Source organism: Streptococcus suis, from assembly GCA_024583055.1.
In the GTDB taxonomy this organism is placed as follows: Bacteria; Bacillota; Bacilli; order Lactobacillales; family Streptococcaceae; genus Streptococcus; species Streptococcus suis_V.
Map to the genome: position 1 here is coordinate 2,073,537 of CP102145.1, position 56,007 is coordinate 2,129,543.

General features: G+C 44.1%; 60 protein-coding genes and 1 pseudogene (2 of these 61 running past the window's edge). 43 read left to right on the forward strand and 18 right to left on the reverse strand.

Annotated elements, in window-relative coordinates; all coding sequences use genetic code 11:
- The 6 genes in view from NQZ91_10405 to yidD are tightly spaced (each overlapping or abutting the next) and all read left to right on the forward strand, a layout consistent with a single transcriptional unit that may run on beyond the window.
- Positions 1–447: the 3' portion of a CBS domain-containing protein gene (locus NQZ91_10405; GenBank protein UUM57723.1), read on the forward strand. 12 nt of this gene lie to the left of the window's left edge; only the last 447 of its 459 coding nucleotides appear in the window; its start codon lies beyond the left edge, outside the window; the stop codon is at positions 445–447.
- On the forward strand, positions 444–1,175 hold the full coding sequence (xerD, locus tag NQZ91_10410; protein UUM57724.1) for a site-specific tyrosine recombinase XerD: 732 nt from the start codon (positions 444–446) through the stop codon (positions 1,173–1,175). Before NQZ91_10405 ends, xerD begins: the two co-directional genes overlap by 4 nt.
- Complete coding sequence (locus tag NQZ91_10415) at positions 1,175–1,894, forward strand: segregation/condensation protein A (GenBank protein UUM57725.1); 720 nt, start codon at positions 1,175–1,177, stop codon at positions 1,892–1,894. Before xerD ends, NQZ91_10415 begins: the two co-directional genes overlap by 1 nt.
- On the forward strand, positions 1,878–2,447 hold the full coding sequence (gene scpB, locus NQZ91_10420) for an SMC-Scp complex subunit ScpB (protein ID UUM57726.1): 570 nt from the start codon (positions 1,878–1,880) through the stop codon (positions 2,445–2,447). The genes NQZ91_10415 and scpB overlap by 17 nt, the downstream gene beginning before the upstream one ends.
- Complete coding sequence (locus tag NQZ91_10425) at positions 2,437–3,171, forward strand: rRNA pseudouridine synthase (GenBank protein ID UUM57727.1); 735 nt, start codon at positions 2,437–2,439, stop codon at positions 3,169–3,171. Before scpB ends, NQZ91_10425 begins: the two co-directional genes overlap by 11 nt.
- Positions 3,168–3,404, forward strand: coding sequence for a membrane protein insertion efficiency factor YidD (gene yidD / locus NQZ91_10430; protein UUM57728.1), 237 nt, complete (start codon positions 3,168–3,170; stop codon positions 3,402–3,404). Before NQZ91_10425 ends, yidD begins: the two co-directional genes overlap by 4 nt.
- 33 nt (positions 3,405–3,437) lie before the next feature.
- Here the strand turns inward: yidD and NQZ91_10435 are convergent, their stop codons facing one another.
- The gene (locus NQZ91_10435; GenBank protein ID UUM57729.1) at positions 3,438–4,391 is read right to left on the reverse strand and encodes an IS30 family transposase; all 954 of its coding nucleotides are present in this window, start codon (positions 4,389–4,391) and stop codon (positions 3,438–3,440) included.
- 473 nt (positions 4,392–4,864) lie between these two features.
- Here NQZ91_10435 and NQZ91_10440 point away from each other — a divergent pair, with 473 nt between their 5' ends.
- The 3 genes from NQZ91_10440 to NQZ91_10450 all read left to right on the forward strand — a co-directional run bounded on the left by NQZ91_10440 (position 4,865) and on the right by NQZ91_10450 (position 7,098).
- Positions 4,865–5,407, forward strand: a complete 543-nt coding sequence (locus NQZ91_10440) for a tRNA (cytidine(34)-2'-O)-methyltransferase (protein ID UUM57730.1) — start codon at positions 4,865–4,867, stop codon at positions 5,405–5,407.
- A gap of 456 nt (positions 5,408–5,863) precedes the next feature.
- Positions 5,864–6,421: an ECF transporter S component gene (locus tag NQZ91_10445; GenBank protein UUM57731.1), complete on the forward strand. Its 558-nt coding sequence runs from the start codon at positions 5,864–5,866 to the stop codon at positions 6,419–6,421.
- Positions 6,422–6,444: 23 nt separating this feature from the next.
- A complete protein-coding gene (locus tag NQZ91_10450) occupies positions 6,445–7,098 on the forward strand; it encodes a phosphatase PAP2 family protein (GenBank protein ID UUM57732.1) in 654 nt (217 codons plus the stop codon).
- A gap of 42 nt (positions 7,099–7,140) precedes the next feature.
- On the opposite strand, the gene NQZ91_10455 is transcribed toward NQZ91_10450, so the two are convergent.
- The 4 genes from NQZ91_10455 to NQZ91_10470 form a co-directional block, all read right to left on the reverse strand.
- The gene (locus NQZ91_10455) at positions 7,141–8,961 is read right to left on the reverse strand and encodes an acyltransferase (GenBank protein UUM57733.1); all 1,821 of its coding nucleotides are present in this window, start codon (positions 8,959–8,961) and stop codon (positions 7,141–7,143) included.
- Positions 8,951–9,367: a hypothetical protein gene (locus NQZ91_10460; GenBank protein ID UUM57734.1), complete on the reverse strand. Its 417-nt coding sequence runs from the start codon at positions 9,365–9,367 to the stop codon at positions 8,951–8,953. Before NQZ91_10460 ends, NQZ91_10455 begins: the two co-directional genes overlap by 11 nt.
- Before the next feature lie 84 nt (positions 9,368–9,451).
- Positions 9,452–9,871 carry a low molecular weight phosphotyrosine protein phosphatase gene (locus tag NQZ91_10465; protein ID UUM57735.1) on the reverse strand — a complete coding sequence of 140 codons (420 nt, stop codon included), beginning with the start codon at positions 9,869–9,871 and terminating at the stop codon, positions 9,452–9,454.
- Positions 9,872–9,922: 51 nt separating this feature from the next.
- The gene (locus NQZ91_10470; protein ID UUM57736.1) at positions 9,923–10,156 is read right to left on the reverse strand and encodes a CsbD family protein; all 234 of its coding nucleotides are present in this window, start codon (positions 10,154–10,156) and stop codon (positions 9,923–9,925) included.
- A 201-nt stretch (positions 10,157–10,357) separates the two neighbouring features.
- Here NQZ91_10470 and NQZ91_10475 point away from each other — a divergent pair, with 201 nt between their 5' ends.
- On the forward strand, positions 10,358–10,879 hold the full coding sequence (locus NQZ91_10475) for a DNA starvation/stationary phase protection protein (protein UUM57737.1): 522 nt from the start codon (positions 10,358–10,360) through the stop codon (positions 10,877–10,879).
- Between the two features lie 274 nt (positions 10,880–11,153).
- Here NQZ91_10475 and NQZ91_10480 read toward each other — a convergent pair whose 3' ends face one another.
- The gene (locus NQZ91_10480) at positions 11,154–11,360 is read right to left on the reverse strand and encodes a CsbD family protein (protein UUM57738.1); all 207 of its coding nucleotides are present in this window, start codon (positions 11,358–11,360) and stop codon (positions 11,154–11,156) included.
- Positions 11,361–11,701: 341 nt separating this feature from the next.
- On the opposite strand from NQZ91_10480, the gene NQZ91_10485 reads away from it, so the two are divergent.
- The 7 genes from NQZ91_10485 (at position 11,702) to NQZ91_10515 (ending at position 16,407) form a co-directional block, all read left to right on the forward strand.
- Positions 11,702–12,580, forward strand: coding sequence for an ABC transporter ATP-binding protein (locus NQZ91_10485; GenBank protein ID UUM57739.1), 879 nt, complete (start codon positions 11,702–11,704; stop codon positions 12,578–12,580).
- Positions 12,577–13,308: an ABC transporter permease gene (locus tag NQZ91_10490; GenBank protein ID UUM57740.1), complete on the forward strand. Its 732-nt coding sequence runs from the start codon at positions 12,577–12,579 to the stop codon at positions 13,306–13,308. The genes NQZ91_10485 and NQZ91_10490 overlap by 4 nt, the downstream gene beginning before the upstream one ends.
- 8 nt (positions 13,309–13,316) lie before the next feature.
- Positions 13,317–14,411, forward strand: a complete 1,095-nt coding sequence (locus tag NQZ91_10495; GenBank protein ID UUM57741.1) for a sensor histidine kinase — start codon at positions 13,317–13,319, stop codon at positions 14,409–14,411.
- The gene (locus tag NQZ91_10500) at positions 14,408–15,007 is read left to right on the forward strand and encodes a response regulator transcription factor (protein UUM57742.1); all 600 of its coding nucleotides are present in this window, start codon (positions 14,408–14,410) and stop codon (positions 15,005–15,007) included. The genes NQZ91_10495 and NQZ91_10500 overlap by 4 nt, the downstream gene beginning before the upstream one ends.
- A 117-nt stretch (positions 15,008–15,124) precedes the next feature.
- The gene (locus tag NQZ91_10505; protein UUM57743.1) at positions 15,125–15,340 is read left to right on the forward strand and encodes a YqgQ family protein; all 216 of its coding nucleotides are present in this window, start codon (positions 15,125–15,127) and stop codon (positions 15,338–15,340) included.
- Positions 15,341–15,727 (forward strand): rhodanese-like domain-containing protein, encoded by a 387-nt coding sequence (locus NQZ91_10510; protein ID UUM57744.1) that lies wholly within the window; start codon positions 15,341–15,343, stop codon positions 15,725–15,727. It abuts the gene before it with no gap.
- A gap of 47 nt (positions 15,728–15,774) precedes the next feature.
- Entirely contained in the window at positions 15,775–16,407 is a 633-nt protein-coding gene (locus tag NQZ91_10515) for a hypothetical protein (GenBank protein UUM57745.1), read from the forward strand.
- A gap of 587 nt (positions 16,408–16,994) precedes the next feature.
- On the opposite strand, the gene NQZ91_10520 is transcribed toward NQZ91_10515, so the two are convergent.
- On the reverse strand, positions 16,995–18,167 hold the full coding sequence (locus NQZ91_10520; GenBank protein UUM57746.1) for an IS110 family transposase: 1,173 nt from the start codon (positions 18,165–18,167) through the stop codon (positions 16,995–16,997).
- A 1,115-nt stretch (positions 18,168–19,282) separates the two neighbouring features.
- Here NQZ91_10520 and rsmD point away from each other — a divergent pair.
- From rsmD to NQZ91_10550, 6 genes are all read left to right on the forward strand, one after another.
- Positions 19,283–19,822 (forward strand): 16S rRNA (guanine(966)-N(2))-methyltransferase RsmD, encoded by a 540-nt coding sequence (gene rsmD, locus NQZ91_10525; protein UUM57747.1) that lies wholly within the window; start codon positions 19,283–19,285, stop codon positions 19,820–19,822.
- Positions 19,812–20,300 carry a pantetheine-phosphate adenylyltransferase gene (gene coaD, locus NQZ91_10530; GenBank protein ID UUM57748.1) on the forward strand — a complete coding sequence of 163 codons (489 nt, stop codon included), beginning with the start codon at positions 19,812–19,814 and terminating at the stop codon, positions 20,298–20,300. The genes rsmD and coaD overlap by 11 nt, the downstream gene beginning before the upstream one ends.
- Positions 20,287–21,324: a PDZ domain-containing protein gene (locus NQZ91_10535; protein ID UUM57749.1), complete on the forward strand. Its 1,038-nt coding sequence runs from the start codon at positions 20,287–20,289 to the stop codon at positions 21,322–21,324. Before coaD ends, NQZ91_10535 begins: the two co-directional genes overlap by 14 nt.
- Positions 21,325–21,467: 143 nt before the next feature.
- Positions 21,468–22,139: a YutD family protein gene (locus NQZ91_10540; GenBank protein ID UUM57750.1), complete on the forward strand. Its 672-nt coding sequence runs from the start codon at positions 21,468–21,470 to the stop codon at positions 22,137–22,139.
- Positions 22,140–22,147: 8 nt separating this feature from the next.
- Entirely contained in the window at positions 22,148–23,260 is a 1,113-nt protein-coding gene (rlmN, locus tag NQZ91_10545) for a 23S rRNA (adenine(2503)-C(2))-methyltransferase RlmN (GenBank protein ID UUM57751.1), read from the forward strand.
- Positions 23,257–23,775, forward strand: a complete 519-nt coding sequence (locus NQZ91_10550) for a VanZ family protein (protein ID UUM57752.1) — start codon at positions 23,257–23,259, stop codon at positions 23,773–23,775. The genes rlmN and NQZ91_10550 overlap by 4 nt, the downstream gene beginning before the upstream one ends.
- Before the next feature lie 228 nt (positions 23,776–24,003).
- On the opposite strand, the gene nadE is transcribed toward NQZ91_10550, so the two are convergent.
- The 4 genes from nadE to NQZ91_10570 are packed head-to-tail and all read right to left on the reverse strand — an operon-like array spanning position 24,004 to position 27,874.
- Entirely contained in the window at positions 24,004–24,828 is an 825-nt protein-coding gene (gene nadE / locus NQZ91_10555) for an ammonia-dependent NAD(+) synthetase (protein UUM57753.1), read from the reverse strand.
- Between the two features lie 11 nt (positions 24,829–24,839).
- Positions 24,840–26,300, reverse strand: coding sequence for a nicotinate phosphoribosyltransferase (locus tag NQZ91_10560; protein ID UUM57754.1), 1,461 nt, complete (start codon positions 26,298–26,300; stop codon positions 24,840–24,842).
- A gap of 58 nt (positions 26,301–26,358) precedes the next feature.
- On the reverse strand, positions 26,359–27,003 hold the full coding sequence (locus NQZ91_10565; GenBank protein UUM57755.1) for a prepilin peptidase: 645 nt from the start codon (positions 27,001–27,003) through the stop codon (positions 26,359–26,361).
- A 52-nt stretch (positions 27,004–27,055) separates the two neighbouring features.
- Positions 27,056–27,874 carry a cation diffusion facilitator family transporter gene (locus tag NQZ91_10570; protein ID UUM57756.1) on the reverse strand — a complete coding sequence of 273 codons (819 nt, stop codon included), beginning with the start codon at positions 27,872–27,874 and terminating at the stop codon, positions 27,056–27,058.
- A 121-nt stretch (positions 27,875–27,995) separates the two neighbouring features.
- Between NQZ91_10570 and NQZ91_10575 the strand changes: the two genes are divergently transcribed.
- The 3 genes from NQZ91_10575 (at position 27,996) to NQZ91_10585 (ending at position 31,104) form a co-directional block, all read left to right on the forward strand.
- Positions 27,996–28,514 (forward strand): TetR/AcrR family transcriptional regulator, encoded by a 519-nt coding sequence (locus NQZ91_10575; protein ID UUM57757.1) that lies wholly within the window; start codon positions 27,996–27,998, stop codon positions 28,512–28,514.
- A gap of 9 nt (positions 28,515–28,523) precedes the next feature.
- Positions 28,524–29,066: a class I SAM-dependent methyltransferase gene (locus NQZ91_10580; GenBank protein ID UUM57758.1), complete on the forward strand. Its 543-nt coding sequence runs from the start codon at positions 28,524–28,526 to the stop codon at positions 29,064–29,066.
- 67 nt (positions 29,067–29,133) lie between these two features.
- On the forward strand, positions 29,134–31,104 hold the full coding sequence (locus NQZ91_10585; GenBank protein ID UUM57759.1) for a sodium:proton antiporter: 1,971 nt from the start codon (positions 29,134–29,136) through the stop codon (positions 31,102–31,104).
- A gap of 57 nt (positions 31,105–31,161) precedes the next feature.
- On the opposite strand, the gene NQZ91_10590 is transcribed toward NQZ91_10585, so the two are convergent.
- Positions 31,162–31,944, reverse strand: a complete 783-nt coding sequence (locus NQZ91_10590) for an ABC transporter ATP-binding protein (protein ID UUM57760.1) — start codon at positions 31,942–31,944, stop codon at positions 31,162–31,164.
- A gap of 126 nt (positions 31,945–32,070) precedes the next feature.
- Here NQZ91_10590 and NQZ91_10595 point away from each other — a divergent pair, with 126 nt between their 5' ends.
- Entirely contained in the window at positions 32,071–33,408 is a 1,338-nt protein-coding gene (locus tag NQZ91_10595; GenBank protein UUM57761.1) for a hemolysin family protein, read from the forward strand.
- Between the two features lie 79 nt (positions 33,409–33,487).
- A pseudogene (locus NQZ91_10600) lies at positions 33,488–34,003 on the forward strand (dihydrofolate reductase family protein).
- A 151-nt stretch (positions 34,004–34,154) separates the two neighbouring features.
- On the opposite strand, the gene rplS reads toward NQZ91_10600, so the two are convergent.
- Positions 34,155–34,502: a 50S ribosomal protein L19 gene (gene rplS / locus NQZ91_10605; protein ID UUM57762.1), complete on the reverse strand. Its 348-nt coding sequence runs from the start codon at positions 34,500–34,502 to the stop codon at positions 34,155–34,157.
- 349 nt (positions 34,503–34,851) lie between these two features.
- Between rplS and NQZ91_10610 the strand changes: the two genes are divergently transcribed.
- The 3 genes from NQZ91_10610 to NQZ91_10620 all read left to right on the forward strand — a co-directional run bounded on the left by NQZ91_10610 (position 34,852) and on the right by NQZ91_10620 (position 37,693).
- Entirely contained in the window at positions 34,852–36,423 is a 1,572-nt protein-coding gene (locus NQZ91_10610; protein UUM57763.1) for a DEAD/DEAH box helicase, read from the forward strand.
- Between the two features lie 130 nt (positions 36,424–36,553).
- Positions 36,554–36,973 (forward strand): GNAT family N-acetyltransferase, encoded by a 420-nt coding sequence (locus NQZ91_10615; GenBank protein UUM57764.1) that lies wholly within the window; start codon positions 36,554–36,556, stop codon positions 36,971–36,973.
- Between the two features lie 108 nt (positions 36,974–37,081).
- Positions 37,082–37,693 (forward strand): NAD(P)H-dependent oxidoreductase, encoded by a 612-nt coding sequence (locus NQZ91_10620; protein UUM57765.1) that lies wholly within the window; start codon positions 37,082–37,084, stop codon positions 37,691–37,693.
- A 14-nt stretch (positions 37,694–37,707) separates the two neighbouring features.
- Here the strand turns inward: NQZ91_10620 and NQZ91_10625 are convergent, their stop codons facing one another.
- Together NQZ91_10625 and NQZ91_10630 are read right to left on the reverse strand one after the other, a co-directional pair.
- Complete coding sequence (locus tag NQZ91_10625) at positions 37,708–37,980, reverse strand: GIY-YIG nuclease family protein (GenBank protein UUM57766.1); 273 nt, start codon at positions 37,978–37,980, stop codon at positions 37,708–37,710.
- On the reverse strand, positions 37,970–38,719 hold the full coding sequence (locus NQZ91_10630) for a tRNA1(Val) (adenine(37)-N6)-methyltransferase (GenBank protein ID UUM57767.1): 750 nt from the start codon (positions 38,717–38,719) through the stop codon (positions 37,970–37,972). The genes NQZ91_10625 and NQZ91_10630 overlap by 11 nt, the downstream gene beginning before the upstream one ends.
- 155 nt (positions 38,720–38,874) lie before the next feature.
- Here NQZ91_10630 and NQZ91_10635 point away from each other — a divergent pair, with 155 nt between their 5' ends.
- The 9 genes from NQZ91_10635 (at position 38,875) to NQZ91_10675 (ending at position 48,565) form a co-directional block, all read left to right on the forward strand.
- Entirely contained in the window at positions 38,875–41,331 is a 2,457-nt protein-coding gene (locus NQZ91_10635) for a heavy metal translocating P-type ATPase (GenBank protein UUM57768.1), read from the forward strand.
- 96 nt (positions 41,332–41,427) lie between these two features.
- Positions 41,428–41,913, forward strand: a complete 486-nt coding sequence (gene tpx / locus NQZ91_10640) for a thiol peroxidase (GenBank protein UUM57769.1) — start codon at positions 41,428–41,430, stop codon at positions 41,911–41,913.
- A gap of 237 nt (positions 41,914–42,150) precedes the next feature.
- Entirely contained in the window at positions 42,151–43,017 is an 867-nt protein-coding gene (locus tag NQZ91_10645) for a helix-turn-helix transcriptional regulator (protein UUM57770.1), read from the forward strand.
- 235 nt (positions 43,018–43,252) lie between these two features.
- Positions 43,253–43,381: a hypothetical protein gene (locus NQZ91_10650; GenBank protein ID UUM57771.1), complete on the forward strand. Its 129-nt coding sequence runs from the start codon at positions 43,253–43,255 to the stop codon at positions 43,379–43,381.
- A 20-nt stretch (positions 43,382–43,401) separates the two neighbouring features.
- The gene (locus NQZ91_10655) at positions 43,402–43,992 is read left to right on the forward strand and encodes a TlpA family protein disulfide reductase (protein UUM57772.1); all 591 of its coding nucleotides are present in this window, start codon (positions 43,402–43,404) and stop codon (positions 43,990–43,992) included.
- A gap of 367 nt (positions 43,993–44,359) precedes the next feature.
- Positions 44,360–45,259, forward strand: a complete 900-nt coding sequence (locus NQZ91_10660) for an ATP-binding cassette domain-containing protein (GenBank protein ID UUM57773.1) — start codon at positions 44,360–44,362, stop codon at positions 45,257–45,259.
- Positions 45,249–45,956 carry a hypothetical protein gene (locus NQZ91_10665; protein UUM57774.1) on the forward strand — a complete coding sequence of 236 codons (708 nt, stop codon included), beginning with the start codon at positions 45,249–45,251 and terminating at the stop codon, positions 45,954–45,956. Before NQZ91_10660 ends, NQZ91_10665 begins: the two co-directional genes overlap by 11 nt.
- 19 nt (positions 45,957–45,975) lie before the next feature.
- A complete protein-coding gene (locus NQZ91_10670) occupies positions 45,976–46,542 on the forward strand; it encodes a hypothetical protein (GenBank protein UUM57775.1) in 567 nt (188 codons plus the stop codon).
- A 1-nt stretch (position 46,543) separates the two neighbouring features.
- Complete coding sequence (locus NQZ91_10675) at positions 46,544–48,565, forward strand: ATP-binding cassette domain-containing protein (GenBank protein ID UUM57776.1); 2,022 nt, start codon at positions 46,544–46,546, stop codon at positions 48,563–48,565.
- 172 nt (positions 48,566–48,737) lie between these two features.
- Here the strand turns inward: NQZ91_10675 and NQZ91_10680 are convergent, their stop codons facing one another.
- The 3 genes from NQZ91_10680 to NQZ91_10690 are packed head-to-tail and all read right to left on the reverse strand — an operon-like array spanning position 48,738 to position 51,712.
- Entirely contained in the window at positions 48,738–49,619 is an 882-nt protein-coding gene (locus NQZ91_10680; GenBank protein UUM57777.1) for a hypothetical protein, read from the reverse strand.
- Between the two features lie 12 nt (positions 49,620–49,631).
- Positions 49,632–50,492, reverse strand: a complete 861-nt coding sequence (locus tag NQZ91_10685) for an ABC transporter ATP-binding protein (GenBank protein UUM57778.1) — start codon at positions 50,490–50,492, stop codon at positions 49,632–49,634.
- A 2-nt stretch (positions 50,493–50,494) separates the two neighbouring features.
- Positions 50,495–51,712 carry a hypothetical protein gene (locus NQZ91_10690; GenBank protein ID UUM57779.1) on the reverse strand — a complete coding sequence of 406 codons (1,218 nt, stop codon included), beginning with the start codon at positions 51,710–51,712 and terminating at the stop codon, positions 50,495–50,497.
- Between the two features lie 161 nt (positions 51,713–51,873).
- Between NQZ91_10690 and NQZ91_10695 the strand changes: the two genes are divergently transcribed.
- The 3 genes from NQZ91_10695 to NQZ91_10705 all read left to right on the forward strand — a co-directional run.
- On the forward strand, positions 51,874–52,209 hold the full coding sequence (locus NQZ91_10695) for a helicase BlpT (protein ID UUM57780.1): 336 nt from the start codon (positions 51,874–51,876) through the stop codon (positions 52,207–52,209).
- Positions 52,210–52,297: 88 nt separating this feature from the next.
- Positions 52,298–52,999: an ABC transporter ATP-binding protein gene (locus NQZ91_10700; GenBank protein UUM57781.1), complete on the forward strand. Its 702-nt coding sequence runs from the start codon at positions 52,298–52,300 to the stop codon at positions 52,997–52,999.
- 9 nt (positions 53,000–53,008) lie between these two features.
- Positions 53,009–56,007: the 5' portion of an FtsX-like permease family protein gene (locus tag NQZ91_10705; GenBank protein UUM57782.1), read on the forward strand. The gene runs 199 nt beyond the window's last position; the window shows 2,999 of its 3,198 coding nt (coding positions 1–2,999); the start codon lies at positions 53,009–53,011; the stop codon falls past the right edge of the window.

Sequence of the window (56,007 nt, forward strand, 5' to 3'; positions counted from 1 at the left end):
GAATTTGAAGCATTTTTGCTGGATCAAGAAGAGACTTTTTTGACTCCGGCCAATAAGTTGGCGGTCATTATTGATAGCCATAATATCGACCATGCCAAGCTCCTGCTCAGCCACATGTCCTATTCACGGGTACCTGTAGTGACCGAAGAAGGACAATTTTTCGGCACCATTGGCCTGACGGAAATCAATCGTTACCAGGCTGAAAATGGTTTGAGCGATGATGAGCTTAATAGCGATATTTCCCTGATTGCAAAGACAGATGAGGAGACAGTTGGTCAAGATTACGACTTGACAGAAGTCATGCGAAAATTGGTCGACCAGTCCTTCCTTCCTGTTCTGGGTGAAAATGGGGAGTTCAAGGGGATTATTACTCGGAAATCCATTCTCAAGGCCATCAATGCCCTGCTCCACAACTTTCCCCTGCCGTCTAAAGAGGCAAAAAAATGAAAGATTGGATTGCAGCATTTATCAGGAGCAAGTCCATAAGCAGCAACAGTCAGAAGTCCTACACCTATGACCTACAGCAATTCATGGAGGTGACCCAGGGCCAGGTCAACCAGCAGACACTCTTGACCTACCAGCAGACGCTCTTGAGTCTGAAGCCTGCTGCCCAGAAGCGCAAGTTGTCAGCAGTCAATCAGTTCCTCTATTTTCTCTACGAGGAGGGGCAGCTGGAGCGATTTTATAAGCTCAAGGCCCTGACCAGCCCTGCCTCTATCAAGCAGCGACCACAGGTGGAAGATTTGTCCCCCTTATGGACGGAGACAGCCTTTCTTGATGGGCAGACCATTGCTCTTTTGATTGGCTTTTTAGGGCTGACGCCTAGTGAAATAGCAGAGCTGACTGTGGATGACCTCAACCTAGATTTTCAGGTGTTGACTGTCCAGAAGGGGCAGACCAAGCGGGTCCTGGATATTCCTAAAGAAATTCTGCCCTACCTAGAAAATCACTTGACCGGTGTCTATCTTTTTGACAAAAAAGGGCAAACCTATTCCCGCCAGTGGTTCTTTAATCGCTTGACTGAATTTGTTAGCTCCATAGGTCGGTCAGATTGGACCGCCCAGAAATTGAGAGAACAGTATATTCTGGGGCAAATCAAGCAAGGCAAGTCTCTGGACCAGCTGGTCAAACAATTGGGCTTGAAATCAAGCATGAGTTTGGAAAAATACAAGTAATGGATATTAAACTGAAAGATTTTGAAGGACCTCTGGACCTCTTGCTCCACCTGGTGTCCAAGTACCAGATGGACATCTACCAGGTGCCGATTACAGAGGTCATTGAGCAGTATCTAACCTATATTGCCACCTTGCAGGCCATGCGGCTGGAAGTGGCAGGTGAATACATGCTCATGGCCAGTCAGTTGGTGGTCATCAAGAGTCGGAGGCTCCTGCCCAAGGTAGTGGAGCAGACAGACCCAGAAGATGACCCAGAGCTGGAGCTATTGGACCAATTGGAAGAGTACCGCAAATTCAAACTTCTCAGCGAGAAGCTGGGAGAGCAGCATGATGAGCGGGCTAAGAGTTTCTCCAAGCCCAAGGAAGAGCTGGTCTACGAAGATGTGCAGCTGGTCCAGGACAAGACCGTTGTCGATTTGTTCCTGGCTTTTTCCAAAGTCATGGCTGAAAAGCAGGCCAGCCTGCGCCAATCGCATACGACCATTGCCAGAGATGAGTACAAGATTGAGGACATGATGGACCTGGTCCGTAGTCACTTTAAGGCTGGTTCGCGTCTGGAGTTGCGCCAGCTCTTTAAGGATAGTCAGGATATCAATGAGGTTATCACCATTTTTCTGGCCACTTTGGAGTTGGTCAAGGTCCATGAGATTAGCTTTGAACAAACGGAGGCTTTTGGGGACATTTACCTAGTAAGGAGGGAGCATGAGCCGATTAGCTGAAATAGAAGTCCTGCTATTTGTGGCAGGTGAGGAAGGCCTGACCTTGCGTAATCTAGCGGAGATGCTGGACATGCAGCCGACCGCCCTCATCCAGCAGTTGGAGAAATTATCTGAAAAGTACATGTCGGATAAGGATTCTGGTCTGGCACTCTTGGAATCATCCAACCGCTACAAGCTGGTAACCAAGAAGGAATTTGCCGAGCTCTTGCGGATTTATGCCAAGACACCGATAAACCAGACCATGTCCCGGGCCCTATTGGAAACCCTGTCTATTGTTGCCTACAAGCAGCCCATTACACGGATAGAGGTGGATGACATCCGTGGGGTCAATTCCAGCGGTGCCATTAGTAAGCTCCAGGCTTTTGATTTGATTCGGGAAAATGGCAAGAAGGAGGTGTTGGGCCGACCAAATCTCTATGTGACCACCGATTATTTTTTGGACTACATGGGGATTAACAGCCTGGACCAATTGCCGGATGTGTCAGATTTGGACCTGAAAGATGAGGAAACAGAGCTTTTCCTAGAAAGAAATGAGTTAGAAGATGAGAATTAACAAATATATTGCCCACGCAGGCATTGCTAGCCGACGCAAGGCTGAGGAATTGATCAAGCAGGGGTTGGTGACTGTCAATGGTCAGGTGGTGCGTGAATTGGGAACTGTCATCAAGTCTGGTGACAGGGTTGAGGTAGAAGGCCAGCCTATTTACAATGAAGAGAAGGTCTATTACCTGCTCAACAAGCCTCGTGGAGTGATTTCCAGCGTATCGGACGACAAGGGTAGAAAGACGGTCGTAGACCTTTTGCCTACGGTCAAGGAACGGATTTATCCTGTGGGTCGTCTGGACTGGGATACATCAGGTGTCCTGATTTTGACCAACGATGGAGATTTCACAGACGAGATGATTCACCCGCGCAATGAGATTGATAAGGTCTATCTGGCGCATGTCAAGGGGGTTGCCAATAAGGACGTTCTTCGTCCCTTGACCCGTGGAGTGGTCATTGACGGTAAGAAAACCAAGCCAGCTGTCTATGAGATTATCAAGGTGGACCCTGTCAAGAACCGATCGGTGGTCGAATTGACTATCCATGAGGGGCGCAATCACCAGGTTAAGAAGATGTTTGAAGCGGTTGGTCTACAGGTGGACAAGCTGTCTCGGACTCGTTTTGGTAATCTAGACTTGACAGGTCTGCGTCCAGGTGAGTACCGCAAGCTCAATAAGAAGGACATCAGCAAGCTCCATACCATGGCTGTTACCAAGCCAGCTAAGAAGAAATGACCAGGCTCATCATCGGCCTGGTCCGGCTGTACCAACGATTTATCTCTCCCCTCTTTCCACCGTCTTGCCGTTATCGACCTACCTGCTCGGCCTATATGATTGTGGCCTTGCAGAAGCACGGCTCAAAGGGATTCTTGATGGGCCTGGCCCGTATTGGGCGCTGTCATCCCTTTGTGGAAGGTGGTGAAGATCCAGTACCGGACCATTTTAGCCTGAGAAGAAATAAAGTATGAAAAGGTGTAAAAAAGGCAAATTTCAATTCCGAGTTAGCCACCTATAAGAAATTCTCTCGGTGACTTGTAGCCCAAACATTTTTTGGGATAGTTATTGATCCAATTTTCGATAAAAGCGACTTCTTTCGGGGTCGTTTTTGTGGTTCCTTTCGGCAACCATCGTCGGATAAGCCTATTGTGATTCTCGTTCGTGCCTCTCTCCCAAGAGGAATAAGGGTGAGCGTAGTAGATATGTTCCTTCAGAAACACTTCTGACAAACGACTAAACTCGGTTCCATTATCTGTAGTAATGGATTTGATTTGGAACTCCTTCAAGACGATTTTCAAGGCCTGATTCACAGCCTCAGCCGATTTATTTGGAATCAATCGAATGATTTGGTGGCGACTTCTCCTGTCCGTCAAGACCAAAAGGCATTTGTTTCTCGCTCTCGTCAATAGAACCGTGTCAATTTCATAGTGTCCAAGCTCCAGTCGAAGATTGATCACCTCTGGCCGCTCTTCAATTGACTTTCCAGCAGGCTTAAAGTTTGGACTCGCCTGTTTTTTAGTAGTCCTCCCTTTTCTAGGATAAAGCATATCCTTCTTGGTCAAGCCGAGATGCCCCTTGTGAATCCAGTAGTAGATGGTTGAAATCCCCACATTGATGTCCTTGGTTCTAACCATCATTTCAGGCGAGAATTTTTCCATATTGTAGTGCCGAATTTTATCAGCGAGTTCCTTTGTTAAGCTCAGTTTTCTAACGGACTTTTTCCGATTTTTCTCATACAGATTTTGGGCATAATCAGCGGAATAGAGTTTTTTGAAGCGACCTTTTCGGACTTGTTGTAGGGTCGTCCCTCGTATCACTTCATTGTGAATGGTCTGCGGAGCCTTTCCCAATAAGCGAGCGATTTCCCGATTGGATTTCCCTTCGCCTTTCCACCGTTCAATTTGTCTGCGGTTTTCGATTGTCAAATGTTTTCCTTTTGGTGTATAATGTGTATGCATCTCCGTGTCTTCCTACCTTGTGTTTGTGGTGAACTACAAGTATAACACGGAGGTGTTTTCTTTTACCTACAAGGAACTTTCATTTGTCAACAGGTACCCTTGAACCTGTTTTGTTGGCTCAGCCAAGGCTCTCATTCGCCTTGGTAAACCAGCCTAACAGGTCCAAGCCTGTTAACAAACGAAACCAGAACAGACAGCTGAACCAGTTGAAACAGCTGTTTTTTGGCTAGGTTGGGGTGGCTAACTTCATTATAGAACTTTCGAAAGGTGTAAAAAATAGCGAAAAATGGTGATTTTTGGGAATAAATCCTTGACAGAGGCATCAACTGAGCGGTATAATAGTAACACGATTTCATTGATTTAACTCAAACCTGTTGTGAGTTAAGTGAATGAATCATCATTCACCATGCTGTTTGCTGAGCTTGACTCCGGGCAGTGTGGCATTTTTTTTACTTGAAATGAGATGAAAGATAATGAATATCGAAGAATTGCACTACAAAGAAGAAACAGCTAAAAACCACGTCGTTCTGTTTGAGCCACAAATTCCCCAGAATACGGGCAATATCGCCCGGACCTGTGCTGCGACCAACAGTCCTCTGCACATTATCAAGCCCATGGGTTTTCCTATTGATGATAGCAAGATGAAACGAGCTGGTCTTGATTACTGGGACAAGCTGGACGTACGTTTTTATGAAAATTTAGATGAATTTATGACCTACGCCAGCCAGCATGGCCAGGTACATCTGGTGTCAAAATTCGCTGATAAGACCTATTCCAACCAGTCCTATCAGGAGGGAATCCATTATTTTCTTTTTGGGCGTGAGGACAAGGGCCTGCCAGAAGAATTCATGCGCCAGTATCCAGAACAGGCTATCCGCATTCCCATGAACGATGAGCATGTCCGTAGCCTCAATGTATCCAATACAGTCTGCATGATTGTCTATGAAGCCCTGCGTCAGCAGGAATTTGCAGGCCTTGACCTGGTCCATACCTATGAAGGGGACAAACTCAAATAATGTGATATCATTACCAAAGTCTTGCAGAGGCAAGGCTTTTTTGGTATCATTAAATAGTCTTCAGGGCAGGGTGAAATTCCCGACCGGCAGTGATTTTGTTAAGACAGTTTCTCTATTTTGAAAATTTTTCTTTGAGGGCGGCAGCAGGAGCGACCGAAGGTCGCAAGTCCGACGCTTGTCGCCGTGGTGAAAGTTATCCTATTTTTGAATAGGATGACAGGGGATTTTCGAGACCTTAGGCTCGAAAATAAGTCATGAAACCGAAGGTTTGCTGACGTCCCCACCACCTTAGACAAGTGTCAAAAAAGAAATTATCTAGTAAATAAGTCTGCGAGCGCAAGCTGATGTGGTGCAATTCCACAACCGACAGTACAGTCTGGATGGGAGAAGACGAAGTAGTTGGCCTCGGCCTGCTCTTTTGGCCTTCTTCAATTTTCAAAAATTGGAGGAACCTTTATGACAAACACACGCAAAATGACGATTATCGCCATTCTCTCAGCAGTATCTTTTCTGCTCATGTACTTGAAATTTCCGCTGATTCCAACAGCTAATTTCCTGGAAGTGGACTTTTCAATCGTACCCATTCTCTTTGGTCTCTTGATGCTGGATCTGAAATCAAGCTTTGCGATTCTTTTCATCCGGACCTTGCTCAAGTTGATTTTGAACAACCAAGGTGCATCGACCATTATTGGTCTGCCAATGAATATTGCAGCTATGTCAGTCTTCATTCTAGCTGTGGCCTACATTTGGAAAAAAGACCAGACAGTGAAAAATTATATGAAAACAGCAGCTGTGGCAACTATTGCATCGACCTTGGTTATGCTGGTCATGAACTATGTTTATGCTGTGCCAGTCTATGCGACCTTTGCAGGCTTCGATATCAAACAAATTCTAGGACTTGGCAACTATCTCTTTGCCATGGTCCTTCCCTTCAACCTCTTGCAGGGAATCGTGCTGTCGCTGGCTTTCTATGTATGTTACAAGGCAGCCCAGCCAATTTTAAAGAAAGTTTAACCATTCTATGGTAAACTAAATACATGAAAAACAAACAAACACATTTACGAAACGCATCTTTTTTGGCCCTGGCCTTTGTTATTCTAGGCTATACGGTCAAATTTTATCCAGAGGCAGTCGCAGGCTTTGACACGGCAATTCAGACACTTGTCCGTGGCAATCTACCTAGCACTGCCAGCCAGTTTTGGACCTCGATTACGGTTCTTGGAAATACAGTGATTATTCTGACTATTTCCTTGCTCCTTGCAGCTTTCTTCTATTTTTATAAAAAGTGGAAGATGGAGGCTTCCTTGATTCTTGCTAGTTTTGCGGTTATGGGGGTGGCATCAACAGCCCTGAAATATGTCTACCAACGGCCGCGCCCTAGTATTGAATGGTTAATCGATACGATTGGTTATTCCTATCCTAGCTGGCACACTGCCTCGACCATGATGATTGCAGGAGCGGTGGTTATCATTATTCAGCAACGAATGAAGAAGGGAGCACTAAAGCTCTTGCTTCAAGCTGGTCTGCTCATTTTAGCGGCTCTAGTTGCGATTTCAAGGATTTACATCGGCGTTCATTTTCCAACAGACATTATCGGTGGTTGGCTGTTGGCAGGCTTTCTGCTGTCAGTCCTCTATCCTTTCTATGATCAAAAACGCTTCGAATGGCGTTTTCAGAGTAAACAAAAATAATAAGCGAGGCTCCTGCCTCGCTTATTTGCTTTCAACAATGGTCTATTTATTCTTAATCGGTCCGTTTTCTGCTTCTTTTAGAGCTTCTTGAACCGTTTGGGCAAAGAGTTGTCCACCTTCATTGATGGTGCTTGGTTCGCTACCAAAATGAATATTGTCTGTGCCGGCCCAAATCTGAGGATTTTGCTTGGCAACGGCATTCCAATCAGCCACGGTGATAAAGTCATAATCCTTGGCTAATTGACGAATGTAACGCGCATGTTTTTCAGCTATTGGGTCATCGTACGTAGCAGAGTTACCATCGTAGGGGGTCACTAGAATCAAGCGGTAACCATTCGGCAGGATATCAACCATTTTCTTCAGCTCTTCCTGGTAATTGGTGACCACATTGGCACCGGTTGCTACCACAACATTTTTCAAGAGTGTTCCATTGTCAATATTGGTCTGCAGGATTTCGTTAGCCTGGATGGTATTCCGGCTCTTCTCCGCATCAATCATAGCATCAGGCAGGGCTGCTTGTAGGTGCTCGCTTGCTCGAAGTGTCACAGAATCACCGATAATGGTCACTCCGTCTGTGATATCAAAATGGCTGGCTTTTCCCTTTTCGGCAAAGTTTTTGGTCTGTGTCATGCGGGTATCTGCCTGCTTGAGGCTTTCCACCATAAGCGAATGGTCTAAATCACCGAGTTTTGGAACAAACAAACTAATGCCTAAGGTAAGCAAGCTGAGAACACCGAACGTTATAGTCAACCATTTGGTATAGGGAACTAAATCAATTTCCAGACCAAAGAGTTTTCCCGTCCTGCCTGCAATGTAAGGCTCTAGCACATAGTAGGATAGGCTAGCCATCAGCAGTGTCACAAGCAAGGTCAGTCCAACGGCCAGAAGGTGGTTGGAAATCAGTTGATTGAAGATAATGTAGAGGGGCCAGTGGAAAAGGTAGATACCGTAGGAAATATCCGCCAGAAACTGGATAGCTGCCGGCTCCTTCACGTTTGCTGTCTTTTCGTGTAAGATTCTAGCCGCAAGAATCATGGCACAGGTTGCCAGACTTGAGAGGAAGAAACCGAAAAGATAGGTGAAAATCGAATCAAACCGTAGGAAGAAGAGGAGGAGGGCTTCTAAGCCCAGACCACTTGAGAAAACCAATAGGGTCTTCCGTAAATCCCATTGTTGCATCATTTTCTGGAAACCGGTAGTAGTGTGCTTGATGCCTACGATGGTCGCAAGCAGGCTCCCCATAAAGAAGGGGAAGGAGTGAGCTAGGGTAGAGAAGTAAATCCTAGAATAGCTTGTGACAAAGAAGCTAGAAATAAACATTCCAAAGAAGCTAAGGACAAATAGGAGGCCTGAACTGAGGAAAATAGTTCCTCTAAGTTGTCCTACAGACCTGGCTTGCCGCGTTATCCACCAGAGGGCTAGCCCCCAGATGATGTAGAATTGGACTTCAATTGCAAGGGTCCAGGTGTGAACAAAGAGATGGGGGGTAAATTGATTTTCGTATCCACCACCGGCCAAAATTTCATAGATGTTGGTCATAAAGCCCAGAGCAGCTGTGATTTGCCGTCCGATATTGGCTGTAAAATCATTACGAATCAGGAGAGCCAGGGGTGTGACGGTCAGAATCAGCAGGACCAAAGGTGGGAAAATACGGTACAAGCGCCGTTTTAGAAAGGCCTTGAAATCGAACTCCTTGTCGGTATGAAATTGGTCAATAATCAGGGCAGTCGTCAGATAGCCGGATAGGGTGAAGAAGAGGTCAACTCCGACAAAGCCTCCAGAGAAGTATTTGATGTAAAAATGATAGAGCAGGACCATTACCAGTCCTAGCACTCGAATTGTTGAAAACCATTTAATCCTCATGTTGATAAATCCCCTGCTTAAACGTTCCTTCGTAGACTGATTTTGCCTTGGTTGTTAGTTTACCTTTTCCATCAGCCAGGCCATTGACAAATCGTCCTGAATAGCTCCAACCATCTTTTGAAGTGAAGGTTCCCTGACCATTGAAACTGCCATTTTTAAACTGTCCTTCATAGGTATCTCCATTTTCAAAGGTCAGCTTGCCCTTACCGTCCATTTTATTAGCCAAGACGGCGCCGCTATACTTGATTTTACCGTCATCTAGGGTCAAGGTTCGTTGGCTGGGAATGCGTCCGATAAAGACGGAAATCAGGCAGATTAGGATAAATAGGAGTGTCAACCGTTCGATATTTTGCCTTGTGAGGAAGGCCTTCCAATCTTCTGGAAGCGAATAATGCATGCTTTTCATGTCTTGTCCCTTACTAGAATAGATTCGCCTACTATTTTACCATTTTTTCTCATATATTACAAAAATGTTACGTAATTCCTCTGCTTATTTTAGCCGTTCCAACCAATCCTTGCAGCCCTGGCTGACCATTTGATAGGTTTCCTCGAAATCCCCTGTGTACCAAGGGTCGGGAACGGATCTGTCGGCAAATTGGTAGATTTTATCTTGGGCAGAAGTAGGAGCCATCTTTTTTAAGTCACGGACATTGTTGCTGTCCATGCCGATGATATAGTCAAATTCCTCAAAATCCGCTGCTGAAACCTGCTGAGATGTCTTACTACTACTGTAGGGAATCTGGTATTTTTTGAAAATCTTCTGGGTTCCCGGATAGATAGGATTGCCGTGTTCCCAGCCTGATGTGGCACGGCTTTCGATGTGGTAGTCGTCGGTCAAGGCTTTCATGACAAATTCAGCCATGGGACTGCGACAGATATTTCCAAGACAGACAAATGCAATTTTTTTCATGATTTTCCTTTCACTTCACAAGAAAAGGCAACCGAAGTTACCTTAGCATGTTTATTTTTCGTCCTTGTCAAAAGCGTTTTTGATACCGTTGACAGCACCTTCGAGGCCGTCTTTAGCATCTTCTACAAAGCCCTTGGCATCTTCGACCAACTCTTTAGCTTTGCCGAGCCCTTTTTCAACAAGACCTTCCGCTTCAAGCTCTTTATCACCTGTCAATTTGCCCAAGCCCTCTTTGACAGAACCAGTCAATTGATCTAATTTAGCACCGAATTTTTCTTCTGACATATGAACCTCCAATAGATGTTATAGGGAGTGATGGGAGAAATTCCCACGTGTTGACTATCTATAGAATACCTTAAATATCCTCATTTTGCAAGCGCTTTGCTTGTCTAAAAATGGACTTCTCACTAGAGGGTAATTAGTTGCACATTTATTGAAATAACATTATAATAAATATAAATAAAAAAAAGAAAGAAGGTTTCTTTTATGAAAAAAGAAATATTGAAGCCATCAGCTGAAGTTGCTAGTCTGTCTCTGGGGAAATCTCTGAACTATCAGGATACCAAGGCTGTTCTCAATCAGGCAGTAGCAGATTTATCAGTAGCCCATTCTATCCTCCATCAAGTTCATTGGTATATGCGTGGTCGTGGCTTTATGATTTGGCATCCAAAGATGGATGAATATATGGAAGAAATTGATGGCTATTTGGATGAGATGAGTGAACGTTTGATCACCTTAGGTGGGGCACCATTTTCTACCCTTAAAGAGTTTAGTGAAAATAGTCAGCTCAAGGAAGTTCCTGGTGATTATACTGTAACGATTGAAGAGCAATTGGCGCGTGTGGTAGCGGTGTTCCGCTATCTAGCTACTCTTTTCCAAAAGGGATTTGATGTCAGTGATGAAGAAGGTGACAGTGTAACCAACGATATTTTCAATGTGGCTAAGGCAAGTATTGAAAAACATATTTGGATGTTGCAGGCAGAACTAGGACAAGCTCCGAAATTGTAAATAGATGAAGGGTCCAGAAGGACTCTTTTTTGCTGCATAGATGATAGTCGAATGAATTTGCAATTAGACAGGGTGGAAAACCCATGTAAAGCAAGACACTAATGAAGAGTGTAGCAAGTTGAAAGTGATCATGCCTTGAAGCGAATATATCATGATTAAATAGTGAGCGAAATAGATTTCGACTGAACAAAAATAACACCCCAGAAGTTAGATTTTTTTATCTACCTTTTGGGGTGTGGTTCATTGACACAAGGCTTTTTCCATAACCTTGTGCTTATTCCTTATCGAAAGCTTTTTTGATGCCGTCAACAGCACCTTCAATGCCATCTTTGGCATCTTCGACTAATTCTTTAGCCTTGCCTAGGCCTTTTTCCACAAGACCTTCGACCTCAAGGCCTTTATCGCCTGTTAGTTTTCCAAAACCTTCTTTGACAGAACCTGTCAACTGGTCGAGTTTTGCATTCAATTTATCTTCTGACATAAGAAACCTCTTTTCTCTGCGTCACGGGTGGATAGCCACCGAGTAATCCTACCTCGTAGAACACGTTGATATATCTATAATAAGTTAAAATGCAGCAAAAGGCAAGAGATTTGCTTGGATAATGGAATGCCGATAATGACATTTGTCACATGAGTCCATGACAAAGGCTTCTAGTGGGAGTTTCATTTTCGATATATACTATGTATGTATCGTCATTTAGTTTTTCTTTTATTACTTCGTTAACTCGCCTTGCCTAACTCCAGTTATGCCTGCGGCTCGTTGCCTAGTACTAAAAGTAAACTAAAAGACTATAAGATGTTCAAGAAGTAGGAGGTAGAAAGATGATAGAAGTACGAGCACTAGACAAAGTCATCAAAGGTCGGACAATCTTGTCCAATATTTCCTTTGAGATAAAGAGCGGAGAATGTGTGGCTTTAATCGGTCCAAACGGGGCTGGAAAGACGACCCTCATGTCTTGTTTATTGGGGGATAGGAAGGCAACGAAAGGCCAGGTTATGTTGGACGGTCTGGCTCCACAGGCTCGGTCCAATAAAGAAACGGTAGCAGTCTTACCACAAGAAAATGCTATCCCGACAGACCTGAAGGTCAAGGAATTGCTCCGCTTTTTCCAAGCCATCTACAAGGATAGTCTGACAGATGTGGAAATCGACAGCCTGCTCTGCTTTTCCCCAGAGCAAAAAAATCAACTGGCCGGCAAGCTATCGGGTGGTCAGAAGCGGCTCTTGGCTTTCGTCATCTGTCTGATTGGCAAGCCCAAGTTGCTTTTCTTGGACGAGCCAACGGCGGGCATGGATACCTCGACTCGCCAGCGTTTTTGGGAGATTGTCCATGAACTTAAGGCTCAGGGTGTGACTATTTTTTATACCAGCCACTATATCGAGGAAGTGGAGCATACGGCGGAGCGGATTTTGGTCTTGCACCAGGGGCGGCTACTAAGAGATACCACGCCATTTGCTATGCGGAGTGAGGAGCAAGAAAAAGAAGTGACTTTGCCGATTGCCTTTGCGGCGGTGGTGGAGCGGTTGGCTATGGTTGATGAAATCAGCTACAAACAAGACACGGTCAGCTTCAAGACCCGAGCCATTGAGCAGGTTTGGGCTAGTTTGCAGGAGGCAGGTTGTCGGATTTCAGACCTAGAGGTTCAGAACAAAACCCTGCTCAACAGCCTATTTGACAAGACAAGGGAGGAAGAATCATGAAAGCATTAGTTCAAGTAGAGGCGGTAAAGTTATCCAGAAGTTTGGGAGTATTTCTCCTGTCTATCGGTATGCCCGTCATCTTTTTCCTGATTTTCTCATCGACGCTCCAGTTTGACGATGCAGCCATACAAAAGGCTTTTATCCAGTCCTATATGCTGACCATGACAGGTTTTTCCATGTCGGGCTTTGCCCTTTTCACCTTTCCCACGATGCTGGCAGAGGACAGAAAAAATAGCTGGTTGACCTTTATCCAGCATTCGCCCCTGCCAATCTGGCAATACTACCTGTCCAAACTGGTGCGGGTCTTGCTCTGCTTTGTATCTTCCATCGCCATTGTCTTTGCGGTGGGTGGCTTGGTCAAGGGGGTAGACTTGTCAGCTCAGGAATGGGTCGTGTCCGCACTCATACTCCTTGTAACCTCTATCGTATTTCTAGCCATTGGCTTGCTCTTGGTGCAAATCCAATCTGAACAGGCCATGTCGGTTGTGGCAAACTTGCTCTACTTTGTTCTGGCCATCATGGGTGGCTCTTGGATGCCTGTTTCCCTCTTTCCAGACTGGGTGCAGCGGATTTGTAAACTCATGCCCAGCTACCATGTCAACCAACTGGTGACCACTTACGCTCAAGAAGGAGATTTTCTCTGGAAATCCTTGCTAATTGTCCTAGGCTATGCGATAATTTTCTTAGGAATTGCTCTGATACTGAATAGAAAATCGGAGCAGCAGTGAGGTGACAGATGATATTTGAAAAAAGAAAGGTACCGCTCATGTTTTTCGTGGGCATGGTCTTTCTCTATTTTCCCTTTTACTATGCCCAGTATAGTCCTAATCCGACGGCAGTTGTCCTAGCGACCATTCTCTTTGCCTTGGTCTATTGCTCCCTCTTTTATACCGACCACAAGCTCTATTCCATGCTGGCTTGGTTTTACCTGATTGGCTATATCGCTGTCATGAGCTTTTGGGGCAATCTGCAATTTTCACTCTTTATCTTCAACCTGTCCAATATGCTGGGCTGGTATTATAAAGAGAATCGACCGACCTATCGGACGGTGTCTTATGGGATCTTGTTGCTGGCTATTATCCTATGGGCTCTATTTGGCCCAGTTCCTTTTGAGATGAGAGCTTTTGCACTTGTTATCCATTTCTTTGGCTTGGCCTTGCTGATTTTCAGCTGGATTGAGACCAAGCGGGCAGCCCTTCAGCAACGCCTACAGGAGCAGAATGCTTCCATCAATCTCCTGCTGGCTGAGAATGAACGCAACCGTATCGGTCAGGACTTGCACGATACACTTGGTCATGTCTTTGCCATGCTATCTGTCAAGGCCGAGCTGGTCCAGACACTTTTAGACCACGACCAGATTGACCAGGCCAAGAAGGAGGTGGCAGCCCTTCAGACCTTGGCCAAGGACTCCATGCAGGAGGTCCGCCAGATTGTCCAGTCCCTCAAGCAGCATACCGTGGCAGAGGAACTCCAGATTTTACAGCAGATGTTGGACTTGGCAGGAGTGGACTTAGTTGTCTGGGGCGGGGAAATAGCAGAGCAGCTCAGCTTGCCTGCCCAGAACAAACTGGCTATGGTGCTGAGAGAGTTGGGCAATAACCTGCTCAAGCACAGCCAGGCTAGCAAGTGCCGTTTGATTTTTGAAAAAGACCAGCAAGAATTGGTTTTACACTATGAAGACAACGGTGTGGGCTTTACCCAGTTGACTGGTCAGGAATTGCATACCATAAAGGACAGGTTGGTGACGGTGAAAGGAAGTTTGGAATTTATCTCTCTAGCCAAGCCCACCCGCCTGTCCATCCGAATTCCGTTTGAGGAGGTGGTAGAATGAGAATCTTAGTCGCAGAAGACCAAGCCATGCTGCGGGACGCCCTCTGTCAGCTCTTGGGCTTTCAAAATGCGGTTGAGGCTGTTTTACAGGCAGAAAACGGTAGTCAGGCCATTGCTCTTTTGAAAAAAGAGCCCGTAGATGTGGTGCTACTAGATATAGAAATGCCTGAAAAGACGGGCCTAGATGTCTTGGAATGGGTGCGAGGGCAAGCCTTGCCTGTCAAGGTTGTCATCATGACCACCTTCAAGCGACCGGGCTATTTCGAGCGGGCGGTCAAGGCTGATGTGGATGCCTATGTGCTCAAGGAACGCTCCATCGCAGACCTCATGCGGACCCTTGAAACGGTCTTGGCGGGGCGGAAGGAATACTCACCAGAATTGATGGACATTCTCCTGACCCAACGTAGTCCCTTAACCAACTTGGAAAGTCAACTACTCAAGCTGGTGGCAGAAGGTCTATCCAATAAGGAAATCGCCTGCCAGCTCCACCTGTCTGACGGGACAGTCCGCAACTACATGACCTCTATCCTGTCCAAGCTAGGTGCTGAAAACCGCACCGCAGCTGTTAAGGTGGCACAGGAAAAGGGCTATATATAGCTAGAACCTCTATTCACAGGAAAAGGCTTGCACTCGGCAGGTCTTTTTCTAGTCGAATTTTGCTTTAACCTTCATTTCTCTATTGAAAATATCCCTATATTTTGCTAGAATTTTCTTATGGAACGACTTTACGATGTGCAGCAGTTGCTCAAACGTTTTGGTATCATTGTGTATATGGGAAATCGTTTGTATGATATTGAAATGATGCAGATTGAGCTCAATAGGGTCTACCAGGCTGGAGTTCTGGATAGGCTGGAATACATGGAGGCTGAGTTGGTTTTACGCCGGGAACATCGTTTGGAATTAGAGTACCAGAGATTGAAGGAGAAGTAGATGGAAACCTTGTGGACACTTTTATTATTTGTAGCCCTATTGGGTGCCTGGATGGGCTTTAATTATTGGAGATTGCGCCGTGCCGCCCAGGTCATTGACAATGCGGAATTTGCGCAGAAAATCCATGGTGGTCAGCTGATTGACCTGCGCGAGCCAGGCGAGTATAACCGCAAGCACATTTTGGGTGCGCGAAATATTCCCTACCAGCAGCTCAAGCAAAGTACTAATGCCCTTCGCAAGGACAAGCCTGTTTTGATCTATGAAAATGACCGTGGTCAATTGGTTACGCCTGCAGCTCTGTATTTGAAAAAGCAAGGGTTTAATGACATCTATATCTTGAGCTATGGTTTGAATGGCTGGGATGGCAAGGTGAAGACCGCAAAATAAGTAGATTTTTCATTACGAGTGTAGAATGTTAGTATGAGGAAACGAAAATGAATCGAAAAGATGAAAAATTATCCTTGGATGAAATTGGCATAATTGCAGGTATCGTGTTGATTTTATCCATTAGTTTATTGGCAATTTGGTTCAATGGCTCAACTGCAACAAAAGAGACTAGGGCTGAGCAGTCTGAAACGGTTGATACCAGTCTCTCTTCGGCTGAAAAAGCTGTGAAAAAATTGGAAAATTCTTCCAGTGAGGCTGACTTGAAAGCTGCCCAGGCTGCTGTGGATAAGTTACAGGCTACGACTGCAAAAGAGAGCCTGCAGAAGCGAATCGATACGGTCAAGCAAGCGATTGCTAAGCAGAAAGAAGCAGAAACACAGGCAAAATTAAAGGCTGAAAAGATTCGGGCAGAAGAAACCCGCAAATATGTTGAGGAGCACCAGAAAGACCAGGCGGCAGACAATCAAACCGAACCAAGCCAGGCTGAACCGGCTCCTGCACCAGAAGTAGTGCTAGAACAACCAGTTGTAGAGGAATATTATGAAGTACCAGCGGTTGTAGAGGTTCCTGTGGAGCCTTCTGTAGCACCGCCGGCTGAACTAGCTCCAGAGGAAGTTGCACCTACAGCTCCCACAGCAGAGGTTTCAGCATCAGAAACACTGGCCACAGAAGGTCAGTAATTGAACTTATTTTGAAAGAGGAGGTTGGGCATAAAGTCCAACCCCTAGTTCTTTGGTTAACAAAATTACATTAGCGCAGGAGTTGATTGTTCAAATGGTCGGGAAACTGTGAAAGGTGGGAAACAGGGATTGTGAAACAATCCTCGATAGTTCGAATTTTACGCTCCAAACTAGACCTAACGAATGGTGCGAACTCCGTTCGCTCTATTTTCAATCTTTAACTGTCTTCTACAGCTTTTTGGATGCGTCTGGGTAGAAAGTCCAGCCTCGCTTCTCAGAGTTCGTGTCAACATCTCAGCGCAGTGGTTGATTGGCAGATTTATTCGTGTTTCACACTCCAAATCTGACCATTACGACTGTTGCGGACAAAGTTCGCTTTATCTCCAACCTCAAACTGTCTCCCAGACAGTTTGAGCTGTGCGGGGGTGGGACTGAAACAGTCTGGGAATAGACTGTTTCAGCTCAACAACTTAAACGAAAAATTGTTGACGAACTCTTTTTAGACTGGTCAAGTTCTTATACGAAAACTCAAAAGAATGCAAAAACTCCCTCTCTATGATATAATCAAAGCGAAAAAATTTTTTATGTTAGGCTACTAGCTCGTCCCTAGTAGTCTTTTTCTGTGCTAAAAATTCAGGATACGTTATCTGCTCTTTTAAAAGGATATAAGCTATTTTTAATAATTGATGTGCGAGTGCAATTGTTGCTTTTTGTGAACCACGCCGACTTTGAATCTGATAAAATTGGTCTGCTAGAGGACTTCCTTTTTGTTTTTTGACAGCGAAAGCGGCCTGGCATAAACATTTCTTCAAATAAGAATTTCCGTGTCGAATCTTAGTACTTCGTTTTTTACCAGCACTCTCATTATTACCTGGACAAAGTCCAGTCCAAGAAGCTAAATGTCCAGCAGTGGGAAACTGACTCATGTCAACACCAACCTCAGAAATGATAACAGAAGCTGTAATGACATCAATGCCTGGGATGGAATCCAATATTTCTACATGGTTTTCATATTGTGATAGATAGACATTCATTCGCTCTTCCAACAACTCAATCTGCTTCTGATAAAAATCATAAATCTCTAAGGACTGCTTTAACATGAAGCGGTGATGGTCAGAAAAATAGCCATCCAAGGCTTCCAGAAGCTGCGGCACTTTCTTCTTCAAGCTGGTGTAAACTGATTGATGGACAATACGAGGTGTAATAGGCGTCCCATCAACCAGTAGCTGAAGGAGATTGCGACCAGATAGCCCCATAATATCTTCGATATAGGTTGTTAGCTTGATGCCACCTGACTGAAGAATTTTATGGATACGGTTGGTTTCTCGATTGCGACTTTCCACATAATGTTTTCGTTGTCTGGTCAACTCCCTCAATTCTTGAATGGTTTCATCGGGAACGAAACTCCGAGGAAGCAGACCAATTCGTGTTAATTTGGCAATCCAGTGAGCATCCTTCTTGTCGGTTTTCTGACCTGGAATAGCCTTCATGTGGGCTGGTTGAGCGAGTATCAACTTGAAGTCATCACATAGAGCATGCCAGACAGGTCGCCAATAAACACCTGTACTTTCCATGCCAACAGCTTCCACATGAAATTGACTGAGAAAATCGTGGCAAGCACGTAGGCCTTTAGTCGTTGTATCAAACGTAGCCATCTCACGCTTTGGACGAGTTGAGGTGAGTGGTCCGTGTAGGATACAGACAACGATATTAGCTTGATGAACATCAATACCTGCACAAGATTGATAGAGAACATCCATGACAATTCCCTCCTTCTAAAAATTAGAGAGCTTATCTACTGATTTTTAGTCGTATTTTTATACTCATGCCTATCGCATATTTTGGGGTGCTCGTCAGTAGAGTGGGTTAGTTTTTCCCGCGATGACTAACATCATTAACTCGTCAACCACAAAGCCCTCACTAAGATTATACACCTAGTGAGGGCTTTATGTTCGTTTTCATTATTCTGTGGGTGAGGGCGAAGCCATCATGGATGTCTTTCCCACTCCCATTATCTCCAACTTCCAAAGGTTTTGGGAGCCTTTGGAGGTATGCGAAAGTAAATTCTAGATAAATTCTGAAGAGGGGAAACCCTCTTTTTTAGTTGTTTCTTCTGCTAAAATTTGCTATACTGAGAAAAAGGAGTAGGCTATGGAAGAGTTGAATATGTGGTATCTTGTCTGGCTTGGATTGGTCTTGGTGATTGCAAGTTCTGTCTTCTATGATGATAAGCGGTATAAGCCTTTCGGTTTCGCTATTGGCTAAGTGTTGTTGGAGCCTTCTGTCTGGTTTTGGTTGCCCTAATTTCCTGCTTGATCTTTGTAACTAGCATTTCCTTGATGCTCTATCATCGATTTGGTAATGGCACCGTTTTGCTCGGAATTCTATTTTTTCTGATGACGTTTGCTTTAGTGAGCTATGCCTATTTTGCCTGTAAAAGGGTTGTTGCTCGTACACGGTTTTATCGGTCAATGACGAGGAGGGACTAGTACGAATTTAATTGGTGAATTAATCGTTGAATTTTTGACGGAATTGCCAGATTTTGATCCCAAAAAGCACAAGCCTTTCGGAGGTCGCTATTGGTTGGGCTGGCTAGGGATTTTGGTGAATCTGATTATGGGAGCTTTCTTGACCTTCTTAGTAGGTTATACACTTTTTTCCATAGGCAAAGGCAATCTAGCGTTCATTCTCATTTTCAATCTCTTTCTTATTCCAACTACCTTATTTTGGTTTTGGCGGACCAGTCGCCTGTTCAAAAAAATGTGGCAGACCACCCTTTATTATCTTGATAACAAATCTTAGCATCAGCCTTGCTGATGTTTTTTCAACTGTGTTTTAAGGAAAAGATTGGTTGTTTTGTGCTATAATAGACCCTATGAGAATTGTATCAGGAAACTATGGCGGACGGCTCCTCAGGACCTTAGATGGCAAGACGACACGACCGACTTCGGACAAGGTTCGTGGAGCCATGTTCAATATGATTGGTCCCTATTTTGAAGGTGGGCGAGTGCTGGATTTGTATGCTGGTAGCGGTGGCTTGTCCATTGAGGCAGTATCTCGGGGCATGGATGAGGCGGTCTTGGTCGAACGTGATCGCAAGGCCCAGGCCATTATCCGAGAAAATATAGTCATGACCAAGGAGGAAGGTAAGTTCCGTCTCTTGCCCACGGAGGCCCGTCAGGCCTTGACTCAACTGGAAGGAGTCTTTGACCTGGTCTTTCTGGATCCGCCCTATGCGGAGCAGGAGATTGAGGCAATGGTCACTGAACTCTGCCAGCGAAAACTTCTGTCCGAGGATGTCATGGTGGTTTGCGAGACGGATAAATCTGTCACACTTCCTGAAGAAATCGCAGAGCTGGGCATCTGGAAGGAAAAAGTCTACGGAATAAGTAAGGTAACAGTCTATGTCAGATAAAATTGGAATGTTTACAGGCTCCTTTGATCCCATTACCAAGGGACATTTGGACATTATCGAACGGGCCAGTAGCCTTTTTGACAGGCTTTATGTGGGGATTTTTTACAATCCCAATAAAAATGGTCTCTTTACTGGTCAAGAGCGGCTGGACTTATTGGAGAAGGTCTTTGCCAAAGATGAGAAGATTCAGGTCTTTCTAGCGGGTCAAGAGCTGGTGGTCGATGCAGCCCATGAACGGGGAGTGACCCATATTGTCCGCGGTTTGCGCAATGGGATTGACCTGGAATATGAGGCCAATTTTGATTATTTCAATCGCCAGTTGGCCCCAGACTTGGAGACGGTATATTTGATTTCCAAGCCGGAATACCGCAATATTTCGTCCAGCCAAATCCGTGAACTGATAGCCTACAAGCAGGATATTAGTCCTTATGTGCCCGAGCTTGTTAGTAAGGAAATAGAAAAACATGAAAAAAAATAAAGGTCTCATTTTAATTTTATCTATCATTTTAGGAGTACTCTTGCTCTGGTTTACGGTCTTTGTTCCCCTGCCCTATTATATCGAGAGTCCTGGCGGAGCTATGGATGTGCAACAGGTCCTGACGGTTAATGAGGAAGAGGACAAGAAGGACGGTTCTTATGAGTTTACCTATGTCTCTGTTCAGCAGGCAACGGCTCTGCAGCTGCTCTTTGCCCAATTTGATCCCTATGCGGATATTACTTCGGCTGAGGAGATGACGGGAGGAGCAGACAGCGAGGAATATTTCCGGATTGCGCAATTTTACATGGAAACTTCGCAGAATATGGCCAAATACCAGGGATTAACCTTGGCCAAAAAAGATGTTGAAATGGATTTCTTTGGGGTCTATGTGCTTGATTTGGCGGAGGATTCGACCTTTAAGGACGTTCTCAAGATTGCGGATACGGTTGTCAGTATCAATGGCAAGACCTTTGAGTCGTCGCCTGATTTGATTAAGTATGTCAGCGGTTTGGAACTGGGCAGTCCTGTGACGGTGGGCTATGTGACAAACGGTCAGGAAAAATCAGCTGACGGTAAGATTATCAAGCTGGTCAATGGAAAAAATGGTATCGGGATTACCCTGGTGGACCACACAGAGGTCAAGTCCTCAGTACCTATTGACTTCCAGACGGGCAATATCGGCGGTCCTAGTGCAGGTCTCATGTTCACTTTGGCTATCTATACCCAGCTGGCTGAGCCAGATTTAAGGGATGGCCGGACCATTGCAGGAACGGGAACCATTGAGCAGGACGGCAAGGTCGGCGATATTGGCGGGGCGGACAAGAAGGTCCTATCTGCTGCCAAGGCCGGTGCCAGCATCTTCTTTGTTCCTAATAATCCTGTGGATAAGGAAATCCTAAAAGAAAATCCAGATGCCAAGACCAACTATGAGGAGGCCAAGGAGGCTGTAGAGAAAGCGGGAGTAGACATCGAGGTCGTACCTGTCAAAACAGTCCAAGATGCCATTGATTATTTAAAGAAATAGAGTTTGTGGAGTAACCTAGTTGCTCCTTTTTTCTTAAAATTGTCAGAAATTTCTTTGAAAACTGATAGGAGGAGCATTCCTGTTAAAATCATGGTATAATGGTAAGGTTAGAATGTATGAGAAACCAATAGAATGGAGGCCCAATGAAAAAAGAAATTACACCAGAAATGTATAACTACAACAAGTATCCTGGTCCTAGTTTTGCTCGGGTTGGGGACAAGGTTGTCTCTGAAAATATCGAGTTGGACTTGCTAGAAAATCACAAGGATGCCTTTGACCAGACCATTTTCGGTCAACGCTTTTCCCAGCTTATGCTCAAGTTTGACTATATTGTGGGCGACTGGGGCAATGAACAATTGCGTCTCAAGGGATTCTACAAGGATGATAAGACGGTCAAGTCTGACTTGAAAATCGGTCGCTTGGATGACTATCTGACCGAGTTTTGTAATTTTGGTTGTGCTTATTTTGTCTTGGAAAATCCAAATCCACAGGAGCTGCCTGAAGAGGTGGAGGACAGACCACGTCGTAAGCGGAGCCGGTCTCGTAACCGCAATCGCAACCAGCAGCGGACGGAGCATATTTCCCATAAGGAACAACAAAAGGCTCAACCGGAGAAGAAGGGGCGGGACAATCGTGCCAAGTCCAACCGGAATGACCGTAAGAAGGTGGTGCGCCAGGATAAGGTGGCAGACCAGTCTCGGCACTTTACGGTACACCATGATAAGAAAGCTGGCAAGCAGGCGCCCAAGCAGGAGCGTAGACAAGCATCGGATGCCAAAGAGACCAAGCGTAGTTTTGTCATTCGTCAGAAGTAGGGAGAAACATGAAACCATCAATTTATTCATTTAGCCAGGCCAATTTGGTGGACTGGATTTTAGAAAATGGCGAGAAGAAATTCCGCGCAACTCAGATTTGGGAGTGGCTCTACCGTTCGCGGGTTCAGTCCTTTGAAGAGATGACCAATTTGCCCAAATCTTTGATTGAAAAACTGGAGGAGAACTTTGTTGTCAATCCTTTGAAACAGCGGATTGTGCAGGAGTCAAAAGACGGTACGATTAAATACCTGTTCGAGTTGCCAGACGGCATGCTGATTGAGACGGTGCTCATGCGTCAGCACTACGGTTTGTCTGTCTGTGTGACGACCCAGGTCGGCTGTAATATCGGATGTACCTTCTGTGCCTCTGGTCTCATACCCAAGCAACGGGACTTGACCAGTGGTGAAATTGTGGCTCAAATCATGCTGGTGCAGAAATATTTGGACGAACGTGGACAGAGTGAACGTGTCAGCCACATCGTTGTCATGGGGATTGGTGAACCGCTGGATAATTACGATAACGTCATGACTTTCTTGCGGGTTGTCAATGATGACAAGGGGCTGGCTATCGGTGCCCGTCACATTACTGTGTCGACGTCTGGCTTGGCACCAAAAATCAAGGATTTTGCCCGCGAAGGCGTTCAGGTCAACCTGGCCGTGTCCCTTCACGCGCCAAATAATGACCTACGTTCCAGCATCATGCGCATCAACCGTAAGTACCCTATTGAGGTTTTGTTTGAGGCGATTGAGGATTATATCCAAACGACCAACCGTCGCGTGACCTTCGAGTACATCATGCTCAATGAAGTGAATGACGGTTTGGAACAGGCTCAGGAATTGGCAGACTTGACCAAGAATATCCGCAAATTGTCCTATATCAACCTGATTCCTTACAATCCGGTATCTGAGCATGACCAGTACAGCCGGTCGACCCGTGAGCGGACCCTTGCCTTCTTTGACCTGCTTAAGAAAAATGGGGTCAACTGTGTCGTTCGTCAAGAGCATGGCACGGATATTGATGCCGCTTGTGGTCAGCTGCGTTCCAATACGCTCAAGAAAGACCGTGAAAAGGCGCGTGCCCGCATCGCTGCAGCCAAGGCCAAGGCAGGTATTCAGGCATGAGAAGATTATTCCTCAGTGACGGCAATTTGACTGGTCTTGGAAGAAAGATATACAAAATCTTAGCTGGAGCCTATGCTCTGGCTATTGTTTTCATGTGTTTCCTCCCGCAGTCCTGGTATCCCCAGTACAAGGATTTTTCCACTCCGGGCATCATCCAGGTCGGGCGCCTCTATTTTCTGCCGGTTCCCTTTAATAGCATCGTCAACGGTGACAAGGTCGACAGTCTGGCGGATTTGGGCTGGATTTTCCTGCAAAATGCCACCAATATTTTCCTGCTCTTTCCTCTCGTTTTGGCTCTTGTTTTTCTTTTTGAAAAATGGCGGAGCCTTCGAGCAGCTGCCCTCTATAGTTTTTGTATCAGCCTCTTTATTGAGTGCACCCAACTCTTGTTGGATCTTCTGATTGATGCCGGCCGTGTCTTTGAAATTGATGACCTCTGGACCAATACGCTGGGTGGTGTGTTGGCTTACCTGTTCTATCGGTTCTGGTACCGTATCTATAAGCAGAAGAAATAAAATGAATGATTATTCGGATTTTTCAGAAAATTCCGCAAAAACCATTGACTGCTTTCATATAATCTTGTAAAATATGTATAATTAATCAAATGACTTACGGGATTTGGTTAGTGGATGAAATAATGATGGGATTCCTTGAATATTCGTGCATGTTTATTCGTCTTGTTTCATAGAAAAACCTCACTGTTTAGCTGTTACAGTGAGGTTTTTTTCTGTGTTTCAAGTGATTTATTTCCAAAAATCGTCAAATACCGTAATCGGTAGGTGGCGTTTGTGTTCTGTTTTTTTCCACCAGCCTTCGATGATTTCTTGGGCCTGGGCGTCGATGGTTTTTCCCTCTAGATAATCATCAATCTGATCATAGGTCACGCCGAGGGCTACTTCATCTGCCAGACCAGGCTTGTTTTCCTCCAAATCAGCCGTAGGAATTTTATCATAGAGCTTGCGGTCCGAACCGAGAGCAGCCAAGAGCTGCTTGCCTTGACGCTTGTTGAGGCGGAAGAGTGGGAGAATGTCTGCACCGCCATCGCCATGCTTGGTGAAAAAGCCTGTAATATTTTCTGCGGCATGGTCGGTTCCGATAACGGCACCCTTGCGTTCGCCAGCGACAGCGTATTGGGCAATCATCCGCATGCGGGCCTTGGCATTTCCCTTGTTAAAATCAGACATTGGCAGGCCAGTCGCTTTGACGGCATCTGCTATAGCATCCGTCGCATCCTTGATATTGATGGTCAGGCTGACATCTGGCTGAATGAAAGCAAGAGCGGCTTGGGCGTCGGATTCATCAGCCTGAACGCCATAAGGGAGACGAATCGCTATGAATTGGTAGTCCTCATCTCCTGTCTCAGCCCGCATTTCTTCCATGGTTAATTGGGCCAGGCGACCAGCCAAGGTCGAATCTTGACCGCCAGAGATGCCCAGAACATAGGTTTTTAGGAAGGGGTGTTTTTTCAGGTAATCCTTGAGAAATTGGATAGACGTACGGATTTCTTCTTGTGGATCAATTTCGGGCTTGACGCCCAGCTGTTGGATAATCGTTTTTTGTAAGGACATAGGAGCCTCTCTTATATAGATTTTGCTTGACTTTGCTTGCGAATGCGATGGATGAGGTCCATCTTGTTATCCCAGACATCTTGGGCAAGGTCAACAGGGTAGAGCTGTGGATTGAGTACGCGCTTGTATTCGTCCCAGAGTTGGTCAATTTCTTGGTTGGCATAGGATTGAATATCCGCCAAACTTGGTAATTCATAGACCTGCTTGCCTTCTTCAAAAATAGGAACCAAGAGCGGACGAGCCTCAAAATTCTCAATCGTCTTTTTGATATAGGTGTAGGTCGGGTGGAACATGTAGATGCTGTCCATCTTGGTCACATCTGTGTCGGCAAAAGTAATATAATCGCCTTCTGACTTGCCTTTTTCCTTAGAAGTAATGCGCCAAACCTGTTTTTTACCCGGGGTAGACACTTTTTCTGCGTTGGACGATAGTTTGATTGTGTCACGCATGACTCCATTTTCCTCTTCGATGGCAACAATCTTGTAGACAGCACCGAGAGCTGGTTGGTCGTAGGCTGTAATCAATTTTGTTCCGACACCCCAGACATCAATTTTAGCCTTCTGCATCTTGAGGTTGAGGATGGTATTTTCATCCAAGTCGTTAGAAGCGTAAATCTTGGCTTCAGTAAAACCAGCGTCGTCCAGCTGTTGACGGACTTTTTTAGAAATGTAGGCCATGTCACCAGAGTCAATACGAACACCTTTGAAATTGATTTTGTCGCCCATTTCCTTGGCGACACGGATAGCGGCTGGCACACCAACACGGAGGGTATCGTAGGTATCGACCAAGAAAACGCAATCCTTATGAGTCTCTGCATAGGCCTTGAAGGCTTGATAATCGTCGCCATAGGTTTGAACCAAGGCATGAGCATGGGTACCAGCTACAGGAATGCCAAATATTTTGCCGGCTCGGACGTTGGAAGTGGCTGAAGCACCACCGATAAAGGCTGCGCGTGTTCCCCAGATGGCTGCATCCATTTCTTGGGCCCGGCGTGTCCCGAATTCCATCAAGGGTTCGTCCTCGATAACGGCTTTAATGCGACGGGCCTTGGTAGCAATCAAGGTCTGGTAGTTGACGATATTCAAAATAGCCGTTTCAATCAATTGGCACTGAGCCAGCGGTCCCTCAACCTGCATAATCGGTTCATTGGCGTATACCAAATCCCCTTCCTTGGCTGAACGAAGGCTCAACTTCATCTCTAAATTGGCTAAATAATCCAGAAAATCCTCTGGATAGCCCAATTCGGTCAAGTAGTCAATATCTGTCTGGCTAAAGGTCAGGTTGTTAAGATAGTGGACAACCCGCTCTAGCCCTGCAAAGACTGCGTAGCCATTTTCAAAGGGTTGCTTACGGAAATACACTTCAAAAACCGCCCTTTTATTGTGAATGTTTTGCTTGAAGTAGACCTGCATCATATTGATTTGATAGAGGTCGGTGTGCATGGTCAGGCTGTCGTCTGTATATAGAGTCATGGTATTCTCCTTTGCTAACAATAATATCATTATAACAAAAAAATCGGGAAAACCCGATTTAAAGAACAATAGTCACCAAAATACTGGCCAAAAAGAGGAAGGGGACATAGGGCAGGGACCGAGATTTAAAGATGTAGAAGATAGCCAGACCCAGGAGGGAGCTGATTTGGACAATCCAGAGAATTTCGGTAAAGCCAAAAAGCAGGGATAGGCTGGCTAGATAGAGGAAGTCGCCTGAGCCGATAGACTTGGACATTTTTTCTGTCACAAAGGCTAGGACCAAAAAGCCACAGAAGAGCCAATTGAGTTGAGATAAGATTAGGGCTACAAGGGTAAAGACCAACCAGACCATGAAGGGATATTCCTGGTGTTTGATGTCATAAATAGTCAAGACCAGGCCGCCAAGGACCAGCACCATTTCCATAAGGGAAAGGACTTGAAAATGGCAGAGCAGGACCAAGAGACCAGACAAGACTTCCAGTCCCAGATACCAATAAGGGATTTTGGCTCTGCAGTAGCGGCATTTGGATTTGGTCAGGACTTGGGAAACAATGGGAATCAAATCCCAGGCCTTGAGCCTACGCTTGCAGGCATTGCAGTGGCTGGCAGGTGCAACGATAGATTGCTCGGGAAACCGGTCGATGACCAGACCGAGGAAGGAACCGATAGAGGCTCCAAGGAAAAATAAGATAATTGCTTTCATACCTATTAGTTCGCAAATGGGAGAGGAAAATGAGATATTTTTTAAAATTTTTTTACAAAATTTCGATGGTGCTTTGGACAATGCCAAAGGTAATGAGAGAATTTCGTATGTTTGCTTTGGTCTTGTCTGCTACAGCAGGATTTGTTAGTTTGACCGTCACTGTCGCACAATGGTCATATCCATCCATGGTCCAGACATTTAGCTGAGTGATTTCGTGAACATTTTCAAGAGCCAGGAGGACTCCTTTAACTTCTTCAAGATTTACTCCTTGCGGACTGGTTTCAAGTAAAATCTTAACATTGTTCCAAGCTTTTGGCAGGGCTTTGGAGAGGATGAAGATAGCAATACCGAGTGAGAGTAATGGGTCTAGAAAGTACCAATCAGTGAATTGAAGAATGATGGAAACAAGGATGACCGCCAGCCATCCCAAAATATCCTCTAAAAAGTGTAAGCTGAGAATGGATTCATTATGGCTATGGCCATTTTTTACAATACGAGAAGCAAAGAAATTGATGATGACAGCGATAATCCCAAGTATCAGCATCCCATCCTGATTGACAGGCTGGGGATGGAAAAGATTGGGAATGTTTTCTACAAGGATCAAGCTGGAGCCGATAATCAGAATGCTGGAAGTCAAGAGAGCAGCCAAAATATTCCATCTCTTGTAGCCAAAAGGATAGAACTTGTCAGCAGGTTTATTGGCATAGGTTTGCATGATGGCAGAGCTTCCGATGGCGAGGGCGTCACCCAAATCATGAACAGCATCTGCTAAGATGGCGCTGGAACCAAAGAGCCAGCCAAAGATAAACTCGATGATAGAAAAGCTGAGATTGAGGAGAAAAGCGATAAATGTATTTTTAGAAGATGACATGAGATTCCCTTTCTGTGTTATACTGTTTATAGGTTTATTATGTACTGTAATGAGCCGAAAAACTAGAAACAAGAGAAACGGTTTGTCTTTTTCTGAACAAATTGTTTGAAATGTACGAAAAATGGATAGACGAATTGCAAAAACAAAAAGAGCTATTTTTCAGGCTTTTTTGACCTTATTAAATGATAAAGGTTATGATGACATGCGCGTGCAGGATGTTATTGACCTGGCAGATGTGGGGCGTTCCACTTTCTATGCCCACTATGCCAGTAAAGAGGCTCTTTTGGAAGAACTTTGTCATGACCTCTTTCACCACTTATTTACAGGTCGTGAAGATGCGGATGTGAAGACTTTGTTGGCTCATATTTTCAAACACTTTCGAACCAATCAAGACCGAGTTGCCAGCCTTTTATTGTCCCGCAATGCCTATTTTCTAAGAGAACTGGAAGCGGAGCTGAAACACGACATTTTTCCAAAAGTGGTTGAAGACTACATGCAGGGCAAGGGGAATCTTCCAGAGGATTTGCTGGTACATTTTGTTGTGACCACTTTTGTGGAGACGGTCAGCTGGTGGTTGCAGCAACGCAAAAAGGTGGACGAAGCCACCTTGACCGAATATTATGTAAGATTATTAGCTTAAGGAGTGAAAATGCTTAGACCTTTACACATGGCTCATGCCTTTTTAGAAGAGATTTTAACAGACCAGGACCTAGCGGTCGATGCGACTATGGGAAATGGCCATGACACGCTATTTTTAGCCCAGCGAGCAGGAAAAGTTGTGGCCTTTGATATTCAGGAACAAGCCCTGACCACAACAGCTGAAAAACTAGAAAAAGCTGGCTTGACCAATGCCAAATTGGTTTTGTCAGGGCACGAAAATTTAGACCAGTATGTGGATGAATGCAAGGCAGCAATTTTTAATCTAGGCTATTTACCGTCAGCGGATAAATCGGTCATCACCCTACCTGATACGACCTTGGAGGCCATTCAAAAAGTCCTGGACTGCCTGGTGGTAGGTGGCCGTCTAGCTATCATGATTTACTATGGTCATGAGGGTGGAAGTAGAGAAAAGGATGCTGTGCTGGACTTTGTGAAAGGATTGGACCAGACTGTCTTTACAGCCATGCTCTACCAGCCCCTCAATCAGGTCAATACACCGCCATTTTTGGTCATGGTAGAACGGATGAAATAGTTTAGTGTTATCCTACTGAGAAAGCGGAGGTGATTTTATCAGTCATACATTTATCTTGATACTCTTATTGATTTTATTGATTGTGTCCAATACCCTTTATAGGCTCAATCCAAAACTGCCCCTGCCCTTTGTCCAGCTGCTCTTGGGGGTCCTGGTCGGTGCCTTGTTTGGTGACGAGACTGTGGGGATTGACGCCGGGCTTTTCCTGGCCCTGGTCATTGCTCCTCTCAACTTCCGTGAGGGACAGGAGAGTGATATTGAGAGTTTGAAGCGACATAAGTCCACTATTGCTTACTTGATTTTTCCTCTGGTCTTTTTGACCACTCTGGCTATTGGTGGCTTGGCAGGTTATCTTCTCCCTGTGGAAATTCCCCTGCCACTTAGCTTTGCCCTGGGAGCTGCCTTAGCTCCGACGGATGCTGTGGCCTTTCTGGCCTTGTCCAAACGCTTTAAGTTTCCCAAGAAGTTAGAAGAAATCCTGACCCTGGAAGGCTTGCTCAACGACGCGAGTGGCCTTGTTGCCTTCCAATTTGCCATCCTGGCCTTGACGACCGGGACCTTTTCCCTCCTGCAGGCCAGTGGGCAATTGGTCTGGGTTTTGCTTGCTGGTGCCCTTGTTGGCTTACTCTTTGTATTCTTGCACCGAGCGGCCGTTTCTATTCTGGAAAAATTAGATGCGGCTGATGTTGCTGGGGTCCTCTTGCTGGAAATCTCCTTGCCTCTCTTGGCCTATCTAGTAGCTAGTTATCTAGGCGGGTCAGGCATTATCGCCGTCGTGATTGCTGGTCTTTTCCAGTCCAAGCAATTGAAGAAAATGTCCCTCTTTGATGCGCGTGTCAACCGAGTGACGTTCATTATCTGGGAAACCTTGAGCTTTATTCTCAATGGCTTTGTCTTTATCGTTTTTGGTTATGAATTTACCCGGATTGTCCAGCCGGCCTTGAAGAATCCCTTCATCAGTAATGCTTGGCTGATGACGACGGTCTTGGTCTTGACTGCCAGTCTCTTTCTGGTTCGATTTGTGGGTATTTTCCTGTTGAAATTAGTCAAGAAATCTGGCGATTACCAACTAAAGAACCTGCTTATCTTGACCTTTTCTGGAATGAAGGGCTCGGTTTCCATAGCAACCATTCTCCTGCTGCCGGAAGTGGATCAGACAACCTACAGTCTCATCCTCTTTACGGTCGGCATGGTTACCCTCTTTAGTTTCCTGACCGGTCTCCTTGTCCTGCCCCTTTTAGCAGAACCTCGAACAGAGGCGACCATCCCAGAAGGTCCCGCACGCTTGGCGATTTTGAAGGAAGTGATTGATGTCTTAGAAATAGATGTGGAGCATGCCAACAATCCTAGTACTATCTATGCAGTTATCGGTCAATACTATAAGCGGATGGAAAATCTGCAACGCCAGCTCATTCCTGTGGAGCGACGACGTGAAGTTGCCAAATTACGCTTGAAAATCCTAGAAATTGAACGAGCTGGTCTTGAAAAACGGTTTGAAGAGGGCCTGTTGGATATGTCTTCCTACCGGATTTACCAATCCTATCTCAGCGAAATGGAGCAGGACATCAACCGAGACTTGGTAGCTACCTGGACCTATCTCTTTATGATTGGTCGCCGGGTCCTGGCCAAGTGGTACCATGAATGGGTGGAATTGGTGAAAAACAAGGGACGATGGATGAAAGCTGACAATCAACATGGTCATCCAGACCTGTCAGATTTGTTTATTGCAAATACGGTTGATATCATTGCCTTCCTCAATAGTTGCCAGTCAAACTATCCCAAGGACTATCTGACTATTCTCAAGCGCTACCGGGTCTACCAGTCCCAGCTTGTCTTGGCTGGGGTTCGAGTAGAAGACCTGATTGGTCGTCTCAAACCGGATAATTTGGAGGATTTGCTGCGAGGATTTTACTTGGAAAGGAAGATTGTGGCGGAATACGAGGCAGATCAGCTCATTTCTGATCAGGTTGCCAAGGACCTGCGCCGCAATATCAACCAGCTGGAAAGCTACAGTTTACGGGAATTTGATTCATTTTAATAGTGGGCTCGTAAGCTAATTCAAATAAACAGCAAAAAACCAGGTTTTCCTGGTTTTTTAGTCTAATATTGGCTTGATAAAAATCCGTTCCTCCCCGAGTTCAATCAGTTCGACCTGATTGCCATAGAAGTCACCCAAAAGTTCAGGCGTCAGGATTTTCTCCTTTGGTCCTTGGGTCAAAACCTTGCCTTCCTTGAGCAGGAGGACATGGCTGAAGTTGCTGGTGATTTCCTCCGCATGGTGGGTCACAAAGATGATAGCAGGCGCCGTCGGTAGCTGACAGATATGGTCGATATGCTGGAGTAGGCGCTCACGAGCCAAGAGGTCCAGACCAACCGTTGCCTCGTCCAAAATCAAAATTGCTGGATTTTCCATAAGACTGCGGGCAATCAACAGCAGCTGACGCTCCCCCTGCGACAGACTAGCATAGGTCCGCCCAATCAAATGCCCCGCACGAATTTCCCGCAACATGGCTGTGGCCTCATCGATTTCTGCCTGACCGTATTCCTTGTAAAGAATGGAGGACTTATACTTTCCTGTCAGGACAATCTGCTCTGCCGTCAGGTCGATAGGAAAACGTTCGGCTAGAAAGGAGCCAACCACACCGATTTTTGTACGGAGGCTGGGGATGTCCCCTCTGCCAAATTCAACTCCGAGAACAGTCAGGTCCCCAGACGATTTCCAAAATTCTGCCATGAGAATGCGTAGCAGTGTAGATTTTCCAGCCCCGTTGAGACCCAGGATGGCCCAGCGCTCACCTTCCTTGAATTCCCAGTTGATGTCCTCTAGTAAGTTTTTACCCTGTCTGCGGTAGCTGACATTTTTCATTGAAATAATCATAACCCTTCTCCTCATCTTTTTGACTATTTTACCACAGAATGAAAGGTTCAGCACATTTCTAGCAAATTTTAGAAATTGTGGTATAATAGGAATGCTATAACTTTTATTTTAGGAGACATTCATATCATGGAAGACCCCGGTAGTCAGACCATTTACATTCAATTACTTGTTTTGCTCTTGTTGACCCTGCTCAACGCCTTTTTCTCGGCTTCAGAGATGGCCCTGGTGTCACTCAACCGCTCTCGTGTGGAGCAGAAGGCAGCCGAGGGGGAGAAGAAGTACATTCGCCTGGTTTCCGTCTTGGAAAATCCAAATAACTTCTTATCGACCATACAAGTCGGCATCACCTTCATCTCCATTCTTTCGGGTGCAAGTTTGGCTAGTGATTTAGGTGCGATTTTGGCCCAGTGGCTGGGCGATTCGGCTACAGCTCAGACAGTTGGCTATTGGTTGGCTCTGGCACTTTTGACTTTTATTTCCATTGTCCTTGGTGAGCTTTATCCCAAGCGGATTGCCATGAATATGAAGGAAAATCTAGCAGTTGTGACGGCTCCTGTCATTATTTTTCTTGGCAAGATTGTCAGCCCCTTTGTCTGGCTGCTTTCAGCTGCGACTAACCTGATTAGCCGTATCACGCCTATGAATTTTGATGATGCGGATGACCAGATGACCCGTGACGAGATTGAGTACATCTTGACCAAGAGCGAGCAGACCTTGGATGCGGAAGAAATCGAGATGCTGCAGGGGATTTTCAATCTGGACGAGCTCATGGCCCGTGAGGTTATGGTTCCTCGTACCGATGCTTTCATGGTGGATATTGATGATGAAATTGACGCCATTATGGCTGAAATTCTCAAGCAAAACTTTTCTCGTATCCCAGTCTACGAAGGCGATAAGGACAATGTGATTGGCCTGATTCATACAAAGAAAATCTTGGCGGAAGGCTTTACCAACGGCTTTGATAATCTCAAGATTCGCCGCATCATGCAAGAACCTCTCTTCGTACCGGAGACAATTTTTGTGGATGATTTGCTCAAGGCCCTTCGCAATACCCAAAACCAAATGGCTATTTTGCTGGACGAATACGGTGGCGTTGCTGGTCTTGCTACCTTGGAAGACCTTCTGGAAGAAATTGTCGGTGAAATCGATGATGAGACCGATAAGACAGAAGTCTTTGTCCGTGAAATTGCAGACAATACCTTTATCGTTCAGGGGAATATGACCCTCAACGACTTCAATGAACATTTTGATATGGAGTTGGAGAGCGATGATGTGGATACCATTGCCGGCTATTATCTGACAGGTGTGGGTACCATTCCAAGCCAGGAGGAAAAAGTTTCCTTTGAGGTGGACAGCAAGGGCCACCACCTGGTTCTCAGCAATGATAAGGTGAAAAATGGTCGTGTGACCAAGCTGAAGATTCTTATCACACCGATTGAAGAAGATTCAAACGAGAAGGATTAGGAAACTAGTCCTTCTTTTTTTGCATTTTTATCGGAAATAGGCTAGACTAATAGCTTATTAAGAAACGTGGAGAAGTGCTATGAGAAATTTGGTTGTATTTTTGCATTCGTCAGTAGACGGCATGGTTGAGGGACCAAATGGTACCATGGATATTGGCTTTGTAGCTTATAATGAAGAATTGGAGGCGGTAGCCAATCAGGTCCTGTCTACTGTCGATACAATCCTGTGGGGACTCAAGACCTATGAGATGATGTATGGCTACTGGCCGACTATGCTGGACAATCCTGATGCTAGTGACCATGAGAGAAATCATGCTGCCTGGATTGAGAAGGTTGAAAAGTTGGTCTGCTCGACCAGCCTAGAGAAAGCAGGTTGGAACAATACGAGCTTGCTTAAAGGTGACATTGTTTGACAGTTGAAGCAGCTAAAAATGCAAGAAGGTGGAGATATTCTGGTCTTGGTGAGCTCACGTCTGGCTAAATTTCTCATGGAAGAAGGCCTAGTAGATGTATTGAAATTAAGCATTTCTCCTGTATCTTTCGGTGGTGGATTCCGTCTTTTGGAGGGGATTACAGCAGAATTTCAGCTTCAATAGAGCCAGGTTCTGAAGTCTGGCGTGCTGGCTGTGACTTATGAGATAAAATAAAAATCCTGAATATAGGATTTTAAATAAAATTTGGTAAAAAGAAGAGGCATCCCGATTGGAATGCCTTTTTCTACCGATTAAGCTAGCCTCTGGGACTATCTTAACGACGGATTTCTTTGATACGAGCTGCTTTACCTTGAAGAGCACGCAAGTAGTACAATTTAGCACGACGTACTTTACCGTAACGAACAACCTCAATCTTGTCAACACGTGGAGTGTGGATTGGGAATGTACGTTCAACACCTACACCACCAGAGATTTTACGTACAGTGTACATTTCTGAGATGCCTTGGCCTTTACGAGAGATAACAACACCCTCGAAAATCTGGATACGTTCGCGGTTACCTTCGACAACCTTAGCGTGAACACGTACAGTGTCACCAGGACGGAAAGAAGGGATGTCAGTGCGAAGTTGACCTTCTGTCAAACTTTGGATCAATGGATTCATTTTTTTCTCCTATCTTTGTCAATCATAGGTGCTTTTAAACCCAGCGGATAAACTGTATTTTTGTGCGTCCATTACACACGAAAAATATTCTACCTTATTTTGATAGATTTGTAAAGTAATATGCTGGATCTTAGAAAAAAGTGAAAGAAGGATGGGCTCGGTTTTGGGACAAATCATGAAAACGTATTATTTATATTTTCAAGGTAAATCCCAACCTTTCTCTCGGGTTTGTGTTATACTGGATAAGTTGCAAGTCTGATGTCGGCTCGTTCGCGACCGATAGAATGTATTGTTACAAAAAAAGCCGTATAAGACAGCTTCGCACTGTCTTGTTAGAAAAGAGAAAACATTGAAATTTACAGATTTACAGTTGTCAGAAGACATTTTGCTTGCCGTTGAGAAGGCGGGGTTTGAAACACCATCACCTATCCAAGAGCAGACCATTCCGCTTGCTCTTGAAGGCAAAGATGTGATTGGTCAGGCACAGACAGGTACAGGGAAAACTGCAGCTTTTGGTCTGCCAACCCTCAACAAGATTGATATCGACAATCAAGCTGTCCAAGCCTTGATTATTGCCCCAACACGTGAGTTGGCGGTGCAAAGTCAGGAAGAACTCTTCAAATTTGGTCGTGAAAAGGGTGTAAAAGTTCGCTCTGTTTACGGCGGTTCTAGCATTGAAAAACAAATCAAGGCCCTCCGTTCAGGTGCCCATATCGTAGTCGGTACACCAGGTCGTCTCTTGGACTTGATTAAGAGAAAGGCTCTCAAGCTTGACGGTGTTGAAACCCTCATTCTTGACGAAGCGGATGAAATGCTCAATATGGGCTTCTTGGATGATATTGAAGCCATCATAGAACGTGTGCCAGCAAGTCGCCAGACCCTTCTATTTTCTGCGACCATGCCTGAGCCAATCAAGCGTATCGGTGTCAAGTTCATGAAAGAGCCTGAGCACGTTAAAATTGCGGCCAAGGAATTGACCAACGTCAACGTGGATCAATACTATATCCGTGTCAAAGAGAATGAAAAATTTGACACCATGACTCGCCTCATGGATGTTGATCAGCCAGAATTGTCTATCGTCTTCGGTCGTACCAAACGCCGTGTCGATGAATTGACTCGTGGACTCAAACTGCGTGGTTTCCGTGCGGAAGGGATTCACGGAGATTTGGATCAAAATAAACGCCTGCGTGTTATCCGCGATTTCAAGGGAGATCAAATTGATGTTCTCGTTGCGACAGACGTTGCAGCGCGTGGATTGGATATTTCAGGTGTGACACATGTCTACAACTACGATATTCCACAAGACCCTGAAAGTTACGTACACCGTATCGGTCGTACAGGTCGTGCTGGCCAGTCTGGTCAATCGATCACCTTTGTTTCGCCAAATGAAATGGGTTACTTGGCTATCATCGAAGATTTGACCAAGAAGCGTATGAAGGGGCTCAAGCCTGCGACAGCTGAAGAGGCATTTGAAGCCAAGAAAAAAGTTGCTCTGAAAAAGATTGAGCGTGACTTCGCAGACGAGGCTATTCGTGGAAACTTTGATAAGTTTAAGAAAGACGCAGTTAAGTTGGCGGCCGAATTTACCCCTGAAGAGCTTGCTCTATATGTACTCAGCCTGACCGTACAAGATCCAGATAGCTTGCCAGAAGTGGAAATCGCGCGTGAAAAACCACTGCCATTCAAGTTTGCTCCTGGTCAAGCCAAGGGCAAGGGTGGACGTGGAGGTCGCGACCGTGATCGTGGTGGCCGTCGTGACGGTGACCGAAATCGTGATCGTGGAGGACGCCGTGGAGACCGCAACCGTCGCGAAGACAAGTTCAAACGTGACAACCGCCGTCAAGACAACAAAAAACCACACCAACGCACCTCAAGTGAAAAGCAAACAGGCTTTGTAATTCGCAATAAGGGTGAGAGATAAAGTTGAAACTGCTTCCTAATTGGAGCAGTTTTTGTTATACTAGAAGTAGTAAAACAGGAGGGTTGACCATGGGCATTTTGACAATGGATAAAGCCTTTGTATTCTAAAAAACAATACAAAGGAGAAAGACATGATTACTTACAAACAAAATCCTCAACTCGACTTTCAAGCAGTCATTGAAATCTATGATTCAGTTGGTTGGACAAATTATACTGACCGGCCTACCATGTTACAGAAGGCCTTGGAACATAGTCTGCTCGTTCTTGCGGCCTTTGACGGTGACCGTCTAGTGGGTCTCTTGCGAGCAGTTGGTGACGGGCAATCAATCGTTTTTATTCAGGACATCTTGGTTCTGCCAACCTATCAACGACAAGGGATTGGGCGTCATCTTTTGGAACAGGTCATTGCCTATTTCCCAGGTATTTATCAGCTTCATCTCTTGACGGACAATACTGAGAAAACACGGTCTTTTTATGAGGAACTTGGCTTTACAGCTGTTGAAAGATTGGACTGTGTTGCTTATACTTATGTAAAATTAAGAACAATTTAGAAATGGAGAGGCTGGTCGACCAGCCTCTTGCTTTGAGCAGATAATTTGAATTTCAAATCAAAAAGAGTAGAATATAATTATCAATAGTTAGTAACACGGAGAAAAACAATGGCAAGTCTATTAATCGTAAAAGCCCACCCACTTGATGCCCAAAAATCCTACGCCTTACGAGCCTTGGAAGAGTTTCAAACTCGTTACGCCAGTTTGCACCCAGAAGATCAGATAGAAGTAGTGGATGTTTTTGAAGACCAGATTCCAGCCTTGGACAAATCCTTGTTAGCGGCTATGGGAGCAGCTAAAAAAGGCGAGAATATTAGTCCTGAACAAGCAAAGCAATTGGACCGTTACAATGCCTTGACCCAGCAATTTCTTGCAGCTGATAAGATTGTCGTCGTCAATCCTCTCTGGAATCTCAATGTGCCAAGTCAGTTGGTATCTTGGGTCAATACCATCAATGTAGCAGGCCTGACCTTTAAGTATGGTTCAGAAGGCTCTATCGGTTTGGTCAAGGACAAAAAGCTCCTGCACATCCAGTCCAATGGTGGTGTTTATGCAGGTCAGGATCCAGCTGCCCAGTACATCAAGTCTATCTTTGAATTTTTAGGCTTTGAAGATATTCATCAAGTCTTTATCGAAGGGCAATCGGCTGATCCGAGCCAGGCTCAGGCTATTTTTGAAGAGGCAATGGCTAAAATTGATCGGATTTTAGAAAGATTTTAAACCAAAACCTCGACCTATTTGGGTCGAGGTTTTTTTGTCATTTCTGCGATGTAGTCTAACTTGCTCTGCCGACTGCGTTTCTTAAACAAAGCCTCGGCAGACATGGCTTCCTGCTTGCTGGAAAAGGCTTCTTGGTAGACCAGGCTGACAGGCAAGCGTGCGCGGGTGTACTTGGCCCCTTTCCCACGATTATGGGTAGCAAGCCGCTTCTCCACATCAGTCGTATAGCCAGTATAAAGACTCCCGTCGGCACATTCCAAGACATAAAAGTAGGCCTTATTTTCCATAATAAATCTCACGAATGGCAGAAGTGTAGTCGCCGTTTTCCTCATGGACAACCAGAGGTGGCAGGATGTGTAGCCCATCTACCGATCCGTCCTTGATCGCCTCAATCAGTAACATATTGGCCTCCTTGCTGGCCTTGGGATAGACAAACTGGATGCGTTTGGGAGCTAGTTTGTAGGTTCTCAGCGTGTCCAAAATATCTAAAAATCGGTCGGGTCTGTGGACCATGGCCAAGCGACCATTGGACTTGAGCACCTGTTGGGCCACCTGACAAATGCTGTCTAGGTTGGTCGCAATCTCGTGTCTGGCTAGAAGATAATGCTCGCTTTCATTTAGGTTTGACTCTTTATCTACCTTGAAGTAGGGAGGATTGCAGAGCATCAAATCAACCTTGGACCGCAGATCATACTGGGGTAGATTTGCCAAGTCATCATTGATAACGGAAAGTTGTTCCTCCAGACCGTTGAGGACAATGGAACGGCGGTTCATATCCGCCAAGCGTTCCTGTAATTCAACCTGAATAATCTGGGCCTTGGTGCGTGTAGAGGCAAAGAGCCCCACCGCCCCATTTCCGCTACAAAGATCAACAATTAGCCCCTTCTGAGCAGGCATTTTTGGAAAGCGAGAGAGGAGGACGCTGTCAATCGAGTAGCTAAAAACCTCCCGATTTTGAATAATCTGAACATCTGTCGAGAAGAGCTGGTCAATCCGCTCTCCGTCTAATAAAACTGGATTGTGCATGAGATTATTATAGCATATCGCAGGCTGTTTAGGTGGAGAAGGAAATACGGAGGTCTAGATTTTTCTTTCAAATGGATTTTTTAAAACAAGTTTGTTTACAATTGTAGTCAATTGTTGTACAATATAATTACAAATGTAGTCAAAGGAGAAATTCTATGAAAAAAATGACCCTGCCTGTTCAAGGAATGACCTGTGCCACCTGTGCCTTGACGGTCGAGAAGGCTGTCGGGAAATTAGTAGGAGTAGAGGAAGCCAGCGTCAATTTGGCAACTGAAAAATTGAGTGTCAGTTTTGATGAAAATGTCTTGAGCCTTAGCGACATTGGTCATGCAGTTGAAAAGGCTGGTTATGGCTTGGTCCGCAACCTTATCACAGAAACCTATGCTATTGAGGGCATGACCTGTGCTTCCTGTGCCATGACGGTAGAAAAGGCGCTAGGGAAACTGGCTGGTATGGAAGAAGTGGCTGTCAATCTGGCAACGGAAAAGGCAACGATGACATATGACAAGGATCGCTTAGATGCAGCTGCGATTCTGTCTGCCGTTGAAAAAGCTGGCTACAAGGCTGTCTTGCCACAAACAAATTCGCTTGTTACAGCTGTCGATAGTAAGGAACAACATCAATCAGATTTGTGGTCCCGTTTTATCTGGTCAACTGTGTTCACCCTGCCCTTACTCTATATCGCCATGGGGCCAATGTTACCGGGTGGTGGTTTACCTTTACCTGCCTTTCTTCATCAACCCTTGACTTTCGCCTTGGTTCAACTATTTCTGACTCTGCCGGTCATGTATATTGGGCGCGCCTTCTATCAAAAAGGTTTTAAGACACTGTTTGCAGGCCATCCCAATATGGACAGCTTGATTGCGGTGGGAACTAGCGCAGCTCTTGTGCAAGGTCTGATTATGACGGTTCTGATTGCGAGAGGTCAGGCGGATCTGTCGCATGGGCACCCCGAGCTCTATTTCGAGTCTGCCGCTGTGATTTTAACCTTGATTACCCTTGGGAAACACATGGAGGCCCTGTCCAAAGGATGGACGTCCGATGCCATCAAGAAATTGATGAACCTAGCTCCTAAGACAGCCAGACTAATCCGCGACGGGCAAGAAATCACCCTTCCCTTGGAACAAGTCCAAGTTGGGGATGTCTTGCAGGTCCGTCCGGGTGAACAAATTCCAGTTGACGGAAAAGTTCTCCAAGGTCAATCGACCGTGGATGAGTCTATGCTGACGGGAGAAAGTTTGCCGGTCAAAAAAGCAGTCGGTGATAGCGTAGTGGGTGCCACACTCAATCAGCATGGTGCCTTTCAAATGCAAGCGACCAAGGTTGGAGCAGATACGACTCTGGCACAAATTATTCGGCTGGTCGAAGAGGCACAGGGTTCTAAAGCGCCCATTGCCCAGCTGGCTGACCGTGTTTCAGCGGTTTTTGTGCCGATTGTTATGGTCCTGGCCCTCCTATCTGGGTTAGCATGGTGGACCTTGGGGCAAGAGCCTTGGATTTTCTCTCTTTCCATCACTATTTCAGTGCTGGTCATTGCCTGTCCTTGTGCTCTGGGGCTTGCGACACCGACGGCTATTATGGTCGGGACTGGTAAGGGGGCGGAAAATGGTCTCCTCTTTAAGTCTGGTCAAGCCGTTGAGGTCCTTCAAAAGGTCAACACCATCGTTTTCGACAAGACGGGAACCATTACCCAAGGCAAACCTCAAGTGACGGACATGACAGTTTTCAGTTCTGCCACTGAGGAAGAAGTTCTCCAGCTGGCAGCAAGTGCGGAGCAATACTCTGAGCATCCGCTGGCTCAAGCCCTGCTCAAATCCGCAGAGGACGCTGGATTATCTCTTCTCCCTAGTCAGGATTTCCAAGCCCTTTCCGGTCGCGGTTTGTCGGTGAAAATAGCAGAGCAGACTATTTTGTTGGGCAATGAAAAGCTGATGAAGGAGTCTGGGATTGCGCTTGGCTCTGCCATTGCGACAGCAGAAACCTACGCCAACCAAGCCAAGACGCCTGTCTATCTGGCAGCAGACGGACACTTGTTGGTAGTCATTGCCATTGCTGACCAAGTAAAACCATCCAGTCACGCAGCCATCCAGGCTTTGCACCAGATGGGATTGGAAGTGGTCATGCTGACAGGGGACAATGAGAAAACAGCTCAGGCCATTGCTGACCAAGTGGGAATTGACACCGTCATCAGCCAAGTCTTGCCAGAGGATAAGGCCAATCAGGTCAAGCTCCTACAAGCCCAAGGCAAGCAGGTAGCTATGGTCGGAGACGGCATCAATGATGCTCCTGCCTTGGCCCAAGCCGAGGTTGGTATTGCCATTGGTTCTGGTACTGATGTCGCTATCGAAACGGCAGACTTGGTTCTCATGCACAGTGATTTGATGGATGTTCCTAAGGCTGTTCGACTGAGCCAATTGACCATGAAAACCATCAAGCAAAATCTCTTCTGGGCCTTTGCCTACAATGTCATCGGCATTCCGATTGCCATGGGCCTCCTCCATCTCTTCGGCGGTCCCCTTCTCAATCCAATGCTGGCTGGAGCAGCCATGGCCCTCAGCTCTGTATCTGTCCTGCTCAATGCCCTGCGTTTGCGGACCAGAAAATTGATTTAAGCAAATTTGTGTCAATCTCTACATCTTTAGTCAAATTAGTGGTAATTTTTTCAAAAAACGCTTACAATGGGTATAGCAATCGGAAGGAGATTGAAAATGACGACATTTATTGGAAAAGAAGTGACCCTAGTAGGTCCACGTTTGCAGGTTGGTGACAAGGCGCCTGACTTTGTCCTCATGGACAATGAACTCAATCTCAAGAGTCTCAAGGACTATGGCAAGAAGACTAAGATTATCAGCGTCGTGCCGTCCATTGATACAGGTATTTGTGATACCCAGACCCGCCGTTTCAATGAAGAGCTGGCTGGCAAGGAAGACACAGTGGTTATCACGGTTTCTGTCGACCTGCCATTTGCCCAAAAGCGTTGGTGTGGAAATTCTGGTCTGGAGTCTGCAGTGACCCTGTCCGACTATTATGACCATGCCTTTGGAAAATCCTATGGTCTTCTCATGCAGGAGTGGAACCTCTTGGCGCGTGCGGTCTTTGTCCTCAATGCCGACAATGAAATCACCTACGTAGAATACCTGGATAATGTCAACGAACACCCAGACTATGAAGCGGCTTTGGAGGCTGTTAAATAAAAGAATATATCGGTGCCGGAACAGGCATCGTTTTTTTAACGCTTTAATTATCCTGCTAGAAATTTATTGTGAAGATAGGTTGTGATAAGAGGGGATGTTCATGATTTAGGATGAAACGAAGAGATAACATACATATTCTGATATAGATTTTATAAATAATATGCAAATGGATATTTTTATTGTCTTTAAAATTCATAAGTGCTAGAATAGTTGTATAATACGAGTGAGGTAACAACAATGACTATACAACTAGGCTCTAGGTTAAAACAAAAAAGAAAAGAGATGAAATTATCTCAGAAAGAATTGGCAGAAGGTGTATGTAAACAAGGTCAAATTAGTAGAATTGAGAGTGGCGCTTATACTCCTGGTTCTGAGTTGCTTTTTGAATTATCAAAGAAACTAAATGTTTCAATGAATTACTTTTTTGAAGACACTGTTTCTGAGCAGAAAGAGGAGTTAGCAGAATTCAAAACTGTTGTACGAAATTTCTTAGTCCATAGAGACTACCAAGGACTACGATATGTTTATGAATTGGAGTCTAATAATAAACATCGTTTATCGGTAGCAAATCAATTATACTTAGAGTGGATAGGTGGATTAGTCGATTTTTATTTTTATGATAAAAAGGAGGAAGCTATATCTAAAATGGAATATCTACTTGAACAATTGGAGAGTTCTAATTTATTTTTTTTACAAGTATCAAATACACTCCTAAATTTTTATTTTGATGTTAATGATGGAGAATTATTTGATGTACAATTTGAAAGACTGACAGAAAAAACGGATAATTTTCAACCTATCACGATTGAAGAATTGGAATTAAAAATTAAACTTCAATATAACATTTCACGTTACCTGTGGCTAAAGAAGGATTACATCCAAGCTATAGCTAGCATCACAACGGCCATCGAATTTTGTAGGTCACACAGGAGCTATTATTCCTTACCCGATTTATTTTGTTTACTAGGTAATGTCCATGAAGAACTTGGAAATACAGAGAGTGCGAAACAACATTTTCGTCAGGCATATTTTTTATATAAATTGGATGCTAACCGTCAAATGGAATTGAATCTGGAGCGATATATAGAAGAAGACAAAATCTAGGAATCCCAATGACCTAAAGATTGGCAAGAGTTGATAGTAGATAAGTATATATTTAAACGCAGGGAATCAGCCAATTTGCTAACATGATTTCTGCGTTTTTAATTTGCAAAATTCTTTTAATTATACTGCTAAAAATACATATTCGAATATAATTTTAAAAAATATGAATTTTTTATTTTTTATATTGACAAGATAAAAGAGTTATGATAAACTACAAATGAAAGGGGTTACAAAAATGAAAAAGAAAGATTATATTAAAATTGTTCAACTTTTAATTTTGCTTTTAACCTTATTGATTTTTATTAATAATAAAGTGATTTTGAACGGAATTGATCCAGGTGCCTTAAATATTTACTTTAAATAGGGTTAGGATGGTGAGGTAGTATGAAGCAAAGGTGTTATTTTATTTGGTTAATGGGAATAGTTGCCCTTTTTATAATAGGCCTTTGTGTGAAAATGTATGAGGATAAAGGTAATACTACTTCTCAAGTACAAGAAGTTGCTATTCGGGAAGTTGAGAAAGAATTTGTGCAATATAAGGAAATTTGGGAAGGAACTACATTCCCAACACTTTCGGTAAGAGATAAAGAGGAGCAGACGATTGTATTTACATCAGAATTAAAGAAACCAAAATTATATGTTATGTGGGCTAGTTGGTGTTCAGATTGTCAAAGAGAGCTACCAGTAATTGAAAAAATCTATAGTACTTATAAGGATGATATTGACTTTGTTTTAATTGATTTAGTTGGTTTTCGTGATGAAACAGTTGAAAAAGCTCTAAACTATTATAATGACAATAAGTTTACTTTTCCTATTTATTTTGACGTGGATCAAACTGTGGTTAATAGTTTAGAATTAAAAGCTATACCAACGCTTTATTTTGTAAATTCTAACAATCAAATTGAAAAAATATTCATTGAGACGGTTGATGAGGATTCTTTGAATAGAGAAATTTCTAAATTGGCTAATAGTTAGTTTTCAATTTTAAAAAGTGACAGCATATCAATAAAGAGGAGACAGTATCATGAAAAAACTTACTAAATTACAAAAAATGTTTATAGTAGCTGGTCGTTTTTGCATTATCGGATTTCCAGGTGGTGGTGGATTCCTTTGTTGGGATTAATAAAAATTAGTTAATAAAATAAGAGGTGTGCCATGAGAAAATTGAATATGGAAGAAAAAACAAAAATAACAGCTGGTCAAATTTGTCTATACTATTGGTATGGAATCGGTTTCCTTTGCTGGGATTAGTTTACATGGTTCCGTTCACCAAATAATTTAATAACTTGACTGGTCGATAGTTTGTCACTTTTCTATCGACTTTTCTTTTTAGGAGGTTGCTATGGCAAATACATTATTAAATGTTACAGCAGTATCCAAAACTTACGGAAAGCAAAAAGTTTTAGATAATATTAGTTTTGATATTAACTGTAGAGAAATTTGTGGTCTAGTGGGAGAAAATGGTGCTGGAAAGACTACTTTAATTCGAATTCTTGCAGGATTGATTTCGAGTAATTCTGGTGAAATAAGCGGTTTAGAGAGTCAAGCTGTTTCCTGTATAGTAGAATCACCTGCTCTGTATCCCCATTTATCTGCAGGCGACAATCTTCGTGTTCAAATGATAGGTTTAGGAATCGGAGCGGATAAAGACAAAGTCAAAAATCTATTACGTATGGTTGGACTTGAGGGTGTAGACTCTAAGAAAAAAGTGAAAGATTTTTCTCTTGGAATGAAGCAACGTTTAGCAATTGCACTAGCGATTTGTGATTGGCCCAAACTACTTATATTAGATGAGCCAATAAATGGTCTGGACCCTGTAGGAATTAAGGAAATTCGTGAGATTCTTCTGCTTTTGAAAAATGAGTATCGTATGACCATTCTAGTTTCAAGTCATATCTTGTCTGAATTAGACTTGCTAGTTGATAAGTATATTATCATGAGCAAAGGAAAAGTGTTGCAAATAATCCAAAAAGATGCCTTGCAAAACCTACTCCAAACCAAACGGATCGTTAGAGTGGATAAGGAGTATGAAGCGCTTGAAGTGTTACTTTCCGAGGGAATTGAGGCGATAGTGACCGACGAAGGAATAGAGCTTTCAGAAATTGGGAAATCGACCAGCTGGATTATTGATTGCTTACGGAAAAAAGGTATTCAAATTGAGGAAATCATTAAATTTCAACCGAGTTTTGAATCCTATTATCTATCTTTGATTACAAGAGAGGAGGTTCCTCATGTTCCATAAAGTGAAATCAGACTTTTATAGGATATGGAAAGAAAGGAGTTTAATTTTTCCAGTCTCTCTGGTGATTCTTTTAGGAGTACTCTTCGCTTATCTGATGAGAGAAACTGATGGACAAGGAGGTATTACGATTATTTTATCTTCAGTGGCAGGGTTTATTCCTCTATTCTTCTCAAGTGCTTGTAATCTAGTCTGGGGAGAAGAATTTACCAATCGCACCATTAATCATGCAATCATAAAAAGCTCCTCTCGTTTTTCAGTTTACTTTTATAAATTGTTTGAAACCTTGTCCCTGTGTTTTGCATATATGCTTTTACTATTTTTTACAGTAATTGTATGTAGAATTTTTTTGAATGGACAAGTAGATGTGGGTGATGCATTTGACCTGCTCATTAAGCAGTTGCCATTTCATCTCTGTTTTTCGCTACTATGTCTGTTTATTTTTCAGTATGTAGATAAGATTTATCAAGCCTACCTTATTTATACCATGATTGTCTTGATGTTTGATAATTTAGTCTCGTATGTAACAACAAGTCTCTTGGCAAATGATGTCTTTTCTCATTTCTTTCTTTTTAATCAGGTAAAGTTAATCACTAATCAAACAGAATTTTTTACTCCGTCTAGTCTGATTGCATTGATATTTAGTGTTGTCTATTTATTGAGTTCGTACTTACTTTTTTCTAGTAGGGAGTTTAAATAGTTTAAGGAGGGCACTTGTAATGAAAAAAATAATTCCATTTTTCATTTTAATCATTACTTTTTTAGGAGTTGCGATTTACCTAAGTTTAGAGAGTGACAAAACAGATGTAGAGATTGCTAAGTCTTGGACTGTAACAAGCAAAGAAATTAATACGATTGAAATCTATGGTAGTGAGCAGCCTTTTGAACTTGAAATTGTGGAAACTGAGCAAGAAGTGACGACGATTAGTTTGACAGGGAAAATTTCTGAAGCAGCAATGTCAACACTTGAGAAGGCAGATATTAGTGAAAACGATGCTTACATACCATTGGGTAAAAAGGGTTTTAAGTTAGTTACCGTAGCAAGTGGGAAGAGTAGTTTAAAAGCAAAAATTGAATTGGCAAAGGGTGCTACTTTTAAAGAAGTTTATGTTGATACATGGAACGGTACTGTAGATATTACTCTGCCTAGAAGTTACGATGGAAGTTATGATGTCAAGTTGAATAGCGGGGCGAAGTTACTAGAAGTTCCTGAAGAAGGAGCTAATAAGGCAAGTATCCTCAAAATAGATGCCTATGCCGATGTTAGCATCAGAAAGGGTGATTAGGATGATTACTCATCATAAACAGGTATCCATGTTGGATTGTGGCTTGGCTTGTATCAAGACGGTCTTGTCTTATTATGATATATTTCCAGAGAATATTGACACAATTTTTGATGTAAAAAATGATCAAGGTATGTCCTTGTTAGATATTGAAGAGACTTTGAGTCAATTCCATATAAAATCTGATTCATTTCAAGTGGAGCAGGTGGAAAAATTAAAACAGCTAGAATTCCCAGCTATTGCAGTTGTAAACAGAGGCGGGTTATCGCACTATATTGTTTTACTGGGCTATAATGAAGGTTCTTTCACCATGTCTGACCCCGAGCAAGTATCTTTTAGTCATATAAGTTTTAATGACTTTTTGTCGCAATTTTCAGGAATTGTTCTAATACCAACTGGAAATAAAAAGATATTGCCAAAGTTTGAAAGTATCATCAAAAATGGAGATAAGGTAGATCTATATCGTAAGTTTATTGGAACTATACCTAGAGCACAGAAAATCACTTTGTGGTGCTATGGTATTCTAAAGCTTGTCTTACCAATTATGATGTCATTGGTGCTTCAATTTATAGTCGGTAATATTTTTTCGATGCCTATTAATAATCAAATTTTCATCGTTGTAATTGTTTTATGCGGTTTATTAATTTTCAAATTGATTTCCAGCTTAGAGATAAAATTAAAAACTGAAATTGAAAACAAGCTCATGAGAGAGGTCTTATATGACTACTATGTCGATAAAATAGAGAAATTTGACACGACTAAAAATTATGATTATGTTATGGGATATTTTTGGAATTTATTATCTTCTATTTCAGGTATTTTTCAAAAATTCTATCTGAATATTTACATTTCAATTTTATTATTTTCCCTCGGAATATTAGGGTGTCTTGATTTTAAAATTTTTTTGGTGACACTTGTATCGCTTGTTTTCCTTTTTATCTATAACAGGTATCGGTTGATAGAAGTCGAAAATAATCAACGTAACATGGTTGCTAAAAGTTCAAATTTTACCTATTTGGTAGAAAGTTCTTTAGATGGTATTTATGATATTTTAACCTTTGATAAGGTTGATGATTTTAAGGAGGAATTTGAACGTAGAATTGATGAGTTGTTGCAAGTAAAATTAGATTCAGCTGTGTTAAACACAGAAATTGCGACATCTGTCCAACTATTTACAGTTTTTACAACTAGTTTTCTCTTATTATCTTCGCATTTATATTTTACAAGCTCATCCATACTCGTTTTTTCCAACATTGTATTATTGTTATTGTTACTATCAACTATTTTACAACCTCTTCTAACTAATTTGGTCTCTTACTACAAGTCAAAATATTCACTAGATTTTATTACTTTTGAAAACGCAATGATTGAGAAAGAAGTGGAAAATCAACGTATTGGTATTGACACAATTGAAATAATTGAATTAAAACAATTGTCTATCAAATTTGATGAAAAAGTTGTTTTTCAAAATTTATCCTTTACAATGGAAAAAGGAAATATTTATTTGATAGAAGGAGATAATGGGGCGGGTAAATCGACATTAATAAAAGTGTTGCAAGGTATTTTAAGTCCCACATCAGGTGAATTATGTTTAAATGAGAAAACGTTTGGAACTTTAAAATATACAGATATAACACAATATGTTAGTAGCTACTCAAACGAATATAGATTGTTTGCTGGAACAGTGATGCATAATATGTACTTTGATTTATTTACAAATTCTCATATAAATAAATTTGATTTCAATAGATTTTTAGGATTACATCATAATTATCAAGTAAATTCTCAAGGGAAAAATTTATCTTTGGGTCAGCAACAACGATTATTGATATTGAGAGCCATGGTCCAAAAAAATAAGCAGGTTTTTGTATTTGATGAGCCAACTAGTAATTTGGATGAGCAATCTAGAAAAGAATTTATACAGATGCTATTAGAATTAAAAGAATCAGGAAAAATAATTTGTATCATTTCACATGACAAGGATTTACAGTCAATTGCAACAGATACAATATGTCTAAGTAAGTAGTATTTGATTGAATTTGTACAAACTCATCCAGTTCTACGTAGAATACCTGGACAATGTCAACGAACACTCAGACTATGATGCGGCTTTGGAAGCTGTTAAATAAAAGAATATAACGGTGCCGGAACAGGCATCGTTTTTTTTGCTAGCAAAAAACCACCATTGTCGAGGTGGCTTATTTTAGCTTATATCTTTGTAGGACTTTAGCAGTTGCTAATCGGATAAAGGTCAGATAGCAACCTATCACTCCAGCCATTAGCAGCAGGAGTTTCTGTAATTCTTCCCTGATAGATATGGTAGATAGAGTATTTGTGCCGACTAGTAGAGGATAGTTTTCTTGGAAGGTAAATTGGAACTGATGTGCCAGTATAAGTAGCATGAACAGGATGAGAGCATAGATAGCAACTTGTAGGAGAAAAGCAAGTAAGGTCAGGCTAGTGGCATATTGACTAGGAGTTAGTCCGTTGATAAAGAGGAGACCACGATGTTTGGAAAGGTCGGTCATGAGGAGCCAGACTATCAAAGAGCAGATGACAAGGGGGATGATATAGATACTGGTAGGAAGAAGTTGCAAGAAGGTCATATAAAAGTCCTTGGGAGCAGTAGAGTAGTGAAAAGTAAGAGCTTGCTCTAGAACTTTTTTATAGACTGTGATACGTTCTGCCAGTTCGCCGCTCGTAAAATGATTGACTCTATTTCCCTTTGCCTCCCAGTTTTGCAAGGTCTGGTAGAGTTCTAACTCCGTTTCCAATACCTCCTGACTTTTTCCTTGGATATGTTCCTTTTCTAAGTAGGTGGTCGCCAGTTCCAAGAGTTTTTTATAATAATCCGTGCTTTCCTGGTCTAAGGCTTGGGCTTCATTACCGTCAGAGTACAAGAACATTTCAGCTTCTTTTTTGACTTGTATGATACGGGCTCGATCCTCAAAGCGCAGGTTTTCGGACTCTAGGACATTCCGATAGGACAGGGCAAATGGGATAAGGGCGATAGCGGTTATCAGGGATAGAAAAATAGCATTGCGTCTCAGTCGTAGGATGAAAAGGGACAGTAGCTTCATTGTCAGACCTCCCTATTCAAATAGTTCTTTATAAATCTCTTCGGACTGGTGTTCCTGAAGTGTAATATCCAGAATTTCCACCTGACACGTCATGACTTGCTCTAGGTAGAAATGCAGACTATGAACACTGGTATCTACCTGAATGCTATCATTGACCAAAGTCAATCCATTTACTTGTCTAAGTTTCTGATAAACTGTCTGATTGTCACTAGTCTGAACGGCATATTGTCGCCCAACCTGTTCCAGTTTTCGCTGGATGATTTTTCCTTGTTTGAGAAAGAGCAGTTGGTCGGTTAGTTGATCCACTTCGTTTAATTGGTGGGAAGACACGATAATGGTTGAGCCATTCTTGGCTAGTTTCTGGAGCAGTTTTCGGGTTTGAATGTAGCTGGTCGGGTCCAAGCCGTTCAAGGGTTCATCCAAGAGCATGACCTGGGGCTTGTTCATAATACCGATAGCCAGCAGGAGATGTTGCTTCATTCCCAGGGAATAATTTTTGACAGGGATCTTCACGTAATCACGGATACCGATTTCTTGGATGACTTCCTCAATCCGCTCTTTTGGTAAATCTTGGATAGTTTGGACCAGTCGCAAATGCTCCAGCCCTGTCAATTCAGGGTAGAGGACCCGGTTGTCCTGCAGGTAGGCAAAGGTTCGATAGATAGTTGGGTCATTGTGCTTCTTACCGCTTATAGAAATCTCTCCCGAATCAAAGGTTTGCAGATTGGCAATGCAGTCTAGGAGGGTAGTTTTTCCAGAACCGTTTGGTCCAATCAAGGCCCAGATCCCAGGCTCCACCAGTTCTAGGTTTAGCTGGTCTAGTATTTTCTTTTTCCCGTAGGATTTACATAGCTTGTGAATGGATAATCGCATGGTTAGACCTCACTTTTTCTTGTCAGGAGATAGAATTGCAAGCAATAGATGAGCAGGTTACTGATGAGAAGAACCGTAAAGACTTTTGGAATGCTGTATCCTGTTAATTGATGGTGGATGATAGCACTTCCGTCTGCCAGATTGCCTGCATTCCAAAGGCTGAATGGATTGAAGATATGGGGATAGAAGTTGGCAGAGATGACAAGTCCCAGTGTGACAACCAGTCCAGCCAGTCCATTTTTTAAGACTCTAGCCAAGGTCTGTGCCAGTCCCAGCAAAAATAGAAGGTAGAGATAGTGCATACCACAGGCCAGCAAGATGACTTGATAAATAGGTTTGATAGTTGTGGTGATAAAACTGTAAGCCAGTCCCCTACTGCTATAGGTGGTGACGGGATAGATCCAGCTACTATTACCATTTAGCAAAAAAGCGATGAGAAAATGGCTCAGATAGAGGGTGAGAAAGAGGGCGGTATACAGTGTCAGGAAGGCTAGGTATTTATTGGTTGTAATTCGAATTCTAGTCAGCCCTAGGGTCTGTAAAAGGCGAATCTGTCGGCTAGTTCCCTGCTGGTCTTTGATGAAAAAATTGGTGAAAGCCAGGAGAAAGAGGGGAAGGGTGATGACAAGGCCTAGCTGTTTTTGACTCTGCCAGATTTCGTGACTGGTTCCTTTTAAGGCCTGCTGGCCCAGGCTCTTGACGATTTCTCTATCTGTTGGTGTTTGGGGATGTTCAAAGGCTGTTAGGTAAAGCTCAGTTGGAAAGGCTGAGGGTATCTCCTTTTCTAGCAGATACTTGGAAATCAAGAAAGTATTTTCGATGGTTTGTGGGGTAAATTCATAGCTTTGATAGGCAAAGCTGCTGTATTGTCCATCCTGCTGATAGTGCTGGATATTTTTCTCATAAAAATAGGTCCAGTCCTCCTTCTTGACCGCCTCAATCTCCTTTTGGTAGTTGGCAATATAGTCTGTAAAAAATGTTTGTTCAGCCTGATAATCTTCTTGACTGAGGGCTTGTTTCTGATACTGTGTTTCTAAATCTTGAATGATGTTTTCAAAATTTTGGATAGACTGTTCATAGTTCTGGATGACCTTTAATTTAGCTTGCCGATTGTGATAACCTGCTAGAAAGGAACTAGACAGGATAGTCATCAGCATGACCAAGATAGCGACCAAGTTTTTCTTGCTACGGAAAAATAGCTTACCTTCAATTTGAAACATAGATACCTCCAGGGGAGAAATGGTGAAGGGATAGTTGAATAAATGTGTTATTTTCTACTATTATAATATCAACATAAATATAAATCAAGGAATTGTACAAATAACTTGAATATCTTTGACAAATTTGATATACTAAATTCATCAAAAAAGGAGGGTCTTTTATGGAAAAGACACAGATTATTCAGGATGTTTTGGCCCTCATTCAAGACTTGAATCGGGCCTTCCAAGCAGACAAACGAGGAACAGCTGATGAGCAACGGTTCCAACATAATTTGACAGAGACGACACGCATATTGTCGGAGGCAGAGTCTGTTACCAATTCTGAGCTGATTGCGATTGAGAAATTTTATCGTTCGACCAGTTTTCTAGTTGGATTAGGCAATCTACGATTGAGTGAAACCAGCAGGCAGGCTTGGCGGGCCTTTGACCGCTATTACTACCAAACCATCAGAGAAGAACTCAAACTCTATGGCGGCTCTGCTATTGCCCAAGTGTAAAAGATGAAGGAGAGGGTAAAAACCCTCTTTTGTGCTATAATAAGTAGTAAGAATACAGTTGTTAGGAAGAGAAGTAGCGAGGTGTACCATGTCTTATATCCAAGTAATCAATTCGTCGAAATACTACCAAATGGGGGATGCCACCATTGTGGCAAATGACGGTGTGTCCTTTGAGATTGAAAAGGGAGAGCTGGTCATCATTCTTGGTTCGTCTGGTGCGGGAAAATCCACTCTGCTCAATATTTTGGGTGGTATGGACTCGGCTGATGAGGGGCAAATTCTGATTGACGGCGTTGATATTGCCCAATTGACCAGTCACCAGCTGACCAATTACCGCCGAGATGATGTGGGATTTGTCTTCCAATTCTACAATTTAGTGGCTAATTTAACGGCCAAAGAAAATGTAGAGCTGGCAGCGGAAATCGTCCAGGATGCCCTGGATGCGGAAGAGGTCTTGGAGCAGGTTGGCCTGGGTCATCGAATCAATAATTTTCCAGCCCAGCTGTCAGGCGGTGAGCAACAACGTGTGGCCATTGCCCGTGCTGTTGCCAAGAAACCTAAAATTCTCCTCTGTGATGAACCAACTGGCGCTCTGGACTATCAAACAGGTAAGCAGGTCTTGCAAATCCTGCAAGATATGTCCCGCAAGCAGGGGGCAACGGTGATTATCGTGACCCACAATAGTTCCCTAGCCCCTATTGCAGACAGAGTGATTCGAATGCGGGATGCCCGTGTGCATGAGATTATTCTCAATCCTCATCCCCAGGACATCGCCAGTCTGGAGTACTAGGAGGTGGCTATGAAAAAGAAGGTTTATTGGAAGGACATTGGTCAGGCCCTGACGACTTCCAAGGGGCGTTTCCTGTCTATCTTTAGTCTCATGATGCTGGGAGCTCTTGCTCTGACAGGGCTCAAGGTCACGGCCCCAAATATGGAGAGAACTGCCCAGGCGTATTTGCAAGAGCATCAAACCATGGACTTGGCCGTCCTATCTGGTCTGGGAATTTCTCGGGATGACATCAAGGAGCTAGAGTCCGTCGAGGGTGCGCGGGTTGAGGCTGGATATTTTAAGGATGTGACTCTTGAAAAGGACCAGGCAGTTCGCCTCTTTTCGGCCAGTCCGACCATTTCAGGCTATCAGCTCTTGGAAGGAAATTTTCCCAAGCAAAAAGACGAAATTGCCCTGTCACCCTCGCTTCAATCATCCTTCAAAATCGGTGACATGATAGACATGACTGAGCCAAACAAGGGTGGAACCATTCTCACGCAAAACCAGTTCAAGGTAGTTGGCTTTGTGGCCTCTTCGGAAATCTTGGACAACACGACCATGGGTCTGGCCTCTAGCGGCAATGGACAGCTGGCTGGCTACGGTCTGGTCATGGAAGAAGCCTTCGACTCGGACGTTTACACCATCGCCCGGATCCGCTACGATGATTTGGCAGGCTTGGATTATGCCAGTCCAGCCTATGAAGACAAGTTGGAGCAGCACCAGGAAGACTTGGAAAAGCTCCTGTCTGATAACGACGAGCTCCGTTTGGCCAGCATCCAGTCGGAAGGCCAGGAAGAGATTGCCAAGGGAGAGCAGAATATTTCTAAGGCCAAGGCTGATTTGGAAAAGGCAGAGCAGGACCTCCAGTCTGGTAAAGAGCAGCTGGAAACGGGTAGGTCAGAATTTGCCCGTGGCAGAGCCAAGATTATCCAATCTGAAGCAGAATTGCAAGCGGCCTATGACCAACTCATGGTCAGCAAGGCCCAATTAGAAGCCAGCAAAGCAGAGTTGGATGCCAGCAAGCTCCAGCTGGACCAGACAGGTGCCTTCCTAGAAGAAAACTATGTCCAGCTGGAAGTATCTGCCAATCAGCTTAACCAGGCCAAGGCCCAGCTGGATGCAGACCTAGAAAAATTGGATCCCAATGCTGCGGATTACGACACAGCCTATCAGACCTACATGTCAGGCTACAGCCTCTACCAAGCTAAGTTAGGCGAGTACGAGGCAGGTCTTGCCAGCTTCAATGAATGGAACGCCCAGCACCAAGCAGGGCTAGCCCAATACCAGGCGGGTCTGGCCCAATACGAGCAAGGTCTGGCAGCCTATCAGGCTGGTTTCGCTGATTATGAATGGGGGGCTAGTCTTCTGGAATCATCCAGTCTGACCCTCAATCAAGAGGCTCTCCGTCTCAATCAGGCGGATCAGGACTTGAACCAGGTCCAAGCAGAGCTCAGCAACAAAAAAGCAGATGCCACCAAGGACATCAAGGAGGTCGAGGATGAATTGGCCCATGCCAAGGAAGACTTGACCAAGCTGGAGAAATCACCCTATCAGGTCTTTACTCGGTCCAGCCTACCAGGTGGAGACGGCTATACGACCTACAGCAATGCTACTCGCTCTATTGCCGCAGTGGGTAATGTCTTTCCAGTAGTCCTCTATCTGGTAGCGGCCCTGGTTACCTTTACTACTATGGCTCGATTTGTCGATGAGGAGCGCAGCCAGTCGGGTCTCTTCAAGGCCCTGGGCTACACCAACCGTCAGATTATGACCAAGTTCATCCTCTATGGTCTAGGTGCCGGTCTATTGGGCACCTTGGTTGGTATTTTGGCAGGCAATTTCGTCCTGTCGCCTATGATTTCGGATATCATCACCAAGACCACGGTGATTGGCCCTGCCAAGCTCCATTTCTATCCCCTCTGGACCCTGCTAGCCCTGGTCCTGTCCCTCATTTCCTCGGTCCTGCCGGCCTATCTGGTGGTCCACCGGGAACTCAAGGAAAAGCCAGCCCATTTGCTCCTACCCAAACCTCCAGCAGTGGGTTCCAAGATTCTTTTGGAGAAGTGGCAGGCAGTCTGGTCCCGTCTCAGCTTTACTCACAAGGTGACGGCCCGCAATATCTTCCGCTACAAGCTCCGCATGCTCATGACCATCTTTGGCGTGGCCGGCACCGTCGCCCTCCTCTTTGGCGGTCTGGGGATTCGCTCCTCTATCTCTGGGGTGGTCGATCGCCAGTTTGGAGACCTGCTCCATTATGACCTACTGGTGGTGGAAAATGGCAGAGCTTCTGAGGAGGACTTGGACAAGTTGACTGCCTTTCTCCAGTCAAACCAGGTCCGCCAGTCCTTGCCAATTGCCTTTGAACAGACCAATCAGACCCTGCAGATTGGCGATGTGAGAAAAAAACTGTCTGTCGGTATCTATGTGACGGACAGAGAGGATATAGGAAAACTGGTCAGCCTGGAAAATAAGGCTGGTCAGTCCATCCAGCTTAGTGGCAGGGGCATTGTCCTAACGGAAAAACTGGCCCAGCTCTACGGTGTCGGAAGGGGTGATAAGCTCAAGCTGACTCTGGAAGATGAGCAAGTGACCGTCCGTGTGGCCGATGTAGCCGAGATGTATGCAGGTCACTTCATCTATATGACGGACGCCTACTATGAGCAGGTGACGGGCAAGCGGCGGACGGCTAATGGCTATCTGGTCCAGCTCAAGCAGGGGCAAGTCGACCAGGTCCAAGATACAGCCAGTCAGCTCCTAGCCATGCCTGGAGTCAAGAGTCTGGTGCAAAATACTTCGCTCATGAACATGCTGACGGCCATGGCAGGCTCCTTGCAGTCGGTCATGACCATCTTAGTGGTTCTCTCTATCCTGCTGGGCTTGGTCATCCTCTACAATCTGACCATCATCAACATGTCCGAGCGAATCCGGGAGCTGTCTACCATTCGGGTGCTGGGCTTCCACAATAAGGAAGTGACCATGTATATCTACCGGGAAACCATTGCCCTGTCCTTGATTGGCGTGCTGGTCGGTCT

Excerpts from the sequence above, each read along its gene's own strand:
- NQZ91_10660 (UUM57773.1), top strand. The coding sequence starts at position 44,360 with ATGGCAAATACATTATTAAATGTTACAGCAGTATCCAAAACTTACGGA.
- NQZ91_10595 (UUM57761.1), top strand. The coding sequence starts at position 32,071 with ATGGAAGACCCCGGTAGTCAGACCATTTACATTCAATTACTTGTTTTG.
- NQZ91_10655 (UUM57772.1), top strand. The coding sequence starts at position 43,402 with ATGAAGCAAAGGTGTTATTTTATTTGGTTAATGGGAATAGTTGCCCTT.
- NQZ91_10450 (UUM57732.1), top strand. The coding sequence starts at position 6,445 with ATGAAAAACAAACAAACACATTTACGAAACGCATCTTTTTTGGCCCTG.
- NQZ91_10480 (UUM57738.1), bottom strand. The coding sequence starts at position 11,360 with ATGTCAGAAGATAAATTGAATGCAAAACTCGACCAGTTGACAGGTTCT.
- NQZ91_10500 (UUM57742.1), top strand. The coding sequence starts at position 14,408 with ATGAGAATCTTAGTCGCAGAAGACCAAGCCATGCTGCGGGACGCCCTC.
- NQZ91_10535 (UUM57749.1), top strand. The coding sequence starts at position 20,287 with ATGAAAAAAAATAAAGGTCTCATTTTAATTTTATCTATCATTTTAGGA.
- NQZ91_10540 (UUM57750.1), top strand. The coding sequence starts at position 21,468 with ATGAAAAAAGAAATTACACCAGAAATGTATAACTACAACAAGTATCCT.
- NQZ91_10485 (UUM57739.1), top strand. The coding sequence starts at position 11,702 with ATGATAGAAGTACGAGCACTAGACAAAGTCATCAAAGGTCGGACAATC.
- coaD (UUM57748.1), top strand. The coding sequence starts at position 19,812 with ATGTCAGATAAAATTGGAATGTTTACAGGCTCCTTTGATCCCATTACC.
- NQZ91_10460 (UUM57734.1), bottom strand. The coding sequence starts at position 9,367 with ATGAAAAGCATGCATTATTCGCTTCCAGAAGATTGGAAGGCCTTCCTC.
- NQZ91_10665 (UUM57774.1), top strand. The coding sequence starts at position 45,249 with ATGTTCCATAAAGTGAAATCAGACTTTTATAGGATATGGAAAGAAAGG.
- rlmN (UUM57751.1), top strand. The coding sequence starts at position 22,148 with ATGAAACCATCAATTTATTCATTTAGCCAGGCCAATTTGGTGGACTGG.
- NQZ91_10670 (UUM57775.1), top strand. The coding sequence starts at position 45,976 with ATGAAAAAAATAATTCCATTTTTCATTTTAATCATTACTTTTTTAGGA.
- NQZ91_10490 (UUM57740.1), top strand. The coding sequence starts at position 12,577 with ATGAAAGCATTAGTTCAAGTAGAGGCGGTAAAGTTATCCAGAAGTTTG.
- NQZ91_10615 (UUM57764.1), top strand. The coding sequence starts at position 36,554 with ATGATTACTTACAAACAAAATCCTCAACTCGACTTTCAAGCAGTCATT.
- NQZ91_10685 (UUM57778.1), bottom strand. The coding sequence starts at position 50,492 with ATGCGATTATCCATTCACAAGCTATGTAAATCCTACGGGAAAAAGAAA.
- NQZ91_10580 (UUM57758.1), top strand. The coding sequence starts at position 28,524 with ATGCTTAGACCTTTACACATGGCTCATGCCTTTTTAGAAGAGATTTTA.
- xerD (UUM57724.1), top strand. The coding sequence starts at position 444 with ATGAAAGATTGGATTGCAGCATTTATCAGGAGCAAGTCCATAAGCAGC.
- NQZ91_10575 (UUM57757.1), top strand. The coding sequence starts at position 27,996 with ATGGATAGACGAATTGCAAAAACAAAAAGAGCTATTTTTCAGGCTTTT.
- NQZ91_10690 (UUM57779.1), bottom strand. The coding sequence starts at position 51,712 with ATGTTTCAAATTGAAGGTAAGCTATTTTTCCGTAGCAAGAAAAACTTG.
- rsmD (UUM57747.1), top strand. The coding sequence starts at position 19,283 with ATGAGAATTGTATCAGGAAACTATGGCGGACGGCTCCTCAGGACCTTA.
- tpx (UUM57769.1), top strand. The coding sequence starts at position 41,428 with ATGACGACATTTATTGGAAAAGAAGTGACCCTAGTAGGTCCACGTTTG.
- NQZ91_10515 (UUM57745.1), top strand. The coding sequence starts at position 15,775 with ATGAATCGAAAAGATGAAAAATTATCCTTGGATGAAATTGGCATAATT.
- NQZ91_10625 (UUM57766.1), bottom strand. The coding sequence starts at position 37,980 with ATGGAAAATAAGGCCTACTTTTATGTCTTGGAATGTGCCGACGGGAGT.
- NQZ91_10570 (UUM57756.1), bottom strand. The coding sequence starts at position 27,874 with ATGTCATCTTCTAAAAATACATTTATCGCTTTTCTCCTCAATCTCAGC.
- NQZ91_10470 (UUM57736.1), bottom strand. The coding sequence starts at position 10,156 with ATGTCAGAAGAAAAATTCGGTGCTAAATTAGATCAATTGACTGGTTCT.
- NQZ91_10565 (UUM57755.1), bottom strand. The coding sequence starts at position 27,003 with ATGAAAGCAATTATCTTATTTTTCCTTGGAGCCTCTATCGGTTCCTTC.
- yidD (UUM57728.1), top strand. The coding sequence starts at position 3,168 with ATGACCAGGCTCATCATCGGCCTGGTCCGGCTGTACCAACGATTTATC.
- nadE (UUM57753.1), bottom strand. The coding sequence starts at position 24,828 with ATGTCCTTACAAAAAACGATTATCCAACAGCTGGGCGTCAAGCCCGAA.
- NQZ91_10550 (UUM57752.1), top strand. The coding sequence starts at position 23,257 with ATGAGAAGATTATTCCTCAGTGACGGCAATTTGACTGGTCTTGGAAGA.
- NQZ91_10630 (UUM57767.1), bottom strand. The coding sequence starts at position 38,719 with ATGCACAATCCAGTTTTATTAGACGGAGAGCGGATTGACCAGCTCTTC.
- NQZ91_10510 (UUM57744.1), top strand. The coding sequence starts at position 15,341 with ATGGAAACCTTGTGGACACTTTTATTATTTGTAGCCCTATTGGGTGCC.
- NQZ91_10505 (UUM57743.1), top strand. The coding sequence starts at position 15,125 with ATGGAACGACTTTACGATGTGCAGCAGTTGCTCAAACGTTTTGGTATC.
- NQZ91_10650 (UUM57771.1), top strand. The coding sequence starts at position 43,253 with ATGAAAAAGAAAGATTATATTAAAATTGTTCAACTTTTAATTTTGCTT.
- scpB (UUM57726.1), top strand. The coding sequence starts at position 1,878 with ATGAGCCGATTAGCTGAAATAGAAGTCCTGCTATTTGTGGCAGGTGAG.
- NQZ91_10590 (UUM57760.1), bottom strand. The coding sequence starts at position 31,944 with ATGATTATTTCAATGAAAAATGTCAGCTACCGCAGACAGGGTAAAAAC.
- NQZ91_10425 (UUM57727.1), top strand. The coding sequence starts at position 2,437 with ATGAGAATTAACAAATATATTGCCCACGCAGGCATTGCTAGCCGACGC.
- NQZ91_10465 (UUM57735.1), bottom strand. The coding sequence starts at position 9,871 with ATGAAAAAAATTGCATTTGTCTGTCTTGGAAATATCTGTCGCAGTCCC.
- NQZ91_10475 (UUM57737.1), top strand. The coding sequence starts at position 10,358 with ATGAAAAAAGAAATATTGAAGCCATCAGCTGAAGTTGCTAGTCTGTCT.
- NQZ91_10445 (UUM57731.1), top strand. The coding sequence starts at position 5,864 with ATGACAAACACACGCAAAATGACGATTATCGCCATTCTCTCAGCAGTA.
- rplS (UUM57762.1), bottom strand. The coding sequence starts at position 34,502 with ATGAATCCATTGATCCAAAGTTTGACAGAAGGTCAACTTCGCACTGAC.
- NQZ91_10560 (UUM57754.1), bottom strand. The coding sequence starts at position 26,300 with ATGACTCTATATACAGACGACAGCCTGACCATGCACACCGACCTCTAT.
- NQZ91_10520 (UUM57746.1), bottom strand. The coding sequence starts at position 18,167 with ATGGATGTTCTCTATCAATCTTGTGCAGGTATTGATGTTCATCAAGCT.
- NQZ91_10620 (UUM57765.1), top strand. The coding sequence starts at position 37,082 with ATGGCAAGTCTATTAATCGTAAAAGCCCACCCACTTGATGCCCAAAAA.
- NQZ91_10435 (UUM57729.1), bottom strand. The coding sequence starts at position 4,391 with ATGCATACACATTATACACCAAAAGGAAAACATTTGACAATCGAAAAC.
- NQZ91_10700 (UUM57781.1), top strand. The coding sequence starts at position 52,298 with ATGTCTTATATCCAAGTAATCAATTCGTCGAAATACTACCAAATGGGG.
- NQZ91_10415 (UUM57725.1), top strand. The coding sequence starts at position 1,175 with ATGGATATTAAACTGAAAGATTTTGAAGGACCTCTGGACCTCTTGCTC.
- NQZ91_10495 (UUM57741.1), top strand. The coding sequence starts at position 13,317 with ATGATATTTGAAAAAAGAAAGGTACCGCTCATGTTTTTCGTGGGCATG.
- NQZ91_10455 (UUM57733.1), bottom strand. The coding sequence starts at position 8,961 with ATGAGGATTAAATGGTTTTCAACAATTCGAGTGCTAGGACTGGTAATG.
- NQZ91_10635 (UUM57768.1), top strand. The coding sequence starts at position 38,875 with ATGAAAAAAATGACCCTGCCTGTTCAAGGAATGACCTGTGCCACCTGT.
- NQZ91_10675 (UUM57776.1), top strand. The coding sequence starts at position 46,544 with ATGATTACTCATCATAAACAGGTATCCATGTTGGATTGTGGCTTGGCT.
- NQZ91_10645 (UUM57770.1), top strand. The coding sequence starts at position 42,151 with ATGACTATACAACTAGGCTCTAGGTTAAAACAAAAAAGAAAAGAGATG.
- NQZ91_10695 (UUM57780.1), top strand. The coding sequence starts at position 51,874 with ATGGAAAAGACACAGATTATTCAGGATGTTTTGGCCCTCATTCAAGAC.
- NQZ91_10680 (UUM57777.1), bottom strand. The coding sequence starts at position 49,619 with ATGAAGCTACTGTCCCTTTTCATCCTACGACTGAGACGCAATGCTATT.
- NQZ91_10440 (UUM57730.1), top strand. The coding sequence starts at position 4,865 with ATGAATATCGAAGAATTGCACTACAAAGAAGAAACAGCTAAAAACCAC.